The sequence below is a fragment of the Methylobacterium sp. 22177 genome, assembly GCF_052045615.1.
GTDB lineage: Bacteria > Pseudomonadota > Alphaproteobacteria > Rhizobiales > Beijerinckiaceae > Methylobacterium > Methylobacterium radiotolerans.
In genome coordinates this window covers 55597-96660 of the sequence record NZ_JBQEPK010000023.1, presented here as the reverse complement: position 1 = coordinate 96660, position 41064 = coordinate 55597, and the positions used below count along the sequence as shown (strand labels likewise).

37 protein-coding genes, 1 tRNA gene and 3 pseudogenes (1 of these 41 only partly in view) are annotated in these 41064 nt (G+C 73.2%); 16 read left to right on the top strand and 25 right to left on the bottom strand.

Features of this window, described 5'->3' with window-relative positions; all coding sequences use genetic code 11:
* Both ACTJK8_RS20205 and ACTJK8_RS20200 read left to right on the top strand, forming a co-directional pair.
* Positions 1 to 719: outer membrane protein (locus ACTJK8_RS20205; protein WP_440762418.1), on the top strand; the 719-nt coding region annotated here is incomplete at its 5' end.
* Between the two features lie 490 nt (positions 720 to 1209).
* Positions 1210 to 1701, top strand: coding sequence for a hypothetical protein (locus tag ACTJK8_RS20200; RefSeq protein WP_147021439.1), 492 nt, complete (start codon positions 1210 to 1212; stop codon positions 1699 to 1701).
* Positions 1702 to 2303: 602 nt separating this feature from the next.
* On the opposite strand, the gene ACTJK8_RS20195 is transcribed toward ACTJK8_RS20200, so the two are convergent.
* From ACTJK8_RS20195 to ACTJK8_RS20175, 5 genes and pseudogenes are all read right to left on the bottom strand, one after another.
* A complete protein-coding gene (locus ACTJK8_RS20195; protein ID WP_440762417.1) occupies positions 2304 to 3062 on the bottom strand; it encodes a LuxR C-terminal-related transcriptional regulator in 759 nt (252 codons plus the stop codon).
* 401 nt (positions 3063 to 3463) lie between these two features.
* Positions 3464 to 3775: pseudogene (locus tag ACTJK8_RS20190) on the bottom strand (IS3 family transposase); the annotation flags it as partial.
* A 9-nt stretch (positions 3776 to 3784) separates the two neighbouring features.
* Positions 3785 to 4228, bottom strand: a pseudogene (locus ACTJK8_RS20185) (DMT family transporter).
* An 87-nt stretch (positions 4229 to 4315) separates the two neighbouring features.
* The gene (locus ACTJK8_RS20180) at positions 4316 to 5062 is read right to left on the bottom strand and encodes a transporter substrate-binding domain-containing protein (protein ID WP_029361718.1); all 747 of its coding nucleotides are present in this window, start codon (positions 5060 to 5062) and stop codon (positions 4316 to 4318) included.
* Between the two features lie 126 nt (positions 5063 to 5188).
* A tRNA-Arg gene (locus ACTJK8_RS20175) sits at positions 5189 to 5265 on the bottom strand.
* Positions 5266 to 5442: 177 nt separating this feature from the next.
* Between ACTJK8_RS20175 and ACTJK8_RS20170 the strand changes: the two genes are divergently transcribed.
* The 3 genes from ACTJK8_RS20170 (at position 5443) to ACTJK8_RS20160 (ending at position 7509) form a co-directional block, all read left to right on the top strand.
* Positions 5443 to 6534, top strand: coding sequence for an acyltransferase family protein (locus ACTJK8_RS20170; protein WP_012318286.1), 1092 nt, complete (start codon positions 5443 to 5445; stop codon positions 6532 to 6534).
* 86 nt (positions 6535 to 6620) lie between these two features.
* Positions 6621 to 7040: an RNA polymerase sigma factor region1.1 domain-containing protein gene (locus ACTJK8_RS20165; RefSeq protein ID WP_012318287.1), complete on the top strand. Its 420-nt coding sequence runs from the start codon at positions 6621 to 6623 to the stop codon at positions 7038 to 7040.
* Between the two features lie 79 nt (positions 7041 to 7119).
* A complete protein-coding gene (locus ACTJK8_RS20160; protein ID WP_012318288.1) occupies positions 7120 to 7509 on the top strand; it encodes a phage holin family protein in 390 nt (129 codons plus the stop codon).
* A 169-nt stretch (positions 7510 to 7678) separates the two neighbouring features.
* Here ACTJK8_RS20160 and ACTJK8_RS20155 read toward each other — a convergent pair whose 3' ends face one another.
* The 3 genes from ACTJK8_RS20155 to ACTJK8_RS20145 all read right to left on the bottom strand — a co-directional run bounded on the left by ACTJK8_RS20155 (position 7679) and on the right by ACTJK8_RS20145 (position 10159).
* Complete coding sequence (locus ACTJK8_RS20155) at positions 7679 to 9451, bottom strand: sensor histidine kinase (protein ID WP_440762416.1); 1773 nt, start codon at positions 9449 to 9451, stop codon at positions 7679 to 7681.
* Between the two features lie 6 nt (positions 9452 to 9457).
* On the bottom strand, positions 9458 to 9835 hold the full coding sequence (locus ACTJK8_RS20150; RefSeq protein ID WP_029359188.1) for a hypothetical protein: 378 nt from the start codon (positions 9833 to 9835) through the stop codon (positions 9458 to 9460).
* A gap of 105 nt (positions 9836 to 9940) precedes the next feature.
* Positions 9941 to 10159, bottom strand: a complete 219-nt coding sequence (locus ACTJK8_RS20145) for a hypothetical protein (RefSeq protein ID WP_012318290.1) — start codon at positions 10157 to 10159, stop codon at positions 9941 to 9943.
* A 223-nt stretch (positions 10160 to 10382) separates the two neighbouring features.
* On the opposite strand from ACTJK8_RS20145, the gene ACTJK8_RS20140 reads away from it, so the two are divergent.
* From ACTJK8_RS20140 to ACTJK8_RS20130, 3 genes are read left to right on the top strand one after another with little or no spacing between them, the layout of a single operon-like run.
* Entirely contained in the window at positions 10383 to 11645 is a 1263-nt protein-coding gene (locus ACTJK8_RS20140) for an MFS transporter (RefSeq protein WP_127991276.1), read from the top strand.
* Positions 11642 to 12412 carry a siderophore-iron reductase FhuF gene (gene fhuF, locus ACTJK8_RS20135; protein WP_440762415.1) on the top strand — a complete coding sequence of 257 codons (771 nt, stop codon included), beginning with the start codon at positions 11642 to 11644 and terminating at the stop codon, positions 12410 to 12412. Before ACTJK8_RS20140 ends, fhuF begins: the two co-directional genes overlap by 4 nt.
* A gap of 13 nt (positions 12413 to 12425) precedes the next feature.
* Positions 12426 to 14174, top strand: coding sequence for an ABC transporter ATP-binding protein (locus ACTJK8_RS20130; RefSeq protein ID WP_024830629.1), 1749 nt, complete (start codon positions 12426 to 12428; stop codon positions 14172 to 14174).
* A 19-nt stretch (positions 14175 to 14193) separates the two neighbouring features.
* Here the strand turns inward: ACTJK8_RS20130 and ACTJK8_RS20125 are convergent, their stop codons facing one another.
* On the bottom strand, positions 14194 to 15249 hold the full coding sequence (locus tag ACTJK8_RS20125) for a LacI family DNA-binding transcriptional regulator (RefSeq protein ID WP_440762414.1): 1056 nt from the start codon (positions 15247 to 15249) through the stop codon (positions 14194 to 14196).
* Positions 15250 to 15590: 341 nt separating this feature from the next.
* Between ACTJK8_RS20125 and ACTJK8_RS20120 the strand changes: the two genes are divergently transcribed.
* Entirely contained in the window at positions 15591 to 16286 is a 696-nt protein-coding gene (locus tag ACTJK8_RS20120; protein WP_440762413.1) for a DUF4142 domain-containing protein, read from the top strand.
* A gap of 227 nt (positions 16287 to 16513) precedes the next feature.
* On the opposite strand, the gene ACTJK8_RS20115 is transcribed toward ACTJK8_RS20120, so the two are convergent.
* Complete coding sequence (locus ACTJK8_RS20115; RefSeq protein WP_012318296.1) at positions 16514 to 16720, bottom strand: hypothetical protein; 207 nt, start codon at positions 16718 to 16720, stop codon at positions 16514 to 16516.
* Positions 16721 to 16961: 241 nt separating this feature from the next.
* Here ACTJK8_RS20115 and ACTJK8_RS20110 point away from each other — a divergent pair, with 241 nt between their 5' ends.
* Positions 16962 to 17183, top strand: coding sequence for a DUF6894 family protein (locus ACTJK8_RS20110; RefSeq protein ID WP_012318297.1), 222 nt, complete (start codon positions 16962 to 16964; stop codon positions 17181 to 17183).
* A gap of 251 nt (positions 17184 to 17434) precedes the next feature.
* Here the strand turns inward: ACTJK8_RS20110 and ACTJK8_RS20105 are convergent, their stop codons facing one another.
* The 14 genes from ACTJK8_RS20105 to ACTJK8_RS20040 all read right to left on the bottom strand — a co-directional run bounded on the left by ACTJK8_RS20105 (position 17435) and on the right by ACTJK8_RS20040 (position 32757).
* Complete coding sequence (locus ACTJK8_RS20105; RefSeq protein WP_024830626.1) at positions 17435 to 18346, bottom strand: beta-xylosidase; 912 nt, start codon at positions 18344 to 18346, stop codon at positions 17435 to 17437.
* Complete coding sequence (locus ACTJK8_RS20100) at positions 18343 to 19116, bottom strand: TIGR04290 family methyltransferase (RefSeq protein ID WP_012318299.1); 774 nt, start codon at positions 19114 to 19116, stop codon at positions 18343 to 18345. Before ACTJK8_RS20100 ends, ACTJK8_RS20105 begins: the two co-directional genes overlap by 4 nt.
* Positions 19113 to 19715, bottom strand: a complete 603-nt coding sequence (locus ACTJK8_RS20095) for a histidine phosphatase family protein (protein WP_024830625.1) — start codon at positions 19713 to 19715, stop codon at positions 19113 to 19115. Before ACTJK8_RS20095 ends, ACTJK8_RS20100 begins: the two co-directional genes overlap by 4 nt.
* A gap of 109 nt (positions 19716 to 19824) precedes the next feature.
* On the bottom strand, positions 19825 to 20907 hold the full coding sequence (locus ACTJK8_RS20090; RefSeq protein ID WP_012318301.1) for an inositol-3-phosphate synthase: 1083 nt from the start codon (positions 20905 to 20907) through the stop codon (positions 19825 to 19827).
* A 27-nt stretch (positions 20908 to 20934) separates the two neighbouring features.
* Positions 20935 to 21942: a UDP-glucuronic acid decarboxylase family protein gene (locus ACTJK8_RS20085; protein WP_012318302.1), complete on the bottom strand. Its 1008-nt coding sequence runs from the start codon at positions 21940 to 21942 to the stop codon at positions 20935 to 20937.
* 15 nt (positions 21943 to 21957) lie between these two features.
* Positions 21958 to 23067, bottom strand: coding sequence for a CgeB family protein (locus tag ACTJK8_RS20080; RefSeq protein ID WP_440762423.1), 1110 nt, complete (start codon positions 23065 to 23067; stop codon positions 21958 to 21960).
* A gap of 11 nt (positions 23068 to 23078) precedes the next feature.
* Positions 23079 to 24182 (bottom strand): CgeB family protein, encoded by a 1104-nt coding sequence (locus tag ACTJK8_RS20075; RefSeq protein ID WP_440762412.1) that lies wholly within the window; start codon positions 24180 to 24182, stop codon positions 23079 to 23081.
* Entirely contained in the window at positions 24179 to 25498 is a 1320-nt protein-coding gene (locus ACTJK8_RS20070; protein ID WP_024830620.1) for a CgeB family protein, read from the bottom strand. The genes ACTJK8_RS20075 and ACTJK8_RS20070 overlap by 4 nt, the downstream gene beginning before the upstream one ends.
* Entirely contained in the window at positions 25495 to 26628 is a 1134-nt protein-coding gene (locus ACTJK8_RS20065) for a glycosyltransferase family 4 protein (protein ID WP_440762411.1), read from the bottom strand. Before ACTJK8_RS20065 ends, ACTJK8_RS20070 begins: the two co-directional genes overlap by 4 nt.
* On the bottom strand, positions 26613 to 27920 hold the full coding sequence (locus tag ACTJK8_RS20060) for a TIGR04295 family B12-binding domain-containing radical SAM protein (RefSeq protein ID WP_440762410.1): 1308 nt from the start codon (positions 27918 to 27920) through the stop codon (positions 26613 to 26615). Before ACTJK8_RS20060 ends, ACTJK8_RS20065 begins: the two co-directional genes overlap by 16 nt.
* Positions 27917 to 28981 carry an SDR family NAD(P)-dependent oxidoreductase gene (locus ACTJK8_RS20055; protein WP_012318308.1) on the bottom strand — a complete coding sequence of 355 codons (1065 nt, stop codon included), beginning with the start codon at positions 28979 to 28981 and terminating at the stop codon, positions 27917 to 27919. The genes ACTJK8_RS20060 and ACTJK8_RS20055 overlap by 4 nt, the downstream gene beginning before the upstream one ends.
* Positions 28978 to 30090 (bottom strand): NAD-dependent epimerase/dehydratase family protein, encoded by a 1113-nt coding sequence (locus ACTJK8_RS20050; RefSeq protein ID WP_059409718.1) that lies wholly within the window; start codon positions 30088 to 30090, stop codon positions 28978 to 28980. The genes ACTJK8_RS20055 and ACTJK8_RS20050 overlap by 4 nt, the downstream gene beginning before the upstream one ends.
* Positions 30091 to 30526: 436 nt before the next feature.
* The gene (locus ACTJK8_RS20045) at positions 30527 to 31390 is read right to left on the bottom strand and encodes an SMP-30/gluconolactonase/LRE family protein (protein ID WP_127991271.1); all 864 of its coding nucleotides are present in this window, start codon (positions 31388 to 31390) and stop codon (positions 30527 to 30529) included.
* Between the two features lie 29 nt (positions 31391 to 31419).
* Complete coding sequence (locus ACTJK8_RS20040; protein WP_127991270.1) at positions 31420 to 32757, bottom strand: sugar MFS transporter; 1338 nt, start codon at positions 32755 to 32757, stop codon at positions 31420 to 31422.
* 160 nt (positions 32758 to 32917) lie between these two features.
* On the opposite strand from ACTJK8_RS20040, the pseudogene ACTJK8_RS20035 reads away from it, so the two are divergent.
* Both ACTJK8_RS20035 and ACTJK8_RS20030 read left to right on the top strand, forming a co-directional pair.
* Positions 32918 to 34071 (top strand): annotated as a pseudogene (locus ACTJK8_RS20035) (aldose epimerase family protein).
* Positions 34068 to 35867, top strand: coding sequence for an IlvD/Edd family dehydratase (locus tag ACTJK8_RS20030; RefSeq protein WP_012318313.1), 1800 nt, complete (start codon positions 34068 to 34070; stop codon positions 35865 to 35867). The pseudogene ACTJK8_RS20035 and the gene ACTJK8_RS20030 overlap by 4 nt, the downstream one beginning before the upstream one ends.
* Positions 35868 to 35933: 66 nt before the next feature.
* Here the strand turns inward: ACTJK8_RS20030 and ACTJK8_RS20025 are convergent, their stop codons facing one another.
* Positions 35934 to 36683: a FadR/GntR family transcriptional regulator gene (locus tag ACTJK8_RS20025; protein ID WP_244633069.1), complete on the bottom strand. Its 750-nt coding sequence runs from the start codon at positions 36681 to 36683 to the stop codon at positions 35934 to 35936.
* 357 nt (positions 36684 to 37040) lie between these two features.
* Between ACTJK8_RS20025 and araD1 the strand changes: the two genes are divergently transcribed.
* The 4 genes from araD1 to ACTJK8_RS20005 all read left to right on the top strand — a co-directional run.
* Positions 37041 to 38021, top strand: a complete 981-nt coding sequence (araD1, locus tag ACTJK8_RS20020) for an AraD1 family protein (RefSeq protein WP_127991268.1) — start codon at positions 37041 to 37043, stop codon at positions 38019 to 38021.
* Between the two features lies 1 nt (position 38022).
* Positions 38023 to 38949, top strand: coding sequence for a Gfo/Idh/MocA family protein (locus ACTJK8_RS20015; RefSeq protein ID WP_053621415.1), 927 nt, complete (start codon positions 38023 to 38025; stop codon positions 38947 to 38949).
* Positions 38950 to 39035: 86 nt separating this feature from the next.
* A complete protein-coding gene (locus ACTJK8_RS20010) occupies positions 39036 to 40574 on the top strand; it encodes a carbohydrate porin (protein WP_440762409.1) in 1539 nt (512 codons plus the stop codon).
* A 244-nt stretch (positions 40575 to 40818) separates the two neighbouring features.
* Positions 40819 to 41064: the 5' portion of an ATPase domain-containing protein gene (locus ACTJK8_RS20005; protein WP_440762408.1), read on the top strand. It continues 1263 nt past the right edge of the window; the window shows 246 of its 1509 coding nt (coding positions 1–246); the start codon lies at positions 40819 to 40821; its stop codon lies off the right edge, out of view.

Here is a 41064-nt window from a genome sequence, read left to right as displayed (position 1 = left end):
TCTTCACCTGGACCGGCGCCTACTTCGGTATCAACGCCGGCTACGCCTTCGACGCCAGCAGCCGCACCAACAACACCTTCGCGGTGCCCTTCCCCTACGCCGCCCCCGGCACCGTCGCCTCCTTCCGCGACCGCAGCCAGGACGGCTTCTCCGGCGGTGCGCAGATCGGCTACAACTGGCAGATCACCCCGGGTTCGGGTGTCGTGATCGGCTTCGAGGCCGACGCCCAGTACCTCGACTTCGGCCGTAACCGGAACAACGCCTTCATCTCCGGCGCCGTCGCCCCCGGCTACTACGTCACCGACCCGCGCGGCCTCTCCAGCCTCGACTACTTCGGCACCGTGCGCGGCCGCCTCGGCTACGCCTTCGACCGCACCCTCGTGTACGCCACCGGCGGCTTCGCCTACGGCTCGGGCAGCGCCGACCGCTCCTTCGGCGGCTACGCCGGCAACGACAGCTTCCGCACCGGCTACGCCGTCGGCGGCGGCATCGAGTACGCGCTGCCGACCGACTCGTTCCTGAACTTCTTCCGCTCCTCGGCCGTGACGCTGAAGATCGAAGGCCTGTACGTGAACCTGGAGCGCGGCACCCGCAACCAGGGCGCCCTGGTGGTCAACGCCGCCAACCTCGTCCCGGTCGCCTACAGCGCCATCGGCCGCCGCGACGACGAGTTCGCCGTCGTCCGCGCCGGTCTGAACTACAAGTTCGGCTCGTACTGAGATCCGGTCGCGCTGCTCCCGGCGGCTGTGCCGGGAGATGCGGCGGCGGGCGAGGGGTAGTTGGTCCTCCTCATCGCTCTCCGCCGCCGAAGAGCAGCCGATCGGCTGACCTTCGCATCCCCAGCCCGATCAAACTGGCCGCGAGGTCGGCAGCACCCTGGGAGCGCAAGCTCCCGGGGTGTTTCTTCGTTCTGGAAGGGCCGTCCGAGCGGATCCGATCCCATCCCAACCCATGGCTCGCCATGACGTCGTCGCAACGCGCGTGACGGTCATGGCGAGTTGAATTCTCAACGCATCGAGCGCCGGCTGCTGACCGGACCGTCATCATCCGATGACCCGGCCGCATCAGCCGATGAGGGTGCCAGGGCGCTGCCGCCGCTCGGCCGTTTGTGTCTCGGGTCGATCCGGTATGGATAGGGGGCTCCTCACATGGAGGCGCACCTCTGTCGGACGAGAACGAGCCCCCCGACTTCGACGCGAGACGTCCAGGTTGGACACCTGCGGCCCGGAAATCCCGCAAGGGCATGTCGAAGCGCCCGAAGCGCAGCCTCGACGCCAGCGTCGAGACCTGGGGCGAGTGCCGTCAGAACCGCCTGAAGACCGGCACGCCGAAGCGGGACGATGTGGGTCGGGCGATGCTCATGCGGTGTTGCGGGTTCCGCAAGAACGTCCCGCCATTCGAGAGGCGCGGGCCCTGCGGCGCTGTGCGACCCGACGGCTCGCGTCGGCGTTCTTCAACGAGGACGAGGCCAACCGGGTGATCGCCGACATCATCGTCCGCGCCGAGCACGGCCGAAGGGAGTGGGTCGACAGCCGCAAGTTCCGGGTATGGCGCGATGGCGGTCGCAAGGCCCCCCGCCCGGAGCGGAAGGGCGACCTGAAGGGCAAGGTCGATGCTCCGGCGACCGGATGGCACGATGCCCTGGACGAACACAACGCCACGTCCGCCGGGCTCGGAGCGCCGCAAGCCGTCATCGGATGACACCGCCTGAGCGGCCATCGGCCGGCTGCTACTAACGGGGCGCCGCGGTCGTCACCCGACCGCCCAGAAAAGCGGGAGCGCGCCGGCCAGGAACAGGGCCGACGAGAGGAGCACGGCGAGACGCTCGCGATGATGCAGGACGAAAGCGTGAGGGCTGGCGAACATGGCAGGCCGGATCGGAAGAGGGGTCAGCACCCTCGCGCCTGAACCTTGACGGATCGAGGGCGCTTCGCGCTGTCCACAGGCGATGGCCGACCTCTGTCGCTGCCGAGCCACATGCTCTTGGATGTGTTCAGGCGCACCTCGCAGTAGCAGCGTCGCGCGCAGCCCTTCTTCGTGGCTGCTATCGCCCCCTCAGTAGCCCGACCCCGCGGCGCAGTGACCTCCAGGGTTGCTGCGCCGTTGTCGTTCCGGGTCCCTGCCCGAGACGGCGGAAGTGTCAGGATCGGCGCAACAGTTCACACTGGCCCGAAAGGCGCGGGCCGAGCCCTCTAGGGGCCGGCCCGCCTGCCGTTCGGTTTCGCCTGTCAGAAGCCGTAGCGACGCTGCAGAGTACGCGCAGGAGAGCTGCCGCCACCATCCGTAGCGACCGCCTCGCGCCGTTAACGCTTCCTCAAGGAAGTCGCTCCTGCACGGCCAGCGACGTCGGCACGGACGGAAAGCCCTTCCGGGCCGGTCACGGCCTCGAAAAGAGAGCCTCCCTTTGACGCGAACCGTTTGTCGGCATGCGAAGCCCACTCGTCAGCAGACGGGAGCGGCAGCCCAAGCTGGTGGGCGAGCGAAACGAGCTCCTTCAAACGGCCGGTCTGGGTCTTGCGGCGCAGGTTGAGCCGATGGGTCTCCACAGTGCGCACACTCAGCGCCAAGCGCCGGGCGACCTCCTTGTTGCTGAAGCCTGCGCAGAGGAAGCGCAGGACGTCGATCTCGCGGGGGGACAGACCGAAGTTGCAGCTCTGGCCCGCCTTGATGGCGCCCAGCCGCTTCGGAGGAACGAGGCAAGCCGCTCCCTTCACGAGGGCAAGCAGCGCCGCACTGAGTTCCTGCTGCGAATGTGAGCGCCCGACGAAGGCGTCAGCACCCGCATCCAGCAGAGACTCGAAGTGGTCCGCTGTCAGCGCGTCGAAGGTCACCAGGATGCGCAGGTTCGGCCGGCGTTCCCTCAGGCCGGTGACATGCGCGATTCCCTCCGCGACCTTGTCCGAGCTGAGACAGACCACAGCGACCTCAACCTCGACATCGGCTTCGTCCAGGCATGCCTCGCCGAGTAGGCGGATCACCGGCAAGTGATCCAAAGCAGCGCGGGCGGCGGCGCTCAGGTCCTGCGCTTCATCCAGGATCAGGACCCCGACGGTCGTACTCATGACCTCGCACCCTTTGTCTCTCAGTTCGATATGCCGAACCGGGATCAGAAGCAGGTTTGCGAGGAGTTTTTAGATGTTTCTTGCGTTCCGCCATATATGGCTCAGCCAATATCCAGACATAACGCGCACGACGATCTCACGAAGGCGATCATTGCCATTCAGCCAAAGCATGAATGCCGCTCTCAAGTGAATGTTTGGCGATAGAGCGGTTTAGATCCATATACAATTGTCGAATTGAACAACACGCTCGGCCGGAAACAGCTCAAGTTAGGCACTGCGTGTGTGGTTGAATGTCGCGGGGCGGGCGACCCATCTGTATCTGCCGTCCCGCCGAGCCCGACCCGCTTCCTCGGCCGCTCCTGACCTGACCGGCCGGCTTTGGACCCTTCTGATCGAGAGGATCAATCGACCCCTTCCGGCGCGGCGAACGCCACCGCCTCGAAGCTGCGCCACGGCGCGCGCCGATGGATCACCTCGGCCTTGAACAGACCGCTGATCGTCTCGGCCGAGGCGTTGTCGTCGCTGTATCCGACGCTGCCGACCGAAGGCTCGACGCCCGCCTCCGCCAGCCATTCCGTGTCGCGCCGAGCGAGGTATCGGCTCCCCCTGTCGCTGTGGTGCGCGAGCCCGCTCACCTGGAGGGGCCGGCGCTCGTGCAGGGCCTGCTCCAGACCGTCGAGCACGAAGGTGGCGCGAGCCGTGCGGGAGAAACGCGACCGCCTTTAGAAGAGCGCGACGAGCGCGACACCGGCCACCATCAGCAGGCCACCGAGGATCCGCCAGAGGCTGGCCGGATGCACCTCAAAGCCGACCAAGCCGAAATGGTCGAGCAGGATGGAGGTCACGACGCCCGCCGTCACCAGAAGCCCGAGAAACGCCCCAGCTCCCACGTGCCGAGCAATCAGCAGCTGCGCGATCACGACTCCGCCGCCCAGGAAGCCGCCGCCCCATGCCCACCACGGCACCTGCGACAGCTCCTAGGTTGTCGGTCATGCCAAGCGACGGGATATGAGGCCGATGATCAGGACGGTCAGGGCGGTGCCGATACCAACGATCAGACCCGCCACGAGCGGCTGAGAGAAGCCTCTGGCGAGGGTACTGTTCTGGCCTGGCTGGATGGCGTTCGCGATCCCAGCCAGCAGGACGGCGCCGTACAGGTACCACATGTCGAGATCCAATCGGTGAGATCTCGCTAGGTAGGGCTATCTGCGTCTCTTCCACGTCCCCTGGAACGCCTCGCGTGGGTCGGCTCGTCAGGGCGCGACCGCGTCGTCGTGGAAGCCGCGGGCATCGAAGATGCGCCGGACGACCCCGGCGCGCTTCGCCTCATCCATCCACGCCGTGACGCGGGCGAGGGCGGCGGGCCGGCCCTTCGGAACGGCGACGGCGACCTGCGTCTGCTGGAAGCCGCCCGCGACGATCCGGGAGCCCGGGACCTGCAGGACCACCGGCCGCAACGTGTCGCGGGACAGCGCGAAGGCGTCCGCCTGCCCGGCGCGCATGCGCGCGACCGCCTCGGCCACGGACGGGACGGGGAGGGGCTGCGTCCGGGTCAGCGTGCGGGCGGAGGCGCGGAACGTCGTCGTGCCCTCGATCGCCACGACCCGGAGTCCCGGCCGGTCCACCTGCGCCACGTCGGTGATGCCCGACTCGGCGCTGGCCAGATAAGTGCTCTCCAGATCGTAGTAGCCCGGCCCGAAATCGATCACCTGGCGCCGGGTCGCGTCGACCGGCATGAAGCTGACATCGATCGCCGCGGCCTGGAGGGCGGCGGCCGCAGCGCCCGAGTTCGGGAACAGGGTGACGGCCAGCGGCAGGCCGACCTGCCGGGCGAGATCCGCGCCCAGATCGGCCGTCACGCCGTCGAGCCCTCCATCGGCCGCGCGGCTGACGAAGATCAGGCCGGCGGACGGCGCCTCGATGAGACCGACCCGGAGCGTGCCGGTCGGCGCCAGCTCCGCTTTCGCGGAAGCATCCTGCGCGGGGCGGGAAATCGTCATAGGGGCGAGACGGGGAAGCGAGCAGGGGGCAGAGAAGCGACGCGCAACGGGATCGCGAAGGCGAGACCGAGGTGACCCCGGCAATCTCCGCCTCGGGCCTAACCCTTGCTACGTCATTGGGAAGGTTGGCGCACCCGACACGATTCGAACGTGTGACCTTTGCCTTCGGAGGGCAACGCTCTATCCAGCTGAGCTACGGGTGCAAGCCGTGGCCATTCCCTAGCCCAACCGCGCCGGGAGCGCAACGGCGCCCGCACCATCGCGTGCGGCCGCGGGCGACGCAATCCGATCTCCGGCGCGTGTTGCCCCGGCGTCCTTGCCTTCGCGCGCCGTTTCCCGGCCCCTGGGCGCCGGGCAGAGAGGTCGCGGAGCGGGCAGAGGTGGCGGAGGTGACGGGCGGCCGGGATCCGCGGGCGAACAATTTCGGGTCCCTGCGACTCCTGTTCGCGGGCCTCGTGATCCTCGCCCACGCCCCCGAACTCGTGGACGGGAACCGGTCGCGGGAGTTGCTGACCCAGGTCTTCGGGACCCTGTCCCTGGGGGAGATCGCCGTCGACGGCTTCTTCCTCGTGAGCGGCTACCTGATCACCGCGAGCTACCGCGCCAAGCGCTCCTTCGGCGACTACCTCGCGCGGCGAGCGCTGCGGATCTACCCGGCCTTCGTGGTCGCGTCCCTGCTCTGCATCGCCGTCGTCGCGCCCCTCGGCGGCGGCAACCTCGCGGACGCCTCGCCGCTCGAGGCCCTGCTGCGGCTGTCGCTGCTGCTGATGCCGGTGGTCCCGGGCGCCTTCGCCGAGCTGCCCTACCCGCTGCTGAACGGCTCGATGTGGACCATCCCCTGCGAGTTCGGCTGCTACCTGCTGCTCGGCCTCGTCGGCACCGCCCGCGCCCTGCGCCGCCGCGGACGCTATCTCGGCCTGCTCGGGGGGCTCGGCAGCCTCCTCGCCCTGCGCTGGCTCTTCCTGCCCGTCGGGCATCCGGGCGACATCCTCGGATCCCTGTCGGAGATGATCCGCCTCACCTTCGTGTTCTGCTGCGGCGGCGCCTTCCGGCTGTTCGCCGACCGGATCACCTACACGCGGCGCGGCGCGACCCTCGCCGCCCTGCTGCTGCTCCCCCTGATGTTCAGCCGGCCGCTGGCCGAGCCGGCCTTCGCGATCCTCGGCGGCTACCTGATCTTCTGGTTCGCCCTCGCGGTGCGCCCCACCGCCCTCAGCCGCGCCACCGCCCAGGTCGACCCGTCCTACGGTCTCTACCTCTACGCCTGGCCGGTGCAGAACCTGCTGGTCGCGCGGATCCCCGGGATCTCACCCTGGGCGGTCGCCGTCCTCACCCTCGCGGCCGCCATCCCCCTCGGCCTGCTGAGCTGGTACCTGATCGAGCGGCCGATGCTCCAGTTCCGGCCCGGACCGGGCGGCGCCCGGCCGGAGCCCGGCGCGATCCCGGCGGCCGGGCCCGCCCTCGGCGCCTAGCGCCGGAAGGCCCGCGGCCGCCGGTAACCGGCGCCGCCCGGGCGCGTTCTCGATGGACAGGCGGGACGCGGCCGCGGAGGCGGGACATGACGCAGGTTCTGGATCGCGGGACCCTCGACCGGCTGGTCGCCCTCGGCCGCGACCGGGGCCTCCTCACCGCCGACGATCTGCGCGCCGCGCTGCCCGTCGAGCGCATGGATGTCGACGCCCTGGTCCTGGTGATGCTGGAGCTGGAGGCGGCGGGCGTGAGCGTCGAGCCCGAAGCCTTCGGCCCCCCGACGGACCGGCCGGTCCCGGCCGCGGTCACCCTTCCCGCGCCGGGGTCCGGCACGCCGCCGGTCCGGGCAGCGGAGGCGGGGCCGGGCGCGGCCTTCGCGGCCCCCGCATCCGCCGCGCCGGCCGCCGCGGAGCCGATCCCGGACGACGGCGCCGATGCCGGCCGGGCCGTCCTCCTGGCCGGCCTGGCGACCGTTCTGGTCCTCGGCGCCGTGCTCCTGATGCTGTGAGCGCCCGGCGCGGAACGCTTCGGGCCGCGGCCCCGTTGGCGAGAGCCGGCCGGAGACGGCCCCGAGGACCCTCGTATCCATGCGTCAGACCCCGGACGGAACCCTCGCCCTGCTGATCGCGGCCCTGCGCGAGGGGACGGCGCATGTCGAGGCGCTGCTCACGCTGGCGCGGACGGAGGTCGACGGCAATTTCCGGGCGATCGTGTCGCTGATCGCCATCGTCGGCACGATCCCGGTGCTGCTGATCGTCACCTTCTTCCTCGGCCTGGACGCCGTGGTGAAGCTGCTGGCCGTGCCGTTCGGCGCCGAGGCGCCGGCCGCGCTGATCGTCGCCGCGCCGTTTCTCGTCATCGCGCTGGGACTCGGCTGGATGGGCGCCCGCCGGATGGCGCTCTCGAACCTCGAGCCCTGGCGGACGTGGCGGCAGGTGAAGCGGGACGTCCGCGAGGTGACCCGCGCCGGCGCGTGATTCCGGGACCGGAAATCTCAGCGCCGTCAGGTCGATGCGGCGGTCCGCTCACGCGTGATCTGAGCGAGGGTTCGCCGCGCGTACCGGTCCGGGCGCGCTCGACCGGTCTGTCCGGATCCGGATCCAAGTCCTTGCTCAAACGGCGCGATTCGGCCGAGCCACGCCGGTCCTAGCCCGTCGGTGCCAGCATGGTGCCGAGGCCCGGATCGAGCGGCACGTCGAGCCGGCAGCGCAGGCCCGCGGCCTCGAAGGCGAGGTCGACCGTGCCGGCGAGTTCGCGCCGCACGCCGCCGGCGATCAGCCGCGTCCCGAAGCCCACCCGGGTCGGCGCCCGCACCGGCGGGCCGCCGCGCTCCTCCCAGCTGAGCCGCAGCCGCCGCTCCCCCGCCGCGCCGGCGGCGACCGACCACGCCACCCGGACGCGGCCCTCGCGGACCGAGAGGGCGCCGTACTTGGCGGCGTTGGTGGTCAGCTCGTGGACCGTCAGGCCGAGCGCCAGCACCTCGCGGGGGCTCAGCGACACGTCCGGCCCGTCCAGACGGATCTGGTCGCCGCCGGTCCGGTACGGGCCGAGCTCGCTCTCCAGCACCTCGCGCAGGGGAGCCCCGCTCCAGTCCTCGCGGGTCAGGAGGTCGTGGGTCTTCGACAGGGCCAGGATCCGCGCCTCTAGGACCTCGGCGGAGCCGCGGGACTGCCGGGCGAGGGCCTGGACGGTGGCCAGGGTGTTCTTCACCCGGTGGTTCAGCTCGTGCAGCATCGTGCCCTGCTGCGCCTGCAGGGCGCGGCCGCGCTGGATCTCGGCGCGCAGCTCGGCGGTGCTGCGCTGGAGGGTGGCGGCCATGGCGTCGAGCTTGCTGCCCAGCCGGTCGAACTCCGCGGCGCCGTGCAGGCCGGTGCGGGCGGCGAGGTCGCCAGCCTGCCACGCCGCCGCGGTGCGCAGGAGCCGCTCGACCGGGCGGCGGATGAACACCCGCCCGGCCACGAGGGCGGCGGCGAGCGCCAGGGCCGCCCCGAGGGCGATCAGCACCAGGCCGCGGCGGGTGGCGGCGTCGATATCTGCGAAGGCGGTGGCGTGGTCGCGCCCGACGACGACGCGCACCCCCGCCAGCGGGCCGTCCGGCATCGCGGTGGCGATGATCCGCTGGCGGCCGTCGAGGCCCGCGGCGACGCGGACGTCGCTGCCCTGGGCCTCCAGCATGGCGACCCGGTCGGGCGGGATCGGCCTGCCGATCCAGGCCGCCTCGTCCGGGCGGCGGGCGATGATCAGGCCGTCGCGGTCCGTCACGGTGATCGCCGTCTCCGCCTGATGGAGCGCCTGTTCCAGATGATCGGAGAGCCAGTCGAGGTCGACAGCGGCGAGCAGGACGCCCGCGGGCGCCCCCCCGGAGTCGCCGGCGTGGACGGCCCGGGCGAAGTGGATCGACGGCCGCCGTGTCTGGAAGCCGACCGCGTAGCCGCCGACTGCGTAGCCGCCCCGCTCCAGGGCGCGGCGGTGATAGGCCCGGCCGCGGCTCGAGTAGGAGCCCGCGGGCGCGCCGGCGCTGTCGCAGATCACGGCCCCCTCGGGATCGGTGAGGGCGATCAGCAGCACGTGCGGCAGCCGCGCGGCCGCCCGCCGCAGGTAGGCGGTGCAGGCCGCCGGCTCCCGCGCCTGCACGGTGGCGTCCCCGGAGATCAGGTCGAGGGCCTGCTGCATCCGGTCGGAGACCTGCGCGAAATCCTCCGCCACGTCGCGCGCGGTGGCGCGGGCGTCGGCCCGCACGGCCGCGTCGCGGCTCGCCCGCAGGGCGACCTCGTTGTAGCCCTGGATCGCCAGCGCCGGGGCGAGGGCGAGCAGGACGAGTAGCAGGATGCGGGTCGTCAGCGACAGGGTCGGAGAACGCGGCCGAGAGCGCGGGAGCGGGAGCGGGAGCGGGGTGCGGAACCGGAAGCGGAGCGGCATCGGCGGTCAGTCGAGACCGGCGATCGGCGCGCGCGCCCGCGCGGCCAGGGTCTCCACGGAGAGCGGCGCGGTGCTCATCCGCATCCCCGGTTCGAGGGCGCCGGGGCCGAAGGTCGCGATCTTTACGGAGCCGGTGGTGACCAGGACCTTCGGATCCGGCCGGTGCGGCCGGGCCGCTTCCACCCTCTCCCGGCCGTCGAGGCCGCCGGACAGGCCGACATCGCTCATCGGCAGCCCGGTCGCCGCGCCGGTCGCCGCGGGCGCGGCGCGGCGGCGCTCGACCTCCTGCGCGAGGGTGCGGTTGCGCGGCCGGCGGTCCGCCGCCTCGTCCGCGCTCACGAGGCGCCGCCGGATCGGGCGGACGCGATCGACGCGTGCGAGCAAGCGGATTCGCGGGCGGGACGCCGTCTCATCCCGGCGTTGTTGCAGAACCGGTCGGCCCTTGCCAGTGCGCCGCGCGATCGGGGCGACGCCGTGGGAGGGATCGTCTCAGCGCCCGCGGGGCCGGCCGGCCTCCGGACGCAGGTGCAGGAAGCTGCGCTCGCCGGTCGCGGCTTCGGCCACGTGCTGGATCGTGTCGAGCAGATCGGACACGGCCCGCGGACCGGTCGGACGGAATCCCGCCTTCGGCTCGACCCAGCGCCCCTGCGTGCGGTTCGCGGCGATCTGCGCCTCGCTCAGCGCGTCGAAATCCCGGCGTCGGGTCATGGCTCAGCCCTCCGCCGACGACTCTGTCGGGGGCATGGTTGACGAAAGGTTAACGTCGGATCCGCCGGCGGGGCGCGCGTCGACGCGCCGCGAAACGCCGCCGGCTTGATCCCCGGCGCCGACCTCTCTAAACAGCAAAAACCGAGGTAAATCAATAGATTAGTGTGATTATAAACTGCAGTCTCCGGGCCGGCGCGGATCGCGGCACAGCGTGCGGGTCGCGGTGACCGGTTCCGCCGGACCTGCCATCGGCACCCGGGTCGTCGACACCCTGGCGGGCCTGCGGCCGCTGGCGCCGTTCTTCTGCCTGTACGTGACCTTCGGGGCGACGCTCGGCTTCCTGTCCGGCGGGGCGCCGCTGATCCTGCGGGCGCGGGGCGTGGAGCTGGCCGAGGTCGGGCTTCTGCAGCTCATCAACCTGCCGGTCGGGCTCACCTTCCTGTGGGCGCCCCTGCTCGACCGGCTCCGCCTGCCGTTCCTCAGCCACCGGATCGGCTGGATCGCGGCCGCGCAGGCCGCCTCGGTGCTCCTGCTGGCCGTCCTGAGTCTCGGCGAGACCTGGCCGCTCCTGGCGCTGCTCGCCCTGGCGATCGCCGCCTGCGCCTGCGTGGCGACCATGGACATCGCCCTCGAGGCCCTGGTGGTCGAGACCGTGCCGGCGGGGCGGCGCGCCTTCGTGGCCTCGGCCAAGCTGTGCGGCGCCTCCCTCGGCGGCATCCTGGGGGTCGGCGTGCTGGTCGGCTCCTACGACAGCCTGGGCTGGCGCGGGGCGGTCCTGGCCTGCGCGGCCCTCGACGCCCTCTGCCTGCTGCCGATCCTGGGTTACCGGGAGGCCCCCCCGCGCGGGGCCGGGGGCGCCGCCGGAACCGGCGCCGGCCCGGAGCGCTGGTCGGGCTCGCTGGCTCGGCTGCGCCGCCTGGCCGGGCGCGTGCTGGTGCTCGGGGCCTACTTCGCCGCCTCCTACCTCGTGGCCGGGCCCAACACCCTGGCGCTCCTCGATCTCGGCGTCCCGCTCGGGCAGGTCGGCACGCTCACCGGCACCGTGCTCCCGGCCGTGAACCTCGTCATGGCGCTGGCGGCCGGCTGGCTGGCCGCGCGGTTCGGCACGGTCCGGCTGATCGCCGCGGGGGCCCTCGGCGTCCTGGCCTCCGGGGGCCTGATGGTCGTCGCCTGCGCGGGCCGGATGCCCGATCTCGGCGTCGCCGCCGCGGTGCTGAGCTTCGTCGCGGGCGGGTTCCTGGGCGTGCCGGTCTTCAACATGATCTACCGCTGGGCCCAGGGCCCGAAGCCCGCCACCGACTACGCGCTCCTGTTCGGCGCCGCCTTCTTCGCCGCGATGCCGCTGCGGGTGGCCGCCCCGGCGCTCGCCGGCTGGATCGGCTGGCCGGGCTACTTCGCCGCCACCCTGCCGCTCTACGCCGCCGCGGTGGCGTGGCTCGCCGTCGCGGTGGAGCGGACCCTGCGGGACGACGGGGCGGCGCGATGATCGCCGAGGTCGCCGCCCAGGTTCCCGACACGCTCGCGGCCTACCGGGACGGGGTCGCCGAGGGCCCCGGCGGCCCGGAGGCGCTGCCCCTCGGCGCCCTGCGCGACCCCGACGTGTTCGACGCGACGCTGGCGGCCTTCGGGGCCGGGTTCGGCGCGGCGTTCCGGACCGCGGATCCGCGGGTCCGGGTCTCGTACTGGAGCCAGTTCTACCTCGCGGCCCTGGCGACGCCGGCGCTGACCGCCCTGGTGCGCCTCGGCCGGCCGCTGCCGCTCGCCTTCGACGCGGTCAGCCTCGAGCTCGACGCGGCCGGCCGGCCGTGCCGCTTCCGCCTGCCCGCGGACGGGTCCGGCTGCGCGGCCTGCCCGGCGCCCGGCCTGACCGGGCTGGTGGAGGCGCATCTGCGCCCGTTCGTCGAGCTCTGCCACGCCCGGTGCGGGATCGCGCCCCGGGTCCTCTGGGGCAATGCCGCGGTGATCCTCGACTACGTCGCCCGGGAACTCGGCGGCGCGCCCGGGGGACCGCTCGGGGGCGGGGAGGGGAACGGCGCCGCCTGCGCGAGCGCCTGCACCGACGCCTGTGACGACGTCGCGGCCTGCCTCGGATGGCGCGCCGGCCCCGGCTGCGCTAGGAGCCCGCTGGCGCAGGCGCTCTGCCCGGGGGCGTCGGGCTGCCGGCGGCGGCGCGTCTGCTGCCTGCGCCACCGCCTGCCGGGGGTGCCGTCCTGCGGCGCGCTCTGCCCCGTCGAGTGCGCCGCCCAACGCTGATCCGAGCCGCGCGATGCTGAAGGCCTTCCTCGCCTATTACCGGCCGTACCGGACGCTGTTCCTGGTCGATTTCGGCTGCGCGGTGCTGTCGGGCCTGCTGGAGCTCGGCTTCCCCATCGCGGTGAAGGGCTTTATCGACAGCCTGCTGCCCCGGCAGGACTGGGGCCTGATCCTGCTCGCCGCGGCGGCGCTGGCGCTGGTCTACGTCGCCAATGCCGGCCTGATGGTGGTGGTCACCTACTGGGGCCACGTGCTCGGCATCAACATCGAGACCACGATGCGGGCGCGGGCCTTCGACCACCTGCAGAAGCTCTCCTTCCGCTTCTACGACGGCCAGAAGACCGGCCACCTCGTCGCCCGGGTGACCAAGGACCTGGAGGAGATCGGCGAGGTCGCCCATCACGGGCCCGAGGACCTGTTCATCGCCGTGATGACGTTGTTGGGCGCCTTCGCGCTGATGCTCTACGTCCACGCGCCGCTGGCGCTGATCACCGCGGCGATCCTGCCGCTGATCGCCTTCGTGTCGATCCGCTACGGCGGCCGCATGACCCGCAACTGGCAGGCCCAGTACGGACGGGTCGGCGCCTTCAACGCGCGGATCGAGGAGAATGTCGGCGGGATGCGGGTCGTGCAGGCCTTCGCCAACGAGCCCCACGAGCGCGCCCTGTTCGCCCTCGACAACGCCCGCTACCGCGACACCAAGCTCGAGGCCTACCGGCTGATGGCGGCCGGCCTGTCGATCAACTATCTCGGCCTGCGCCTCGTCCAGATCGCGGTGCTGCTCGGCGGCGCCGCCTTCGTGGTCCGGGGCGACCTGACGCCGGGCGGCTTCGTGGGCTTCCTGCTGCTGGTGGGCGTGTTCTACCGGCCGCTGGAGAAGATCGGCGCCGTGGTCGAGACGTATCCGAAGGGGGTCGCGGGCTTCCGCCGCTACCAGGAGCTGCTGGCCACCGAGCCCGACATCACCGACCGGCCGGAGGCCCGCGCGGTCGGCGCCTTGCGCGGCGACATCCGCTTCGAGGGGGTGGGCTTCGGCTACGGCCCCGGCCGCCCGGTCTTCTCCGGCCTCGACCTCGCGGTGGCGGCCGGCGAGACGGTGGCGTTCGTGGGCCCCTCGGGGGTCGGCAAGACCACCCTCTGCGCCCTGCTGCCGCGCTTCTACGAGGTCGAGGCGGGCCGCATCACCGTCGACGGGCTCGACATCCGCGACATCACCCTGGCGAGCCTGCGCCGCCAGATCGGCATCGTCCAGCAGGACGTGTTCCTGTTCGCCGGCACGATCCGGGAGAACATCGCCTACGGCCGCCTCGACGCCACCGAGGCCGAGATCGACGCCGCCGCGCGGCGCGCCCGGCTCGGCGGGCTGATCGACGGCCTGCCGGAGGGCCTGGACACCGTGGTGGGCGAGCGCGGCGTGCGCCTGTCGGGCGGCCAGAAGCAGCGCATCGCCATCGCGCGGGTCTTCCTCAAGAACCCGCCGATCCTGATCCTCGACGAGGCGACCTCGGCGCTCGACACGGAGACCGAGCGGGAGATCCAGCGGGCGCTCGCCGAGCTGGCCCGCGGGCGCACGACCCTGGTGATCGCCCACCGCCTCGCCACCGTCCGGGACGCCGACCGCATCGTGGTCCTGGGGGAGGGCGGGGTCGTCGAGGAGGGCCGGCACGCGGCTTTGCTGGCCGCCGGCGGCCCCTACAGCCGCCTGCACGCGGCGCAGTTCGGGCGCGGCGCATCCGGCGCGGGCGTCCTCGCGGCGGAGTGAGAACCGGCCACAGACTCCGCTAGGACGGCGCCGCCGCGCTCGACTCGCGCACGACGAGGCGCGTGGGAAACAGCTTCTGGGCGAGGTCGTCCGGCGCCCGCGTCCCCTCGATCAGCTCGACCAGCGTCGCGAAGGCGAACCGGACCATGTCGAGCACCGGCACATCGACCGAGGTCAGGCTCGGGACCGCGTAGGCCCCCTGGGCGAGGTTGTCGAAGCCGACGACGCGGATCTCCGCGGGGACCCGCACGCCGCCCTCGTGCAGCGCCCGCAGCACGCCGAGCGCCACCCCGTCGCTGGCGGCCACGACGGCGTCCGGGCGGGCGCCGGGCCCGGTCTCCAGCAGCGCCCGCGCGGCCCGGTAGCCGCCCGCGGCGGTCCCGTCGCAGGGGACCACGAGGGCGTCGCGCAGGGGCAGGCCGGCCTCCGCGAGGGCGTCCCTGTAGCCGCGGAACCGCTCGGTGTCGGCGGCCGGCCGGCGCGCGTCGCCCGTGAGCAGGCAGATCGACCGGCTCCCCGCCGCGATCAGGTGGCGAACGGCCCCGTGGATCGCGTCGCGCTCGGCCCGCGCCGCATAGTGCGTGCCGGGCACGTCCAGGCCGAACACCACGAACGGGCATCGCTTGGCCTGGAGCAGGCCGATCAGCGGGTCGTCCCGGCCCTCGGCGAAGACCACGAGGCCGTCGACCCGGGCCTCGCTGACGAGGCTGGCGATCCGGCCGGGGCCGTCCGGGTCGTCGCCGCGGCGGCAGCGGTGGACCAGGGTGTAGCCCTGCTGGTCGGTGACGGTGCCGAAGGTCTGGAGGACGCGGCCGTAGTCGGTCTCCTCCCCCGGGCGGGACCCGTCGGCGGCGGGCTCCGGCGCGGGGGCGAACACGCAGGCGATGCTGCGGCTCGGCTTCTTGCGCAGGGACCGGGCGGCGAGGCTGGGCACGAAGTCCAGGTCGCGCATGGCCGTCTCGATGGTCTCGCGCGTGGTCCGGGCGACCTTCTGCGGGTGGTTCAGGACCAGCGAGACCGTCTGGAAGCTCACGCCGGCCCGTCGGGCGACGTCCTTGATCGTCGTCTGGCCCATCGTCCCCTCGCGAGCCGGTCCGAACGGTCGCGGCCCGGCGCGGGCGCGCGGCGCCGCCTCGTTCAGTGCGGCAATCTAGATCTGTATCGATCGGAGATAAAGCCGCGGGCCGGGCAGCAAAGACGGCACCTTCCGACGCAGAACCCGCGCAAGACCGGTCATTCGCGCGCGAATTCCGGTCCATCCAGCGGGTTCTCGGGTGCCCCTGTCACGCTCTGCGGCAGGGGCGCCGGGCAGGAACCTTGTCCGCCCTGTGCGGTTCGCCGGGCAGCACCTCAAGCGATGATCGGGGCGTCGGGTGCCTCACTCAATCCGGAAGCCACTCCATGATGCACCGTCGCATGCACCGACGCGGTCTGCTCACCACGATGCTGGGCGCCACCGCGGCCCTGGCGGTCACGCGCACCGCCCTCGCGCAGGTCACGCCGGCCGGCGCGATCCCGACCGGCGCCTATCTCCAGATGGCCACCAGCGGCGGCCTGTTCCTGGAGAACACCGCCCGCGACGCCCACGCGAAGACCGCCAATCCCGGCGTCAAGAAGTTCGCCCGCGCCGAGGTGGTCGAGCAGGTGAACCTCGCCCGCAAGATCAGCGCCTACACGGGCGGCGCCCCGATGCCCGGCCCGGCCGCGGCGGCGGGCCCGGGCGGCCTGATCGGCGGCCTCGTCGCGGCGCCGGTGGCGGTGGCCGGCACCGCCGTGAACGCGGCGGGCAGTGTCGTGGGCGGCGTCGCGGGCGGCGTCGCGGGCGGCGTACTCGGCGGCCCGGCCCCGGCCCAGGGCATGACCACCGACGCGCAGAAGGCGCAGATCCTGGCGCAGCTCAGCGCCATGCCGCCGGGGCCGCAATACGACGCCACCTTCGTGAACGCCTCGCTCCAGGGCCATCAGGAGGCGCTGGGCATCCACGGCGCCTACGCCCAGTCGGGGGAGGATCCCGGCCTGCGCGCGATCGCCCGCGGCGCCCTGCCGCTGATCAACCTCCACATCGCCCGACTCAGCCGGATGCAGGCGATGATGGGCGGTCAGGCGGGCTGAGCCGCCGGACGACGGAGCCGCTCCGCCGCGCGGCGGAGCGGCGTCCCTGAGGTCTCCCACCGGCCTCGAACAGGCCCCGTCAGCCGGCCCGCTCGCGCAGGCGCTGCACCCATCTGAGCAGCACGCCGCGGATATGGGATCGAAGCTGGGTGTTCTCTGCCATGGGACGCCGTTCGAAGCGCCGGACTGCGGCGCCTCAAGAAACACATCCCTTGGACGGACCGTTGCTACGTAAAAAGCGGGATCGACGCCGCGGCCGCGCCGCAGAACCACCCTCCAAGGACGTAGCCCGTCGCGCGGATCGACGACGCCCCGCTCCCCGTATGATGGGACCGGATCGTCGACAGAACGTTCCTGATGTGCGCGCGCAGCTTGTCCTTGCGGAGCGCCGCCGTCACGGCGCTCGGGTTGGGCGGGTTGGCGGAGGTCGACATGTCACGGAGCCCCGACTCAGGCGCGCCACCGCACCGGGCCGTCGGACGACGGCGGGGGGACGCCGCGGATTCTTATAATTGATAATCTGAGCGGAATCTCGGCCGGATCGCGTAGAACCGGGCACACTCCATGTTTTAGATGCGTTAAGGTTTATCCAACCGAAGACCTTTCCCAGTCGTGTTCCGCACTACGTAGAGATATCCGGACGACCGCCGCGGGGCGGCAGCAGGGGGGAGGGCGGTGTCCGAGCGCTTCTACTTCGACCTCGAGAGCGGCGAGGAGACGATCCGGGACGACGACGGCGTGGAGGTCGGCAGCCTGGACGAGGCCATGGCCGAGGCGCGCAGCGTCATCGCCGAGATGGCCGACGAGGTCTGCACGGCCGATCCCGACCGGTCCTGGAGCTTGGTCGTGCGCGACGCCGCCGGGTACGCCCGCCACCGGCTGCCGATCCGGCGGTAGCGCGGGTCCAGGACGCGCGGCGGGGCGCCGGTCGGCGCCCGACAAGAAGCCCGCCGCGGCCTGGCCGGGCGGGCTTTGAGGTGATCTCGTCTCGGAGACGGTGCGACCGTAGACCCGGGACGGGGCACCCGCATCCCCCATCCGGATGAGGCCGGCGCACGTTCCAGCGGCTGCCGGCCCGCGGCTGCCGGCCCGCGGCTGCTGGCCCGCGCCTGCTTTCCCGCGATGGCCCGGCCGGCGGGCCGCGCGCTCTACCAGGTCGTGCCCGGCAGGGGCCCGGGGGCGTAGCGGCGGACCATGGCGGCGCAGAACTCCGCGAACTCGGCGCGGACCAGCGGCGCGCTGGTGTGATGGGGCGAGATCCCCCGATGCTCCGGGGTGAAGCAGAAGGTGACGGTGACGTCGAAATCCTGCAGCGCCGTCATCTGCCGGTCGAACCAGTCCAGCGCCCCGGGCCGGAAGCTGTCGGCCCAGGACAGGCCGGTGCGCAGGTAGCGCACGCCGAGCCGCTTCATCCACGCGACGGCCTCGTCGAGCCGGTGGTCCTCGAAGTGGAACCACTGGCACAGGCCGATCTCCGGCGTGTGGCGGGCGAAGCTCTCCAGGGCGATCTTCGGGGTGCCGTCCTGCCGGAGCAGGCCCATGTGGAAGTGCCGGTAATAGGACGAGCCCTCGGCCTCCTTGTGGCGGGTGGTGGCCTCCCATTCCCGCGGCAGGTCGTAGAGGCTGTACCAGTGGATCCGCGGCGCCCGGCCGGAGAGCAGCTCGAGGGTCCGGCGCAGGCCCCAATCCTGCACCTCCTCGGCGCCGAAGGTCGAGACGCCGACCTCCGAGACCCAGATCGGCAGGTCGGTGACCGCGCGGATCTCCTCCAGCTTGGCCGGCCAGTCGTGGATCGACCACAGGTTCCAGTCGAGGGGGAAGCCGTGCACCGCCACGGCGTCGACGGCGTCGAGGACGCCGCGCCCCTCCATGTTGCGGATGAAGACCGGGTCGATCGGCGAGATGCCGCCGAGGACGCGCGTCAGGTTCGGGTTCGCCGCCCGGACCGCGTGCCCCGCCTCCTTGGCCATCTCGGCGAAGAGCAGCCAGTCGGGGTCGATCTCGGGATCCCAGTGCGACTTGTTGTTGGGCTCGTTCCAGAGCATCACCGAGTCGATCATCGCGTTCCCCCGCGTCCGTGAGCCTCCGCCCGCGCGGGATATTCGGCCCCCACCCCGTAGGGGACCGGCGCGGTGCGGCAGAGGTAGACCTCCGCCTCGGGCTGGGCCTCGATGGCGAAGCCGCTCGCCCGCAGCATCGCCTCGATGCCGGCGCGGTTGGGGATCCACCAGTTCGTCCAGTCATGCGCGTAGGCGCGCTCGACGAAGTGCATCCGCGGGTAACCGGGCCGCTCGAACTGGTCCATGTCCCAGAACTCGTAATCCTCGGCGACCGGCTCGACCGCCCGGCTGCCGCGCAGCATCGACTGGAACACCAGGAGGTCGCCGGCCACGTGCTCGCGGATCAGGTCGAGGGCCAGCAGCGGGTGGCGCAGGTGGTAGAGCACGCCCATGAACAGCACGACGTCGAACCGCTCGCCGAGCGCGCCGACATCGTAGACCGAGAGGTTGCGGAACTCGATGTCGTGGCCGAGCCGGGCCGCGGCGAAGCGGGCCTGGGCGAGGTAGCGGTCATCGGAGTCGAGGCCGAGCACGCGGGCCGCGCCGCGCCGCTTCATCGCGATGGCGTAGAAGCCGCCGTTGCAGCCGATATCGAGGACGCTCTTGCCGGTCAGGTCGGCGGGCAGCGCGTCGGCGAAGCGCCGCCACTTCACGCCCGGATAGTCGCCGAGGAAATGGTCCGGGGCGGTCCAGACCCCGTCGCCGAGGTCGATGTTGTGGAACCAGGGGCCGAGGGCGTCGGCCTGCCGGCGCAGCTCTGCAGCCGTCATGGGGCGGTCCGTTCGTTGATCGACACCACCCGCCCGCCGCCGGGCCAGAGGGCGAGTTCGCTGCAGGAGGCCGGATCGACGACGATCCGGTCGTAGGCCTCGAGGCCGAGACCGAGGATCCCGAGGAGCGCGGACCGGATGACGTCGCCGTGGCTCACCAGGATGACGGGCGCGCCGTCCGCGGCGAAGCGGGCGAGGACCCGGCCGACGCGCGCTTGCGCCTCCGCCATGCTCTCGCCGCCCGGTGGGCGCGCCGTCGCGCGCTCCGCGTTCCAGGCGGCCCAGAGGGGATCGGCCGCGAGCTCGTCGAAGCCGCGGCCCGTCCAGGCGCCGGTCTCGATCTCGTCGAGGTCGGGCTCGGTCTCGACCGTGAGCCCGAGGGCCGCCCCGATCGGCGCGGCGGTCTCGGCGGTGCGGTCGCGCGGGCTCGCCAGCAGGGTGCCGGCGCCGCCCCCGGCGAGGCGGCGGGCGAGGGAGCGGGCGAGGACCTGGGTCTCGGCGCGGCCGGTCTCGCTCAGGGAGACGCCCGGCATGCGCCCGCACAGGATCCGCCCGAGCCGGTCGTGGCTGCCGTGGCGGACGAGGAAGACCTGCCTCATCCGGGGCTCCGGCCCGGCGCGGCGCCGCATGCGCGCCGCGCCTGCGCGCCTGTCCCACCCCCCGCCGCGGGGGCGGGCGAGGCGCGCGTCGGGTCTGGACCGCGCCCCATCACGCGCCCTCGCCCGCCGCGAAGCGCAGGGTCCGCTCGCGCGCCTCGGCGTCGGTGAACTGCCGGGGCGGGGACTTCATGAAGTAGCTCGACGGACCCTCGAGCGCCCCGCCGAGACCCCGGTCGAGGGCGAGGCGGGCGCAGCGCACCGCGTCGATCACGATCCCGGCGGAGTTCGGCGAATCCCACACCTCGAGCTTCAGCTCGATGTTGAGGGGCACGCCGCCGAAGGCCGTGCCCTCCAGGCGGATATGCGCCCATTTCCGGTCGGTCAGCCACGGCACGTGGTCGCTCGGGCCGACATGGATGTCGCCCGGCGCCAGGGCTCCGTCGAGCTGGCTCGTCACCGCCCGGGTCTTCGAGAGCTTCTTCGATTCCAGCCGCTCGCGCTCCAGCATGTTCAGGAAGTCGGCGTTGCCGCCGAAGTTGAGCTGGTAGGTCCGGTCCAGCCGGACGCCGCGTTCGCGCAGGAGATTGGCCAGCACCCGGTGCACGATGGTGGCGCCGACTTGGCTCTTGATGTCGTCCCCGACGATCGGCAGCCCCCGGGCGGCGAAGCGCTCCGCCCATTCCGGGTTCGACGCGATGAAGACCGGGATGCAGTTCACGAAGGCGCAGCCGGCCTGCAGGGCGCAGTCCGCGTAGAACTCCGTGGCCGCCTGCGAGCCCACCGGCAGGTAGGAGACCAGCACCTGCGTGCCGGTGCGCCGCAGCTCCGCGACCACGTCGGCCACCGGCTCGGGCGATTCCGCGACAACGCCCTCGAGGTAGCGGCCGATCCCGTCATGGGTCGGCCCGCGCCGCACCGTGACGCCGGTCTCCGGCACAGCGGCGAAGACCTGCGTGTTGTTGGGCGCGGCCAGGATCGCCGCGGCGAGGTCGCGCCCGACCTTGCCGGCGGCGACGTCGAAGGCGGCGACGACCGCGATGTCGCGCACCCGGTAGCCGCCGAGATCCGGCGACATCAGGCCGGGCACGGGCTCGCCGGGCGCCGCGTCGCGGTAATGGTGCAGTCCCTGCACGAAGGACGAGGCGCAGTTGCCGATCCCGACGAGGCCGACGCGGATGGGGGCGGCGGCCATCAGCGCCTCGGCCGCCCGGGGCGCGGCTCAGCCGGCGACAACGGCGCGCTCCTCGATGGCCGGACGAGCCCGGCGCGGGGCGATCTCGCGGGAGAACCACGCGATCGTCGCCTCCAGCCCCTCCTCCAGGGGCACCCGGGGCGACCAGCCGAGCAGGGTCTCGGCGCGGGTGATGTCCGGCCGGCGGCGCTGGGGATCGTCCACCGGCAGCGGCCGGCGCACGATCCGGGACGGGGTCTCGGTCATCCGCACCACGAGGTCGACCAGCGCGCCGACCGTCAGCTCGCGGGGGTTGCCGAGGTTGACCGGGCCGGCGAGGGGCGTCTCCGCGGCCATCAGCCGGAGGAGCCCGTCCACCAAGTCGCTGACGTAGCAGAAGGAGCGGGTCTGCTCGCCGTTGCCGTAGACCGTGATGTCGTCGCCCGCGAGGGCTTGGCAGATCACGTTGGAGACGACCCGGCCGTCGTCGGCGCGCATCCGCGGGCCGTAGGTGTTGAAGATCCGCGCGACGCGGATGTCGAGGCCGTGCTGGCGCTCGAAATCGAAGGTCAGGGTCTCGGCGGAGCGCTTGCCCTCGTCGTAGCAGGCCCGCGGCCCGGTCGGGTTGACGTTGCCCCAGTAGGATTCCTGCTGCGGGTGCCGCTCCGGATCGCCGTAGACCTCGCTGGTCGAGGCCTGGAGGAAGCGCGCCCCGGCGTCCCGGGCGACCTCCAGCAGCCGGCCGGTGCCCAGCACGCTGGTCATCATCGTGTGGACCGGGTCGGCCTGGTAGTGCGGCGGCGAGGCCGCGCAGGCGAGGTTGAACACCCAGTCGAACCGCGGCAGCGCCGGCAGCGGCTCCGTCACGTCCGCCTCGACGAAGTCGAACCGCGCCTCGTTGGCGAGATGGGCGAGATTCGCCCGCCGCCCGGTCAGCAGGCTGTCGACACAGGTGACGCGCGCCCCGTCGGCGAGGAGCGCGTCGATCAGATGCGAGCCGATGAACCCGGCGCCGCCGGCGACGAGGACTCGGATGCCGCTCCTGGTTCCCACCATCATTCTCCCGAGTGCCTAGTGACCGATGATCGCGAGATCGGGCGCGCCGGAGCGCGCGGATCCGGACCGCGCGCCCGCTTCGTCGAGGAAGCGTTCGAGTTCCTCGGCGCGGGCGGCGGCGGTGTGCCGCGCGAGGATCGCCGCGCGGGCGGCGGCGCCGAGGCTCCGCCGATCCGCCTCGGCGCGCCCGCGCAGGATGGCCAGGACGGCCTCCGGGCCGTCGGGGAGCAGGATCTCGCGCTCCGGGACGAGCAGGGTGTCGAGGCCGTCCCACCGGTCGGAGATCACCGGCGTGCCGCAGGCGCCCGCCTCGAACAGGCGCACGCTCGGGCTCCAGCCGGCCCGGACCATGTCGGCGCGGGTGACGTTCAGGGTGTAGCGGCTCGCCGCGTAGAAATCCGGGTGCCGGTCGGGCGGCAGGTGCTCGATCCGCTCCACGTTGGCGGGCCAGTCGATGCCGGCCGGGTACTGGGGGCCCGCCACCGCGAAGCGGAGATCGGGCGCGCGGCGGGCCGGCTCGATCAGCAGGCGCTCCAGCGTCGGCTGCCGGTCCGGGCTGTAGGTCCCGAGATACGAGAGGTCGTAGCGCGCCGGGCGGTCGAGGGCCGGGTAGGCGTCGGGGTCGACCGAGCAGTAGAGAGCCCTGGCGGCGGGCGCGCCGTAGGCCCGCTCCAGGCGCCGCAGGGTCGGGCCGCCCGTGAAGGACAGGTAGAGGTCGTAGTCCCGGATCTGCCCCGCCGCGAGGTAGGCGCAGGTGCCGGCCTCCAGGGCGGCCAGCGTCACCGGCGTGTCGATGTCGTAGAAGGCGCGGGTTCCCCGCGCCCAGTCGAGCACCCGGGCGCCCGCCGCGACGCCGTCGGGCACGTAGGAGCCGACGATCACGGCGTCCGCCGCCGCGATGGCGGCGCGGTGCGCGTCGAGCCCGTCGAAGTCGCCGTAGAGGGCGAGGTCGCAGAAATCGGGATCGGGCAGGTCGCGGTGCTGGGCGTACCAGGGCACGTCGCGCTCCAGGAACAGCACGTCGTGGCCGCGGCCCGCGAAGGCCTTGAGCAGGGCCCGGTAGGTGGTCGCGTGGCCGTTCCCCCAGGAGGAGGACAGGCTGAGCCCCAGGACGACGAGGCGCATCGGGGCCGCGCTCACGCGACGCTCCGCCGGTTCGCGTCCGCCTTGCGGGCCGCCTCCGCCCGCAGGATCGCGTCGACCTCGACGGCGCGGCGCGCGTAGGTGTGCTCGGCCGCGATGCGCCGGCGGGCGGCCTCGCCGATGGCGCGGGCCCGCTCCGGGGTGAGGGCGGCGACGTGGTCGGCGACGTCGCGCCCGTCCCGGGCGACCAGCACCTCGGTCCCCTCGTCGAGGAACAGGCCGAGGCCCTCCCAGGCGTCGGTGATCAGGCAGGCGCCGGCGCCGGCGGCCTCGAACACCCGGGTGGCCGGGGAGAAGCCGACTGCCGCCATGCTGTCGCGGGCGATGTTCAGGACGGCGAGCGGCGTCGTGTTGAAGGCGTTGTGCTCGCGCGTGTAGACGTGGCCGAGATGCCGGACGTTGAGCGGCAGGCCGCGGCTCTCCCAGCCGTTGCCGCCGATCAGGAAGCTCCGCTCCGGCAGGCGCGCCGCCGCCGCGAGGAAGAATTTTTCCACGCGGGCCTCGCGGTCCGGCAGGCGGTTGCCCAGGAAGGCGAGGTCGGCCGCGAAGCGCGGCTCCGGCGGCACCGGATAATGGGTGTCCGGGTCGAGCGCGTTGTAGATCGGGATGCAGGCCCGGGCGCCGAAGCCCTCGTAGGCCTCGACCACCGGCGGGCCGCCGCCGTAGGTGAGCACGAGGTCGAGATCGGGCAGGGCGCGGCGGAGCGCGTGGTCGGCGTCGGCGCGCATCTCGGCGAGCGTCGCCGGGGCGTCGACGTCCCAGAAGATCCGCACCGCCTCCGGGCGGGATGCCGCGATGACGCCGTGGAGCAGCTCGTCGTCGAACACGCCGACGCCGCTCGCCTTCACGACCACGTCGGCCTGCGCCGCCTCGGCGATGACCGCGCGCGCCGCCTCGATCGTCGCCGGGTAGACCGTCACGGACGCGTAGGGCGGGGGCTCGATGTCCCGGTGCTGCTGCCGGTCGAAGGCGTCGGGCTCGTAGAAGGTGATCGTGTGGCCGTGCCGCGCCAGGGCGGCGAGCATACCCCGGTAATAGGTGGCGGCGCCGTTCCAGTAGGACGACAGCAGGGAGGAGCCGTAGAAGGCGATTCTCACGCGGTGGCCTCCAGGGTGGCGGGCGCCCGCAGGCTCGCGGCGATGGACAGGAGTTCCTCGGCGCGGTGCGCGCAGGTGTGGCGCGCCCGGATCGTGGCGAGGCCGGAGGCCGCGAGCGCCTGCCGGAGACCGGCATCCGACCGCAGGGCGCGCAGGTGACCCTCCATCTCGGCGCCGGTGCGGGCGACGAGGTAGTCCCGGCCCGGCCGGAACAGGCCCTCCGCGTCGTCCCACGGCGCGCAGACCAGGGGGATGCCGCAGGCGAGCGCCTCGAACACCCGGATCGTCGGGATGCCCGGCAGGCGCTCCACGTAGAAGCGCCGGGGCACGTGCACGGTGGCGAGATGGCGGGCGAACAGGCCCGGCGCGGCGGCGTTCGCCGCCCATCCGTGATAGCGGGCACCGTAGCGCCGGAGCGTCGCGAGCGCCGCCTCGGGATAGCGCACGCCGTAGATGTCCAGCGGCAGGCCGACCTGCGCGGCGGGGCGGAACAGGTAGGTCTCCAGCTCCGCGCTGCGCTCGTCGTCGCCCCAGTTGCCGATCCAGATCAGGCCGGCGCGGGCGCTCTCCCGACCATCCGGATCGGACGCGACGGGCGCCCTCTCCCGTGCGGGAGAGGGTTGGGGTGAGGGTGGCGAACCCTCCGGATGAGGCGCGCCAGCGACGCGCGGGAACGGCGCGCCGCGTCCGGATGGACCTGATCCCTCACCCTGTCCCTCTCCCGAACGGGAGAGGGGACCCGCGCCAGATCCGGCGCCGTCGAGATCCGGCAGTTCGCGCGCAGGCGGGTGGAACAGCCGCGTGTCGGCCGCCTCGTGCCAGACGAAGACCCGGCGGCCCCAGCCTCGCGCCCGGTAGACGGCGGCCAGGGTCTCTCCGAAGGCGAGCACGCCGTCGTAGCCGGACAGGTCGAAGCGCTCCATCTCGGCCGGGGCACTCACCGCCCGGTGATGGGTGTCGTGGAACAGGAGCGTGTAGCGCGCGCCGCGGCGCCGGGCGGCGCCCAGCGCCGCCACCAGGGCCGGCTCGCTCCACTCGTGGACCACCACGAGGTCGCTGTCGGACACGCGCTCGACCACCGCGTCGATGGCGGCGTAGCGGTCGGAGGCCAGCTCCGGATAGGCCGCCCGGTAGGCGTCGAGGCCGGCCGCGCCGTGGTCGCGCAGGAGGTTCTCGAGGCTCCAGGCGCCCTCCGGCTCGTGGGCCCTGACGCTGTGGCCGCGCGCCCTCAGTTCGCGCAGGACGCCGCGCAGGAAATGCGCGTTGCCGTGGTTCCAGCACGAGGCCAGGGAGTGGGTGAAGTAGGCGATCCTCATGCGGCGGCTCCGCCGAGCCGGGCGGGCGCCCCGTCGAGGAGGCCGCGCAGCACCCCGAGCACGCCCTCGGTCATCGCCTCGACCCCGTAGCGGGCGGCGCGATCGGCCGCGGCCGCCCCGGCGGCGGCGCGCCGGGCTGGATCGTCCAGGAGGTCCCGCACGGCCTGCGCGGCGGCCCCGTCGTCGTCCGCGCCCACGAAGGCGGCAACGCCGTCCCACAGCTCGCGGAAGCCCGGCATGTCGGACAACACGAGGGCGCAGCCCGAAGCGGCCGCTTCCAGCACGGCGAGGCCGAACGGCTCGTAGCGGGCGAGGGACACGAAGACCGGGCGGCCGGCGAGCTCCGCGGCGATGCCCGCATCGTCGAGCCGCCCGAGGCGCTGCAGGTGGCGCGTCTCGACCCGCGCGCCGTTCGGCCCGTCGACGGAGCCGGCGGCGCGCAGCGGCACCGGCAGGCGGGCGGCGAGGCGGTCCAGGGCGGCGGCATTCTTCGCCCGGTCCCAGAGCCGCCCGGCCGTGAAGACGAAGGGCGCGGCGGCCCGGGGCTGCGCGCCGCTCGGCGCGCGCCCGTTGCGGACCACGACGGGCGGTTGCGGGAGGCCGCAGACCCGGGCGGTCGCCAGCGCGTGCGCCCGGGTGGGGGCGAGGAGGGCGTCGGCGGCGCGGCAGCCCCGCGCGGTGAGGTCGTGGCGCCACGCGAGGTCGGCCGGGAGCGGCCCGGTCTCGACCGCGTCCCACCACGTCGCCACGCAGGAATGGCATACGGCCGCCACCGGCACGGGGAAGTCGGCGAGCGCCATGGCGGGGCTGTGCAGGTGGACGAGATCGGCGCGCAGGGTCCGGGCGAGCCCGGCCAGCGCCCGCGCGGCGCCCAGCACGGCGTCGGGCGTCGCGGCGGTCCAGTCCAGGGGCAGCCCGGTGGCGCGGATGCGCGCGCCCGTGGCGGCCTCGGCCGCCGCGATCCGCGCCTCGGAGGGGGCCGGGCCCAGGACCGCGACGGTCACGGCGAGGCCCCGCCGGACCAGGCCGGCCGCGAGGTCGAGGCTGTACTGCCAGACGCCGCCCACCGCGTCCGCGCTCATCAGGACGTGCGGCGCCGCTGCCGGGGAGGGGCTCAGCAGCACCCGCATGCGGCCTCCAGCTCGGACAGCGGCAGGGGACGCTCGTCCTGGATCTCGCTGAACTGCGTGAACTGGCCGAGATAGTGCGCGTGCGCCCGCTCCCAGGCCCGGTCGTCCGGCTCGCCCCAGAGGCGCCGGTAATCGGGGGAGCTCGGATACGGGTAGAGCGGGACGGGATCGTTCGCCCAGACCCCCTGGCCGCGCAGGCGGTCGCGCCACGTCGCCACGAGATCGGGATCGTCGCCCGCCACGGCGATGAGGTTCGCCTGCACGAACGGCACCGTGCGGCGGGCGTGGATCAGGCGCTCGGCGAGATCGTCGGTCGAGGCGCGGCAGCGCTTGTCGAGGGCGGCGCGGCCTTCCTCCGTCAGGCTCTCGATCCCGGCCTCGATGGAGACGCAGCCCGCCGCCCCGAGGAGGTCGAGCAGGTCGGGCTTCCACAGGTCGATCCGGGTCTGGATCCCGAAGCGGATGTTCCGCGTGACCAGCGCCTCCAGAAGCGGCTTCTGCGGCAGGAAGATCTCGTCGACGAAGTAGACGTAGGTGACGCCCTGCGCGATCAGCCCGTCGATCTCGTCGAGGACGATCCCGAGATCCCGGCGCCGGTAGGCGTCGCGGAAGTCGATCTTGGCGCAGAACGAGCAGGTGTAGGGACAGCCGCGCGAGGCCTCGACCTCGGCGCCAGGGCCGTCCGGCGCGGCGTCGAACCGGTGGTGGTGGTGCCGGTGCCGGGCGATCCAGTGATCCGGCCAGCGCAGGGCCGGCAGGTCGGTGAAGCGGCCGGCCTGGGGCGGGCCGGTCACCGCGACCGCCTCACCGTCGCGGACCGCGAGGCCGGGCACGGCCCGCAGGGTTTCCAGGCGCAGGTCGGGCAGGCCGGCGAGCCGGGCGACGACCTCCTCGCACTCGCCGCGCACGACGATGTCGCAGCCGAGCTTGTCGAGCGCCGGACGCGGCGTCGCGGAGCCGTGGGGGCCGACCGCGACGGTGGTGCCGCCCCGGCCCGCCAGGGTGTCGAGGAACAGGCGGGGCACCCGCAGCTCCGGCGGGGCGCAGCGCCAGAACAGGTAGGTGGGGGCGGTCGCCACCACGGTCATGGCGGGGGCGAAGGCCGCGACGCGGTCGGCGGCGGCCTCGGCGGTCAGGCCCTCGAGATGCGCGTCCACGAGCAGCGTCTCGTGGCCGGAGGCCGCCAGCAGCGCGGCGGAGTAGCCGAGTTCGAGCGGCAGGTGCGGCTCGCGGCAGCCGAAATAGATGCTGTTGCGGTAGTCCCAGGGCGGGTTGACCAGCGCGACTCTCATGCGGCCGCCCCCGCGATCGGTGCCGCGCCATCCGACGACGCGCGCGCGGCGGCGAGCCAGCCGGCGAGGTCGGCGACGCCGTCGCGCCAGCCCGTGAAGGGGGCGAGGCCGAGCCGCGCGACGGCCCGGCGCGTGTCCGAGACGTAGTAGCGCTGATCGCCCGGGCGCCACGCCTGGAAGCTGCGCGATACCGGGCGCCCCAGCAGGGTGCCGACATGGTCGAGGAGCTGCAGCAGGCTCACGGCGTTGCCGGGGCCGCCGCCGACGTTGAAGGCGTGGCCCGCCGCGTCGTCGATGCGGGCGAGCGCCGCCCGGTAGACCGCCACCACGTCGCGCACGTGCAGGATGTCGCGCACCTGCCGTCCGTCGCCGTAGAGCGTGACCGCCTCGCCGGCGAGCGCCCGGATCAGGAAGTGGGCGACCCAGCCCTGGTCCTCGTTGCCCATCTGGCGTGGACCGTAGATGCAGCTCATCCGCATCACCGCCGCCGGGACGCCGAAGCTGCGGGCGTAGTCGAGGACGTACTGGTCCGCCGCTCCCTTGGAGCAGCCGTAGGGCGTGTGGAAGTCGAGGGGCCGGGTCTCGCCGATGCCGCGCCGGCGCAGGTCCGGATCGGCCGGCAGATAGGCGTCGCCGACCGCCTCCAGGGCGATGTCGGGCAGGTCGCCGTAGACCTTGTTGGTCGAGGCGTAGAGGAGCGGCACCGGCCGCGCCTGCGCCCGCAGGGCCTCCAGCAGGTTCACGGTGCCGAGGAGGTTGATCTCCATGTCGGCCCGCGGCGCGACGAGGCTCGTCGTCACCGCCACCTGGGCGGCGAAGTGGAACACCGCGCCGGCCTCCGCCACCGCGCGGCCGAGCTCCTGGATGTCGCGGATGTCGGCGACGATCGGGATGATCCGGGCGCCGTGGCGCTGCCGCAGCCACGCGAGGTTGGCCTCGACGCCGGGGCGCGAGAGGATGTCGTAGACGATCACCGCGTGGCCGTCGGCCGCGAGGCTGTCGGACAGGTTGGCACCGATGAACCCGGCGCCCCCGGTGACGAGGATCGGCCGGCCGCTCACGCGACGAGACCGCGCGCTTCGAGTTCGCGCCGCGCCTCGGCGACGCGGTCGACGGCCTGCTGCTCGGCCACCCAGGCGGCGAGTTCGGCGAGCCCCTCGGCGAAATCGCGGCGCGGCGCGTAGCCGAGCTCCCGCTGGATCTTGCCGATATCGGCGATGCAGTGGCGGATGTCGCCGAGCCGCGCCTGACCGGTCACCTCCGGCCCGATCTCCTCGCGGCCCATCGCGCGGGCGAGCAGGCGGGCGACCTCGCTGACCGTGCGGTCCTGGCCGCTGCCGACGTTGTAGACCTGACCGGCGGCGGCCGGGTGCTCCAGGGCCAGCGCGAAGGCCTGCGCGACGTCCTCGACGTGGACGAAGTCGCGCCGCTGCGCGCCGTCCTCGAAGATCATCGGCGGCTGGCCGTTGTGGAGCCGCGCCGCGAAGATCGCCAGCACGCCGGTATAGGGGTTCGAGAGCGCCTGGCCCGGCCCGTAGGCGTTCCACAGGCGGAGCGCCACGCCCTCCATCCCGTAGGCGGGGGCGAGGGTGAGCGTCAGGCGCTCCTGCATGTACTTGGTCAGGGCGTAGACGGAGGCGAGGGCCGGGCGCTTCGTCTCGGGCGTCGGGATCGGCCGCATGGGCTGCCCGTGCCCGTCGAGGGGGTCCCAGGGCTCCCCGGGCCGGCGCGGGCGGCGCACCACCTCCTCGGCGGTCGACCCGTCGGAGGTGCGGTACAGCCCCTCGCCGTAGATGCTCATCGAGGAGGCGACGACCACGCGCCTCACCGGGGCGTCGATGAGCTGCTGGAACAGCACCGCCGTGCCGCAATCGTTGACCGAGACGTAGCGCTCGACCGCGTACATGCTCTGGCCGACGCCGACCTCGGCGGCGAGGTGCACGACCCGGTCGATGCCCGACAGGGCGCGCGCCACGGCCGCACCGTCGCGGACGTCGCCCGCCTGGAACTCGACGTCCGACGGCAGCGCCTCGGCGCCGCTCTCGCCGCCGTGGACCTGCTCGATCAGACTGTCGAGCACCCGCACGCGGTAGCCGCGGCGCAGCAATTCGGCGGCGAGATGGCGACCGATGAAGCCGGCGCCACCGGTAATGAGCACAGATTCCGGCACGAGGCGTGGAAACTCCCCTGCGAGGACTTAAAGCTATGTAGATCGGGAATCCCGTCTCGATGAAATAACTCAGGTTAAGAGCCGGATTTCTGCGCCGAAAAGCGGGACTATAACGGCGGAGACGAAAAGATACGGCCGCTTACTTATCGACAACAACGGATCATCGGGCGGCAGTCGATCCGCGACCGCCGCCAGTATGCGCGGCCCCGGGGGCGACGATCAGCGCCCTATTTCGCCAGCAAACCCGCGCCGGCTGTACTGGCGGGGCCTCGCCGGCACCGTGCGGGCACATGGCGCGGCGGTCCCGTCGCGGGATCCGCGGGGCCCGTTGCCACGCGCAGGCCCCGGCTTCCCGCTCCCCGGCCGCCAGGGAACCGGCCCGGCGGGGGCGGGGGAAGATCGCCGCAGGGGATCGTTGTCCTAGGCGCGGGGTCCGTCAGCCCCCGAAGGCGCGGGGCGGCAGGCCGGCGACGCCGACGTCGAGCTCGAACAGCGCGCCGGCCTCCGGCACGTGCTCGGCCCCCCGCGCCGCCGAGGTGACGAACAGCCGGTCGAGGCCGGGGCCCGCGAAGGCGCAGCTGGTGATGTTGGGGGCGGGCAGGGGGATCGCGCGCACGAGGCGCCCCTCGGGATCGAAGCGGCTGAGCCGGCCGCCGCCCCAGTGGGCGATCCACAGGCAGCCCTCGGCATCCGTGGTCATGCCGTCGGGCCAGCCCCAGGCGTCGGGGAAGCGCAGGAAGGGCCGCTTGCCCGTCAGCGCGCCGTCGGCGGCGAGGTCGAAGGCGTAGACCGTCCGGGCGGCGCTGTCGCTGTGATAGAGGATCCGGCCGTCGCGGCTGAAGGTCGGCCCGTTGGCGACGCCGTAGCTGGTGTCCATCCGCCGCCACGTCAGGTCCGGATCGAGCCGGTGCAGGGAGCCCGACACCGCGGTCTCGGCCTGGTGCATGCTCCCGGCCCAGATCCGGCCGGCGCCGTCGACCTTGGCGTCGTTCAGGCGGTTGTCTGGGTCGTCGGGCTCGGGGTCGCCGATCGGCACGAGGCGACCGGCCTCCAGGTCGTAGGTCGCGAAGCCGCTCTTCAGCCCGACGATGAAGTCGCGCCGGCCGGCGCGGGGGATGATCCAGCCGAGCGGTTCGGGGAACGGGCGCGTGCCGGTCGCGCCGTCGGCGAGGTCGAGCCAGTTCAGGGCCGGCGCCTCGATATCGACCCAGAACAGCACGCCCCGCTCCGGAACCCAGACCGGGCCCTCGCCGAGCCGGTCGCGCCGGGACCGAGCGAGGATGCGGATCCGCGGGTCCATGGCCGTGCCCTCCCCCCTCCGGCGGACGCTCAGGCGCCCGCCGGGCGCGGCGCCGCGGCGCCGGTGCGGCTGCCCCAGAGCGCGTAGAACAGGACGTAGAGCTCGCAGGCGGCGGTGATCAGGAAGGAGCGCTGCAGCCCGAACCGGTCCGCCGCCCAGCCCTGCACCACCACCAGCGACCCGCCCGCGATCGCCATGATCAGCAGTCCGGCCCCCTCCTCGGTGAGGGGGCCGAGGCCGCGGATGCCCAGGGTGAAGATCGTCGGGAACATGATCGCGTGGAACAGGCCGACCGAGATCAGCGCCCACAGGGCGAGGTGGCCGGTCGCGAAGGTCGCCACCAGCATCACCGCGCAGGCGCCGATCGCCGCGCCGGCCAGGACGGTCTCGGCCGGGCGCCGCTGCATCAGGTAGCTGCCGACGAAGCGGCCGACCATCATGCCGCCCCAGAGCAGGAACAGGTAGCGCGAGGCCTGGGCGTGGGTCAGGGCGCCGATCTCGGGCTGCGACACGAAGTTGATGAACAGGTTCGACACCCCGATCTCGGCGATCAGATAGATGAAGATCGCCGGCACGCCGAGCACGAGGTTGCGGTGGCGCCAGAGCGACAGCCCGGCGCGCTCGGCCTTGGCGGCCCGGGCCGCGGCGCCGCCGGCACCGCCGGACCCGCCTATGGCGGGCAGGGGGAAGCGGGCGATGACCACGGCGAGGACGACGAGGATCACCGCCACGATCAGGTAGGGCAGCTGCACCGACTGCGCGTCGGCCAGGCGCTCGGCCGGGGTCAGGCTGGCCCCGGCGGCGGCGTTGCCCGAGGCGGAGCGGCCGAGGATCAGGTAGCCGCCGAACAGCGGCGCCAGGGTCGTCCCGAGGGAGTTGAACGCCTGCACGAGGTTGAGCCGCGCCGGGGCGCTCTCGGCCGGGCCGACCACCGCCACGTAGGGGTTCGCGGCGACCTGCAGCAGGGTGATGCCGCTGGCGATCACGAACAGGGCCGTGAGCGTGATCGCGTAGGAGACTCGGTGGGCGGCCAGGATCATGCCGAGCGTGCCCAGCGCCATGATGCCCAGCCCCGCCACCAGGGCGCGCTGGTAGCCGACCCGCTCGATCAGCTTGGCCGCCGGGATCGAGGCGACGAAGTAGGCGATGAACCAGACGGACTCGATCAGCGTGGTCTGCGTGTAATCGAGGTCGAACACGCTGCGCAGGTGCGGCAGCAGCGTGTTGTTGATGACCGTGATGAAGCCCCACATGAAGAACAGGCTCGCCAGCAGCGACAGGGCCGGGCGGTAGCCGCCCCGGTCGCGCGCGGCCTCCGCCCCCGTCCGGGGCGCCGCGGTCCCAGCGGTCGCGATCGGTCCTGCCATCGGGCGTTGTCCTCTGCCTTCCGGGCCGCCTTGTCGGGGTCCCGTGTTGTCCCTTTTATTTGTCTGAGTATATAGCGGGTTCGCGGACGTCAACCGCGAGCCCCGCCGCGGGCCGGCGCAGGACCGGCGCGGCGGGCGGAGTCACGAGGGGGAGAACGCGATGCGTGGAGTGGGATCCCTGGCGCTGTGCGCCTGTGCGGCCCTGCCGGGCCTGACGCCGGCATCGGCCCGGGCGGCCGAGCCGACCCGGACGGTGTTCGGCACGCTGCCGGACGGCCGGACGGTCGAGGAGGTGACGCTGACGAACGGCAAGGGCCTCACGGCGCGGATCCTGTCCTGGGGGGCGCTCCTGCGGAGCCTCGACGTGCCGNCAAGGCCGCGGACGTGGTGCTCGGCTACAACGACCTCGCCTCCTACCTGACCAGGGGCAGCTATTTCGGCGCGAGCGTCGGGCGCTACGCCAACCGCATCCGCGCCGGGCGCTTCACCCTCGACGGCCAAGCCTACACCCTGGCCACCAACGACGGCCCGAACGCCCTGCACGGCGGCGCGGCCGGCTTCGACAAGCGGCTCTGGACGATCACCGCGGTCAAGGGCGGCGCGGCCCCCTCGGTCACCCTGCGCTACGTCAGTCCGGACGGCGAGGAGGGCTATCCCGGCACGCTGACGGCGACCGCCACCTACGCGCTGGACGACACGAACACGCTCACGGTCACCTACGAGGCGACCACCGACAAGCCGACGATCGTCAACCTGACCAACCACAGCTTCTTCAACCTCGCGGGCGAGGGCTCGGGCCGCTCGATCCTCGACCAGACCCTGACGATCCCGGCGGAGCGCTTCACGCCGGTCGACGCCACCCTGATCCCGACCGGGGAGATCCTGCCGGTGGCCGGCACGCCCTTCGACTTCCGCGAGCCCGCGGTGATCGGCGCGCGGATCCGCGACGGGCGGGACGTGCAGATCGTGCGCGGGCGCGGCTACGACCACAACTGGGTCGTGACCGACGCGCCCACGGCCGAGCCGCACCCCGTGGCGCGGGTCGAGGATCCGGAGTCGGGCCGCGTCCTCGACGTGGCGAGCAACCAGCCCGGCCTCCAGTTCTACGCCGGCAACTTCCTCAACGCGACCGCGGTCGGTAAATCCGGCCTCGCCTACCGCCAGTCGGACGCCCTGGCGCTGGAGCCGGAGCTGTTCCCCGACACGCCGAACCGGCCGGCCTTCGGCTCGGCGCGGCTCGATCCCGGCAAGACCTACCGGAACGTCATCACCTACCGCTTCTCGACCAGCCCCGCCCACCGGACCCAGAAATGACCGACCGACCGACTGCACGGCCCCTGCGCTCGCGCGCGTGGTTCGACAACCCCGACAATATCGACATGACGGCGCTCTACCTGGAGCGCTACCTGAACTTCGGCCTCAGCCTGGAGGAGCTGCGCTCGGGCAAGCCGATCATCGGCATCGCCCAGACCGGCTCGGACCTGTCCCCGTGCAATCGCCACCACCTCGTCCTCGCGGAGCGGATCCGCGAGGGGATCCGCGAGGCGGGCGGGATCGTCCTCGAATTCCCCGTCCACCCGATCCAGGAGACCGGCAAGCGGCCGACCGCGGGCCTCGACCGCAACCTCGCCTATCTGGGCCTCGTGGAGCTGCTCTACGGCTACCCCCTCGACGGGGTCGTGCTGACCACGGGCTGCGACAAGACCACCCCGGCCTGCCTGATGGCGGCCGCCACCGTGAACATCCCGGCCATCGCCCTGTCGGTGGGGCCGATGCTCAACGGCTGGTTCAAGGGCCAGCGCACGGGCTCGGGCACGATCGTCTGGAAGGCCCGCGAGATGCTGGCGGCCGGCGAGATCGACCACGACGGCTTCATCAAGCTGGTGACCTCGTCGGCGCCCTCGACCGGCTTCTGCAACACGATGGGCACCGCCACCACGATGAACACGCTCGCCGAGGCGCTCGGCATGATGCTGCCCGGCTCGGCGGCGATCCCGGCGCCCTACCGCGACCGGCAGGAGGCCGCCTACCTGACCGGCAAGCGCATCGTCGCCATGGTGGCCGAGGACCTGAAGCCCTCCGACATCCTGACCCGCGACGCCTTCCTCAACGCCATCGCGGTCAATTCCGCGATCGGCGGCTCGACCAACGCGCCGATCCACCTCGCGGCGATCGCCCGGCACATGGGAGTCGAGCTCGACATCGCGGACTGGCAGACCCACGGGCTCGACGTGCCGCTCCTCGTCAACCTGCAGCCGGCGGGCGCCTATCTCGGCGAGGATTACTACCGCGCCGGCAGCTTGCCCGCGGTCGTGGCGCAGCTCATGCGCCGCGGCCTGATCCGCGAGGGCGCGCTGACGGTGAACGGGCGCACCCTCGGCGACAATTGCCGGGGCGCCGCGATCGAGGACGAGGACGTGATCCGGCCGATCGACCGGCCGCTCAAGGAGGCGGCGGGCTTCCTGGTCCTGCGCGGCAACCTGTTCGACGCCGCGGTCATGAAGACCAGCGTCATCGGCGCGGAGTTCCGCAGCCGCTACCTGTCGAACCCGGAGGATCCGGACGCCTTCGAGGGTCCCGTCGTGGTGTTCGACGGGCCGGAGGATTACCACGCCCGGATCGACGACCCGAGCCTCGGCATCACCGAGGAGACCCTCCTGGTCATGCGCGGGGCCGGGCCCGTGGGCTACCCGGGGGCCGCCGAGGTGGTGAACATGCGCCCGCCCGCGCAGCTGATCCGGGCCGGCGTGCACGCGCTGCCCTGCCTCGGCGACGGGCGCCAGTCCGGCACCTCCGGGTCGCCGTCGATCCTCAACGCCTCGCCCGAGGCGGCGGCCGGCGGCGGCCTCGCGCTCCTGCGCACCGGCGACCGGGTGCGGATCGACCTGCGCCGCGGCACCGCCGACATGCTGGTCGACGCCGACGAGATCGCGCGCCGGCGCGAGGCCCTGGAGGCGGCGGGCGGCTACGCCTATCCGGCGTCGCAGACGCCTTGGCAGGCGATGCAGCGCGCCGCGGTGGGGCAGATGCACACCGGGGCCATCCTGGAGGGCGCCGAGGCGTTCCAGCGCATCGCGCAGACGCGGGGCGTGCCGCGCGACAACCACTGAGGCCGCTGAGGCCCCTGAGGCCACTCGGCCGCTGTCCGGGCCGGCGGCACCCCGCCGCCGGCACCGTCAGGGCCGCATCGCCAGCTCGGTGTCGGCGAGGGCGAGGCGGACCAGCTCGGTCATGGTCGCGCGGGCGGCGTCCGGGTCGCCCGCCACGATCGCGTCGTAGAGGGCGCGGTGATCCGGCATCGGGTCCCGGGGCAGGCCCTGGCGGCGGTGCTTGAAGATCGTCGTCCACGTGACCGCGGCGGCGATGGAGCTCGACAGGGCCATCAGCGCCCCGTTGCGGGCCGCTTCCAGGATCGTGTTGTGGAAGGCCTGGTCGGCGGCCCGCCCGGCCTCGGTGGCGAGGCCGTGGCGACCCATCTCCTCCAGGGCGTGGCCCATCCGGGCGATGTCGAGGCCCGAGCGCCGCTCGGCCGCGAGCGCGGCCGCGGCCGGCTCGACGATCATCCGCAGCTCGAACAGGTCGCGGATGAAGGACTCGCTCGGCTCCGACTCGAAGGCCCAGGCGAGGATGTCGGGATCGAGCAGGTTCCAGCGGCTGCGCTGGCTGACGCGGGTGCCGGTGCGCGGGCGGCTCTCGACGAGCCCCTTGGCGCTCAGGATGCGGATCGCCTCGCGATAGGCGGTGCGCGAGACGTTCAATTTCTCAGAGAATTCGATCTCCCCGGGCAGCACGTCCCCGGGCGCGTAGCGGCCGCCCAGGATCGCCACACCGAGATCGCGGGCGACCGAGCCGTGGATGCGGCGCGTCCCCGTGGCGAGGGGCAGCGTGATGTTCTCCGGGCCGCGCTCCTGCCTCACCTCGTCCACCTCCGGTCCGGGCCACCGGATCGGGGCAGGAACGGCGCGATCGTATCCTGAAGTTGTAGGAGCGGGAAGGGGAGCGCCCGCCGCACCGGGATCGCGGCCGCGCTTGCGGGCGGAGGCGAACTGCTCTAGCTTAATTGTATGAGTAGTTAATCGACCGGACCAGTCACGGTCCGCGCCAGCGTCCGGGTCGGCGCAGGGGTCGCCCCCGCGACGGTGCAGAGCAGGCCGCTCCCGCCGACCTCGAGCGGCCGCGACGGCGCGCGCGCCCCGCAACCCGGCCGCTGACGGGCCGCCGCGCGACCCTCGACGGCCGCGCGTTCGGGACGCCCCGAAGCGGCCGTCCCCGGGAGGATACAGATGGGACGATCACTCCTACAATTCCGCGCCGCCGACGGGCAACGCGGCGTCGCGCTGCTCGCCGACGGCCGGGCGCGGCGGGTGCTCGGCGTCGACAGCGTGCTCGCCCTGGCGCGGAGGGCCCTCGCGGCGGGGGACGATCTGGCCGCGACGGCGGAGCGCGCGGGGCTCGGCGGGCCCGTCGATCTCGACGCGGTCCGGCTCCTGCCGCCCGTCGACCACGCCGATCCCGCGCACCTCCTGCTGAGCGGCACCGGCCTGACGCATCTCGGCTCCGCGGAGGGCCGCGACGCGATGCACCGCGCGGCGGCCGCCGACCCGGCCCCGACCGACTCGATGCGGATGTTCCGGATGGGCATCGAGGGCGGCAAGCCGGCGCCGGGCGAGGCCGGCGTGCAGCCCGAATGGTTCTACAAGGGCGACGGCTCCGGCCTCGTCGCCTCCGGGGAGCCGCTGGTCTCGCCCGCCTTCGCGCGCGACGGCGGCGAGGAGCCGGAGATCGCCGGGATCTACCTGATCGACGCCGACGGAGCCCCGGTGCGCCTCGGCTTCGCCCTGGCGAACGAGTTCTCGGACCACGTGACCGAGCGCGGCAACTACCTGTGGCTCGCCCATTCCAAGCTCCGCCCGGCCGCCCTCGGCCCGGAGCTGTGGCTCGGCGCCCTGCCGCCGGACGTGCGCGGCACCAGCCGCATCCTGCGCGACGGCGCCGTGCTCTGGGAGAAGCCGTTCCGCTCCGGGGAGGCCAACATGTCCCACAGCATCGCCAACCTGGAGCAACACCACTTCAAGTACGGGCCGTTCCGGCGGCCCGGCGACGTGCACGTCCACTTCTTCGGGACCGCGACCCTGTCGTTCAGCGACGGCGTCGCGACCCGGCCGGGCGACGTCTTCGAGATCGCGGCGGCGCCGTTCACGCTGCCCCTGCGCAACCCGCTGGCGATCGCGCCGGCGGGCGCACCGTCCGTGCGGGTGCTCTGAGATGGCGTCCCCGATCCGCATCGGCCTCGTGGGCGTCGGCAAGATCGCCCGCGACCAGCACCTGCCGGTCCTCGCCGCCTCGCCGGACTACGCGCTCGTGGCGGTGGCGAGCCCGCACGGCGGCCTCGACGGGGTGCCGAGCTACGCCACGCTGGAGGCGATGCTGGCGGCGCACGGCGACCTCGACGCCGTCGCCCTGTGCCAGCCGCCGCAGGCGCGGTTCGCGGCGGCCCTGGCGGGGATCGCGGCGGGCCGCCACGTCTTCCTCGAGAAGCCCCCCGGCGCGACGCTGGCCGAGGTCGGGCTCCTGGTCGCGGCCGCGCGGGACCGGGGCGTGAGCCTGTTCGCGAGCTGGCACTCCCGCTACGCGCCGGGGGTGGAGCCCGCCCGCCGCTGGCTGTCGGGCCGCAGGATCCGGTCGGTGGCGATCGCCTGGCTGGAGGATGTCCGGCACTGGCACCCGGGCCAGGACTGGATCTGGGACGCGGGCGGGATGGGCGTGTTCGATCCGGGGATCAACGCCCTGTCGATCGCCACCCACATCCTGCCGCCGTTCTTCCTCACCGGCGCGACCCTGTCGGTGCCGGCGAACCGGCAGGCGCCGATCGCCGCCGACCTGCACTTCGCGGACGCCGCCGGCACCCCGATCCGCGCCCGGTTCGACTGGCGCCAGACCGGGCCGCAGACCTGGGACATCCGCGTCGAGACCGACGACGGCCCCCTGGTCCTGTCGCGGGGCGGGGCCGCCCTGTCGATCGCCGGCCGCGACCGGCCGCTCCCGCCCGAGGCGGAGTACCGCGGCCTCTACGACCGCTTCGCCGCCCTGGTCCGCTCCGGCGCCAGCGACGTCGACCTGAATCCGCTGATCCACGCCGCCGACGCCTTCATGCGCGGCGAGCGCCGCACGGTGGAGGCCTTCACGGACTGACCGGACACGGACTGCCCGGGAGGGCCCCTGCGGGACACGAACGCGACAGAGCCAGGCAAGGCCGCGCGGTTAAGGGGGAGTCACACATGGGAAAGCATAGGGGACAGCATCGGCGATGGGCCGCGCTCGCGTTCTGCGCCGCGGCGGTCACGGCGGGCGCGGGCCCGGCGGTCGCGCAGGTCGAGGCGACCGCCCCGGACGGGGGACCGTCCCTGGTGAAGCCGGGGCCGGAGGCGAGCCCGGCGCAGAAGGCGAGATATCGGGCGAACCGCGCCCGGCGGCGGGTCATCCGGGAGGCGCGGAGCTTCTCGGGCGCCAGCAGCGCCGCGGCCAGCCTCGACGTGCAGGGCAGCAGCGCGACGCCGCCCAGCCTGCCGCCGGGCACCCTCGATCTCGGCAACGGGATCAGCATGATCCTGAACTACACGGGCGAGTTCGCCGCCAACCCGTCCGGCGGGATCCGGCAGGGATCGGCCTACGCGGGCCAGATCGCGTTCGGCCTCGACGCCGATCTCGGCCGCCTCGCCGGCATCGACGGCGGCTCGGTGCACACGATCGTCACCCAGCGCCACGGCCGGAGCCTGGCGCAGGACGATATCGGCTTCAACGGCAGCGTGCAGGAGATCTACGGCGGCGGCCAGACCGCCCACCTGACGCTGCTGTCCTACGAGCAGAAGCTGCTCGACAACCGCCTCGACATCGAGGTCGGCCGCCTGCTCGCCAACCCCAACTTCCTGGCCTCGCCGCTCTACTGCAACTTCCAGAACAACGCGACCTGCGGCGCGCCCAAGTCCATCTTCAAGCTGACGAACTTCACCTACTGGCCGATCGCCACCTGGGGCGGCCACGCCAAGGCCTGGGTCACCGACACGGTGTTCCTGCACGCCGGCATCTACGAGGTGAACCCGCGCGACCAACTGCCGACCCGGAACGGCGTCGACTGGTCGACCAGCGGCGCCACCGGATACCTGGTGCCGGTGGAGGTCGGCTACTCGACCAATTTCGGCAACGACCCGCTGCCGCGCAACTACAGCCTCGGCGCCGTGTTCGACCGGTCGGACTACGCGGATCCCGTGCGCGACCGGCGGGGCGGCGCGCAGGTCTTCAGCGGCCTCGACCCGCTGACCCGGTTCGGGCGGTCGGCGGTCTACGCCCGCTTCGACCAGATGGTCTGGCGGCCGGATCCGAACGGCGTCCAGGGCCTGTCGGTGTTCGGCGTCGCGATCGGCGGGACCGGCGGACGGCAGACCCAGGATTACTTCCTGGAGGGCGGCGCCGTGCTGACCGGCACCTTCCCGGGCCGGCCCTACGACACCCTCGGCCTCGTCTTCGCCATGGAGAAGCTCTCGCCCCTGGGTACGGCCAACATCCGGGCGGCGCGCGCGTCGCTGGGACTCGGCACCCGGACCGTCGAGTCCCTGCAGACCATCCTGGAGCTGAGCTACGGCATCCAGCTCACCCCGGCGGTGCGGCTGATGCCGAACCTGCAATACGTGATCGACCCGGACCAGACCCGCTTCCCGTTCCGCCCGAAGCCGATCCCGGACGCCTTCGTGATCGGCGCGAAGCTGTCGGTGGACCTGTTCACCCTGGCCGGCCTCGCGAAGGGCCCGGGCAGCCAGTGACGCCCCGACACCCCGGCGCCCGCTCCCTGCGGGCGCCGGGCACGCGGACCCGGCCGGGGGAGGGGCCGTCCCGCGACCGCGCGGCCCGGGCACACCGGTTCGCGCGCCCGTCGGGCAGGCGCGCCGTACCGGCCGCGCGGCGGCGTTTCGCGCTGCGCGCGCCTTCGTGTACGAGACCGGGCTCCGCGTTCCGTCGCGCGGTCGACGGGCCGCCCGCCCGTGGGACGACGGCAGAGACCTCGACATGGCAGTGACCGATCACGACGCGGCACCGGTCTACACCGGGGTGACCGGCCTCGACCACATCCTGGCCGGCGGCTACGCGTCCCAGCGCTCGCACCTCATCGAGGGGCGGCCCGGCTCCGGCAAGACGACGCTGGCGATGCAGTTCCTGCTCGACGGCGTGAGGCGGGGCGAGCGCTGCCTGTACATCACGCTCTCGGAGAGCCGGCGCGAGCTCCTGAACGTCGCGGAGCGCCACGGCTGGTCC

What these genes read in the sequence shown, in the direction of transcription:
- araD1 (WP_127991268.1), top strand. Translation starts at nt 37,041, where the DNA reads ATGGGACGATCACTCCTACAATTCCGCGCCGCCGACGGGCAACGCGGC.
- ACTJK8_RS20030 (WP_012318313.1), top strand. Translation starts at nt 34,068, where the DNA reads ATGACCGACCGACCGACTGCACGGCCCCTGCGCTCGCGCGCGTGGTTC.
- fhuF (WP_440762415.1), top strand. Translation starts at nt 11,642, where the DNA reads ATGATCGCCGAGGTCGCCGCCCAGGTTCCCGACACGCTCGCGGCCTAC.
- ACTJK8_RS20040 (WP_127991270.1), bottom strand. Translation starts at nt 32,757, where the DNA reads ATGGCAGGACCGATCGCGACCGCTGGGACCGCGGCGCCCCGGACGGGG.
- ACTJK8_RS20090 (WP_012318301.1), bottom strand. Translation starts at nt 20,907, where the DNA reads ATGGCCGCCGCCCCCATCCGCGTCGGCCTCGTCGGGATCGGCAACTGC.
- ACTJK8_RS20115 (WP_012318296.1), bottom strand. Translation starts at nt 16,720, where the DNA reads ATGTCGACCTCCGCCAACCCGCCCAACCCGAGCGCCGTGACGGCGGCG.
- ACTJK8_RS20015 (WP_053621415.1), top strand. Translation starts at nt 38,023, where the DNA reads ATGGCGTCCCCGATCCGCATCGGCCTCGTGGGCGTCGGCAAGATCGCC.
- ACTJK8_RS20120 (WP_440762413.1), top strand. Translation starts at nt 15,591, where the DNA reads ATGCACCGACGCGGTCTGCTCACCACGATGCTGGGCGCCACCGCGGCC.
- ACTJK8_RS20065 (WP_440762411.1), bottom strand. Translation starts at nt 26,628, where the DNA reads ATGCGGGTGCTGCTGAGCCCCTCCCCGGCAGCGGCGCCGCACGTCCTG.
- ACTJK8_RS20195 (WP_440762417.1), bottom strand. Translation starts at nt 3,062, where the DNA reads ATGAGTACGACCGTCGGGGTCCTGATCCTGGATGAAGCGCAGGACCTG.
- ACTJK8_RS20010 (WP_440762409.1), top strand. Translation starts at nt 39,036, where the DNA reads ATGGGAAAGCATAGGGGACAGCATCGGCGATGGGCCGCGCTCGCGTTC.
- ACTJK8_RS20145 (WP_012318290.1), bottom strand. Translation starts at nt 10,159, where the DNA reads ATGACCCGACGCCGGGATTTCGACGCGCTGAGCGAGGCGCAGATCGCC.
- ACTJK8_RS20125 (WP_440762414.1), bottom strand. Translation starts at nt 15,249, where the DNA reads ATGGGCCAGACGACGATCAAGGACGTCGCCCGACGGGCCGGCGTGAGC.
- ACTJK8_RS20160 (WP_012318288.1), top strand. Translation starts at nt 7,120, where the DNA reads ATGCGTCAGACCCCGGACGGAACCCTCGCCCTGCTGATCGCGGCCCTG.
- ACTJK8_RS20045 (WP_127991271.1), bottom strand. Translation starts at nt 31,390, where the DNA reads ATGGACCCGCGGATCCGCATCCTCGCTCGGTCCCGGCGCGACCGGCTC.
- ACTJK8_RS20100 (WP_012318299.1), bottom strand. Translation starts at nt 19,116, where the DNA reads ATGACGGCTGCAGAGCTGCGCCGGCAGGCCGACGCCCTCGGCCCCTGG.
- ACTJK8_RS20060 (WP_440762410.1), bottom strand. Translation starts at nt 27,920, where the DNA reads ATGAGAGTCGCGCTGGTCAACCCGCCCTGGGACTACCGCAACAGCATC.
- ACTJK8_RS20165 (WP_012318287.1), top strand. Translation starts at nt 6,621, where the DNA reads ATGACGCAGGTTCTGGATCGCGGGACCCTCGACCGGCTGGTCGCCCTC.
- ACTJK8_RS20130 (WP_024830629.1), top strand. Translation starts at nt 12,426, where the DNA reads ATGCTGAAGGCCTTCCTCGCCTATTACCGGCCGTACCGGACGCTGTTC.
- ACTJK8_RS20105 (WP_024830626.1), bottom strand. Translation starts at nt 18,346, where the DNA reads ATGATCGACTCGGTGATGCTCTGGAACGAGCCCAACAACAAGTCGCAC.
- ACTJK8_RS20070 (WP_024830620.1), bottom strand. Translation starts at nt 25,498, where the DNA reads ATGAGGATCGCCTACTTCACCCACTCCCTGGCCTCGTGCTGGAACCAC.
- ACTJK8_RS20080 (WP_440762423.1), bottom strand. Translation starts at nt 23,067, where the DNA reads ATGCGCCTCGTCGTCCTGGGGCTCAGCCTGTCCTCCTCCTGGGGGAAC.
- ACTJK8_RS20095 (WP_024830625.1), bottom strand. Translation starts at nt 19,715, where the DNA reads ATGAGGCAGGTCTTCCTCGTCCGCCACGGCAGCCACGACCGGCTCGGG.
- ACTJK8_RS20085 (WP_012318302.1), bottom strand. Translation starts at nt 21,942, where the DNA reads ATGGTGGGAACCAGGAGCGGCATCCGAGTCCTCGTCGCCGGCGGCGCC.
- ACTJK8_RS20180 (WP_029361718.1), bottom strand. Translation starts at nt 5,062, where the DNA reads ATGACGATTTCCCGCCCCGCGCAGGATGCTTCCGCGAAAGCGGAGCTG.
- ACTJK8_RS20155 (WP_440762416.1), bottom strand. Translation starts at nt 9,451, where the DNA reads ATGCCGCTCCGCTTCCGGTTCCGCACCCCGCTCCCGCTCCCGCTCCCG.